Genomic DNA, 57,671 nt, shown 5'->3' on the forward strand with positions numbered 1-57,671 from the left:
CAGCTCTCTGCGCAGCATCCTGCTCAGCTTTCGTCTGGCGGTATATATCAAAAGCCTGCTCAGCCTCAGCCATCGTACTGCACCCGACTTTTTGCAAAGCCTGCTCAAGCTGTTTTTTTGCGTCATGCCAGCATGCCTGCGCACCCTGCTGCTCCTGCAGCGCGGGGGTAATGCTCAGCGCACCTACACCTTCTATCTCAATACGGGTTTGTTCGAGCACCTTAAAAGTGCTCTCAGAGCAGAGACTGCCATTAACAGTAACACGATCAGCTGCTTCTGGCAGCAGATGCAGAGACACAGAGGGGGCCTGAGCCTCCATCTGCAACTGTAGTTTATCGCAGTTACGCTCGGCTTTGCGCAGGGCATCAACAGCTTTCTGATCAACCCGACAGGCTTTGAAGGCAGCCTGAGCCTGGCGCCACACTGCACTGGCCTGCTCTAAACGATGCAGGACTGTACGGTCTGACTTCAGTGCTTCCTGATCCTGCTCAAGCAACCGCTGACGCGTTATACTTTTGTTACGACGGTCGCTGCGCTCATATTGTTCATGAGCCTTTTTACGCTTATTGCCAGCCTCCGTCAGCTTATCCTGTGCATGCCGGGCATGATCACGCAGCTGCGCCAGCTGCTGCTGTGCGCTCTGCATCTGCTCTGACAGCTCTTTCTGACGGTCACGGTTTTCACATCGCCTTAGCCGTTCAGCCTTCAGCGATTCATACACCCCTTCAGCCAGACGTACGCCAGCCAGAACTTCCTTTTCCTTGAGCGCAAACTGAGAAACCCGGTCACGCTCCTGCCGCACCTGCTCAAGCTGGCTTTTAGCCTCAGCCCGTCTCTCTGGGTTTTCAAGGTCACGTAAAACGCGACGGTCACGCTCCAGGGCTGTCAGATCATCAGCAAGGCGCAGCCTGTTGGCTTTAAGCTGTTCAAAGCGTTCGGTAAGCTCTGCCTCTTTTTGCAAAGCCTGCTTATACCCTCCGGTCGGCTCACCTTTTTTCTCAGTCAGTAACGGACTAAGCTTTTCCCTGACACGTGATAACAGCAGCGCAGCTTTACCTCCGCCAGCCGGAGCAACACTCCCGCTGCCCTGATCAAGACAGGAGCGAATACTGGTATAGCCGGCATCTGTCAGCTCGGGCAGATACTGGCTCTCTCCCTGCGGCACTAAAAGCGCGCTCCATAACCCTGTCGCCACGCTGTTTTTATTAATAAGATCGTTCAGCCCCAGCAGATTACGAATTTTCTCTTCAGCTTCATCTCCCTGATACTGCTCTCCCCCCATGAGCAGCCGTGCGCCTTTCTTTTTCAAAAAGCGTTTTTCAAAAGCACAGGGCACAGAACCCCACATAAAGCGCAGGATAATATGCGGCTCACTGCCACCATAAGACGCAAGGCTTTTAATCTGCTCGCCACCCGAACTATGCCGCCACATTAATGCGGCACGCAAAGCCAGAAGAAGGGTCGATTTACCCGATTCATTAGGCAAAGCCAGTATATTCAGGCCAGGCCCCAGGCCTTCAAGCTTTATCGGAGAAGTAAAACGCCGGACACCATTAAGCTGTATCTCTGTCAGTATCATGTGCCTGCACCTCCAAGATCTTTATAGAAAAGGAAAAGTCTTTGCAGGGCATCCGCTGCCACTGCGCCCTCCTCCCCCCCGCCACTGACTTTACTGAGCAGAACACCGGCTGCATTCCGCACAGCGCCGGCCTCGCCAAAATAATCAAGATCATCAAGATCCGCAGCCAGCTGTGGCTCCCCCGAAAGGCGCAGACAGGTCACTGCCCCGGCAAGGCTATGAACAATTAAATTATCATACAGCGCCATATCTTCCATGCTCAGCAGGCCAGACACTTCTGCCCAGGCCAGAACTGAACCGGTATGCTCGGGTGCAATACTCCTGACACGTGCCTCCAGCGCATAAATATCTTCGTGGCTGGTGAGTGTTACCTCCCCCAGTTTTTTCCAGACATGATGTCCGGTTCTGCACCGTTCAACCTGTGGTGTCGCCCGGCTGCCGGCTATTGTCACCAGCAAAGCCTCGCCGCCGCCGCCGCCGCCAATATCAAAACGGTCTGTCTCTGGTGTGCCGGAATAGAATGTGCGGGCATTAATCTCGTTAAAACCGTGCCAGTCCCCCAGAGCCAGATAGCTCAAGCCGGCTTTCTCTGCACGGTCAGGAGCCAGCTGGTTATGTTCCTCTTCACCACCGCTGCCAAAACCGGTCACTGAACCATGCGCCAGGCCAATACGCAGGGCATCCGGTGGGGTTGTCTCCTGATCCATATAGGCACTCAGGTCTGTCAGCACATGGCGACGCTGCAAAACTGCAGGCAGAAGCCAGGCATTTTCGGCCTCATCAATCAGCACGGCCCCGGGTTTGCCGTGAAAAATTACATTTTCAGGCAAACTGCCGTTACGCAACAGGCGCGACCAGAGGCCATCGGGTGTATGGGCATCATGGTTACCAGGGATAAGGTGCCAGCGTATATCAGAAAACTCACGCATACGTTCAAGCGGCTGATGCAGAGTTAACCTGGCTGGTGTTTCGTGCTCATAAATATCACCTGCAACCAGTACGTGATGCACGCCGTGACTACGCGCCAGAAGCCCCAGCCGGTGAATAACCTCAACACGCTGAGCCTGAAGCGCACCCTGAGCGACATCTCCCGCGAAACCAAATGTCCGGCCTACCTGCCAGTCTGATGTGTGAAGAAACTTCATAAACGACGCCTGACTTTCTCACCGTGCTCTGAACACTGATATCTGCACGGAATTATTTTCAACAAAACAGAATAGCGACAACAAAAACACCCGAGAACAAAGAGAGCAAGAATAGACTGAGAAAAATTATCAGCCTACATTCAGCAAAACAAACGGAGTAAAACTTATGAAAAAGATAATTGCCGCTCTGATGATCATAGCACCGACATACTGTTTTGCAGCAGAAAACGACACAATTCATGTCAAAAATAACAGTGTTTTTGAAATAAAACTCCCGTCTAATCCAACTACCGGATATGGCTGGATGGTTCAGAATATTCCTCATAATGTTGTTTTAACTGGTATGGAGTATACACAATCTCAGGATTGTCATGGGGCAATGGGTTGCGGTGGCAATGAAACACTTTATTTTAAAGCCATTACTAAAGGCACGGGAAAGATCGTTCTCAAATATGGCCGGACGTTTGAAAAACTGCCTGAGGACTCAACTGTCAGAACAGTCGTTGTTGAATAAACCTGCACGGCAGGTAAGCTGCCATATGGTGCAGCAGTGACCCCTCAGAAAACTGAAAATCGTCCTGGTTTCTGGGCTGGCGTAGGTATTCCGCTACCGCAGCATATTTTCACACCAGGGTGGTTTTCTTTTTGTTTTCGTACATGGCTGTCAGTAGTGCTCGCACTGAGCACTGCTTTCTGGCTGCAGCTGCCTTCGCCTGCGTCAGCTGCAGTGACAGTCATGATACTGGCACAGCCTTTGCGGGGCCAGGTCCTCTCAAAAGCTATGTATCGCCTGCTAGGTACTTTTCTGGGAGCCTTCGTTGCTCTTTTTCTGACTGCCTGCTTTAACCAGGAACGCGGCATTTTTCTGGGGGGCGTTGCACTCTGGATCACGCTGTGCACGATTATCGGCACTCTTGAAAAAGATTTTCGTGCCTATGCTGCTATGCTTTCAGGCTATACCGTCGCTATTGTCGGGATCAACTGCATCGACAATCCAGGCAATGTTTTCGATACTGCTATCGCGCGCGTATCGGACATTGTTGTGGGCATCGCTGCAACCTCAGCTATCAACGATATCTTTGGCTCACCTACTGCCTGGGAAAAGCTGGCAGCAGGCCTTACAGCCAGTGCCAATACGGTCAGAAATATTGCCCGTCAGGCCATATCGGGGCGTGACATCCCTGATGATATCGCCTGCGCGGGGCTGGCGGGGCAGATTATGGCACTGACCACACATGCCTCATTCGTTAAAACCGAACTGTCTGATGCCGCCATCCGGCTGGCCGGTGCGCGCTCAGCTATGGTGGCATTACTTGAAATGCTCAGCTGCAGCCGCGCCATCAACAATGCCCTGCGCCGCAAAAATATTTCACCTTTTGTCCTTGAGCATGTCAGATCAACCTTTGAAGACAGCCATCTGGCCGAACCACAACGTCAGACAATAAAAAACTTCGAAACCCTTGCCCGCCAGATCTATACCCCTGAAACTGAGCGTAACGTTCTGCTTGATGAGATCTGGCTTACCGAACGCTCTATGGCGCTGCAGCTTGATACCCGCTGGGCCACCGACGGCATTGAGGCTTTTGAAAAAGGCCGGCGTGCACGTACAACAGCCCCTGACCTGAAAATTGAAAAACATGACGACGTTATTGCAGCCCTGCTCTCAGGGTTTCGTTCGCTTGTAGGTTTTAGCATTGCTGCCGGGCTATGCATTATTTCTGACATACCGGCCACCTACACCGCTCTGGCACAGGTCGCCATGATTATGACCCTTGCTGCCACAACCTATAATGCCCGGGGGTTTGGCATGGGGGCCCTGATCGGCACCCCGATGGCCATTATTGTAGCGGCTGTTCTGAACTTTGGTATTCTGCCCAAAGGGTCAGATATGCCCTTTATGGCCCTGGCTATTCTGCCTGTTGTTTTTTGCAGCTGCCTGCTGCTCATGAACCCCAAAACAGCAACGATAGGCTTTAATGGCGGTGTTTTCTTTTTTGTTATTCTGGGCGTTGCAAATACACAAAACTATGATCCCACGGCTTTTATCGACCGCAATGTAATGTATCTTTTTTCTGCGATTGTTATCTTTATTTCGCTGGTACTTTTACTGCCCCCTTCAGCCACAGGCAGGCGCTTTCGCGTGGCTATTACAATTGGCCATGACCTGCGCAGGCAATTTTCTTTCAGGGGAGAGCGCACAGGCTCAGCTCTGATCAGCCGGCATTATGACCGCCTGTGTCGTATTCTGGAATGGAATAGCTATCTGCCTGATACGCGCGCCAAAAAACGTGTCTTTAACCGTCTTTCAAGCCTGGATGAACTCAACATCGAACTCGCGCGCGCGCGGCGCCATCTGCAACGTGCGGCAACAATTCCCGCTATTCGCACACAGGCCGAAGCCGCTTTTCGTGCCACGATTATCCGCGATGCAGACAAAGCGACAGAACGCCTGCAGCACCGGGCCTGGCTGCTGCTCGAAAAAAGTATGTCCCTGCCCGACGGGCAGCTAACAACCGCTCTTGCTGCCGTCTCGGCTATTGTTGGCACGATCCATCTGCTTGAGCATAACCGTTCAGCCTTACGCCTCTATGAGGTAATCCCTCCCGCAGGCCGGCGAAAAAGAGCTTTTTTCACATGATGGAATTTCATCTCACGCCTGTTCTCGATATTGGCGGGCTGCTGGTTTCTTCTTTTGTGATCCACGCAGCACTGGCTATAGCCACTCTTCTTGTGCTTAATCCTTTGCTGGGGAAAATAAGAGCCCGTCGGGTTATCTGGAATGTTCCCCTGGCAGAGTTCGGCATGCTGATATGCTTTATCGGTCTCTACACCATACTGTTTTAAAAGGGTTTATCTGCCGTGTTCGAACGCGCACGCCGCGTCCTGCAATTAATAACAACAGGAACTATTCTGTTTGTTGCTGCAATCGTAAGCTTCGTTTTGTGGGACTATTACACCGCTGCCCCCTGGACCAGAAACGGCCAGGTACGTGTGCAGGTAGCTGACATTGCCCCTCGTGTTTCAGGGCAGATTATTTCAGTCAATGTAAAAGATAACCAGTTTGTTCATAAGGGTGATATTCTTTACGAAATTGACCCGTTTGACTTTCAGGTGGCTGTTGCTGTTGCCACCGCAAAGGTCAATGAACGACAGGCTGATATGGTGCTTAAAGACACACAGCGCGTTCGCCGCAAAAACCTCTCCGAAGTCGCAGCCTCTAACGAAGAGAAACAGGTATACGAAGCGACAGCAGAAGTTGCCAAAGCCCAGTATGCTGACGCGGTGGCCCATCTGTCACAGGCGAATATCAACCTTGAGCGCACACATATTCGCAGCACCGTAACAGGGTATGTTAATAACCTGATTATGCGTACCGGGGATTTTGCCACAGCAGGAACACCTAATATTCAGGTTATTGATTCATCTTCCTTCTGGGTTGATGGCTATTTTGAAGAAACCAAAATCCGCGCCATTCATATTGGTGACCGGGTCAGAATGGACCTTATGGGTTACAGTGCCCCGATGTGGGGGCATGTGGTCAGCATTACGCACGGTATTGCCACACCTAATGCAACACCGTCAGTACAGGGCCTGCCGGCAGTTGACCCGGTTTACACCTGGGTACGCCTTGCTCAGCGTATACCGGTCAGAGTACATATCGACAGCATACCACCAGGAACACAGCTTGCTGCCGGCATGACAACAACCGTGACTGTAGTGGGTAGCAAAGGCAAGCGCGCCCACGACACACTGACGGATACACTTGACCGCCTGCACGACACGCTCATGGGTGGCACCGGTGGCAGTGGCATACGCCACTAGCCACCTGACCTGACACATAATTACCCTATCTGACCGCGCAGATTATCTGATAAGAGAGCCTTATGACGAACATACGGTCGCATTTCTGCACTTTTTTTCTGGCTCTGATATTCTGTGTGGTGTCACCAGCCAGAGCTGCACAGCCGCTTTATGGAAAAAACCTGATTGTCTCAGCGCCCTGCCTGAGTGCTTTGCATATTACAACTTCTGCCACGCTCAGAAGTGATGCCGAACCAGAGCTCCCTGTTCCTGCTGGTGTCACAATAACAACAGACCCCAAAACCAGCAGTATCGTCATTATACAAAAAGAATGTGCAGCACAGCCGCTCACCATTAAGACACGCCCGGAACTCCCGCTGACACTTGACAACACAGGGAAAACACCTGTCACGCTTGATGATCGCAGCAGCACTGTTTTTATAAAAGCCGGCAGTGCTCCCCTCGAAATGGGCCGGGCCGGAGAGCTGGGGCTTATTGCTACGGGAGGACCCGTCACCATCCGCACACTTTCTGCTTCAGCGCGTATTCGCCAAGAAGCTTCTGCCACCCTGACAATCAATGAAGTAGCAGCGCCGGCTCTCGCACTTTACCTCGGCGATCAGTCATCATTTCTTGCTAAAGCAGGTCATCTGCAGGCACTCGAAGTCACGTCTGCCAGCACGAAAAACGCTGTTTTCCACATTACGACTGAGATTGGCATTTTTCGCACTGTCTCTGAAGGGGATATTGTTGTTGATAGGGTTTCGGGAACACTTGCAACTGAACGCGGCAGCAGCGGCAGAATTATGCCAAATGCCGCAGCGCCCAAGGGAAAACAGCGGGCAGACACAGCCAATGCGCTGCCTCAGTAATAAACAGTGGCCCGCCTGCCTTTTTTATAACAATAAATTTTTCTTTCGTAACGATTTATATTTATAATTACGCCCATACACACCTGGCGTGATGTTTCTGAAGAATAAGGAAACTTTGTTTTGTCTTTCTGCCGACTTTTTATTACCCGTCCTGTCGGCACCATCCTTATGGCCATGGCTTTTGTCCTGGCAGGTGTTTTTTCTTACAAAACAATTCCCGTCGCTGACCTGCCCAATATCTCATTTCCGGTTATTTACGTGGTTGCATCACAGCCAGGCAGCTCGCCGCAGCAAATGGCAAGCTCGATGACAACCCCTCTGGAACGGCACCTGGGGCAGATTGCCGGCATCACCAGTATACGCTCAGAATCAACAGACAGCAGCGCATTTGTTCTGATGTTTTTTGATGATTCCCGCGATATTAACGGTGCAGCGCGTGATGTTGAGGCTGCTCTGCAGGCTGCCAAAAAAGACCTGCCAACCACCATGCTGTCACAACCGCAATATTTCAAAGCTGACCCTTCTGACAGCCCGGTCATGCTGGCTGTACTCACCTCAGAAACACGCACATCCTCCGCGCTGCGCGACCTTGCCGAAACACATCTTAAACCCCTGCTGGCCGGGATTAAAGGCGTTGGCTGGGTTGAAATGGCAGGCGCATCAAAGCCCGCGATACGCGTCGAAATGAATCCTCTGATTTTATATCGTTATGGCGTTGGCTTTGAAGATATTCGTTCAGCACTTGCCTCAGCTAATGCCAACACACCTAAAGGCTTTATTGAAGAATCAGCACAGCGTCTGACACTTGAAACAAATGACCAGGCACGCACAGCACAACAATACCAGGACCTGATTATCGGTTATCGTAACGGGCGGCCTATTCATCTGCACAGTGTGGCAACGGTAAGCGATGGCCCGCAGGATGAACGCAAAGCCGGCTGGATGAATGGTAAATCTGCCATTATCGCGCTTATCCGGGCACAGCCCGGAGCAAATGTTATTGAAGTCACTGACAGTATCCGCGCACGCGCCGCGGCATTCAGCAATGCCCTGCCACCGGATGTCGATTTTAAACTTGTCTCTGACCGCTCTGTCTCTATTCGCGGGTCGCTGGCTGACACACAGCTGACACTCTTCATCTCTGTTGTACTTGTCATTATTGTTGTGCTCGCTTTTTTACGCAGCTGGCGCTCAACCATTATCCCGGCCATTACGGTTCCTGTTTCACTGATTGGCTCTCTGGCCGTTATGAAACTGTGCCATTTCTCCCTTAATACCTTCTCCCTCATGGCACTGACCATTGCTTCAGGCTTTGTTGTTGATGATGCGATTGTTGTCGTTGAAAATATTACACGTCACCTGGAGAGTGGTAAAAAACGTATGGAAGCAACCCTTATCGGGTCACAGGAAATCACGTTTACAATTCTCTCTATCACAGTGTCTCTTATTGCTGTTTTTCTTCCACTTTTACTGATGGGGGGAATTCCTGGTAAAATTTTCTTTGAATTTGCCATGACACTGTCAGCCGCCATTACAATCTCGTTTTTTTTGTCAGTCTCGCTCACACCGATGATGTGCGCCTATATGCTTGACGAACCTTCGGCTGAGAAACCTCACACCAGCCCCAGACTTAATATTGCTCTTTATAGTATTCACCTGATAGCCGACATGACAGACTGGCTTATGAAGCATATGCTCACAGGCTATCGCAGCTCTCTGGGATGGGCGCTTCGTCACCCGTGGCTTATTCTTTTTTCGCTCCCTCTCAGCTTTTTTCTGACCATCGCCATTTTTATAGCGATGCCCAAAACCCTTCTGCCGGCCCAGGATATATCATTAATTGAAAGCTACCTCAGCGCTGACCAGACCAGTTCGTTCGCAGCGACAGCTGCCAAAGCGACAGATATCATGGACATTATGCAGGGTGACCCCGACATAGAAAATGTCATGGGGTTTGCCGGCGAAGATAACCCGAATGAAGCTCAGATTTTTGCACAGCTTATCAGTAAAGAAAAACGCAGTTCCGGCCCTGAGGACATTGCCGCACGCATTCGCCAGAGGATTAAAAAGGTACCTGGGCTGACAATTAGTGTCTCAAATGCGGGTGACATTAATGGCGGCGGGCAGCGCCAGCATCAGGGCACTTACAGCTACGTGTTTCAGAGCACCAGCGACAAAGATATTTATACATGGATACCCCGCATTACAGCCAGCCTGCAACGCAACCATGTTCTTACCGGTGTAAGCAGCCAGCTTTCATCTAATGGCTCAGCCATGCACGTTCTTATTAACCGCGATACCGCTGCGCGCTATCAGATTACGCCTCAGCTCATCGGAAACGCCCTTTATGACGCCTATGGACAAAGAACAGCCTCAAGCATTTCAACCGCTCTGACGACCTATTATGTTATAATGGAAGTTGCAGACAGGTTCCGTCAGACACCTGAAACGCTGAAATCTCTGTGGGTTTCAACAGCAGGTGGCACAGCTTCGGGTGCTACTGCGTCAAATACGGTGCGCGTTAAAAATACGTCAGCATCTTCTACCGGCAAAACAAATCAGAACGAACTCTCTTTCAGAAACTCAATAGCCAACCGCCTGGCGGGCGGCGCAGGCGCCTCCAGCGGCTCGGCTGTTTCCTCATCTCAGGAAACGATGGTCCCTCTGCTTTCGGTGGCAGACCTCGAATCTCAGCCAACGCCCTTGCAGGTCAGCCATGAAAACGGGGCAACATCAGGCGCTATTTCATTCGACCTTGCACCAGGCAAATCACTTCAGGATGCAACGGCTGAAATTCTTCGCACCATGAAGCGCCTGCATGTTCCTGAATCTCTGCACGGCCAGTACAGTGGTCAGGCTGGCAATATGCAAAAAAACCTGAGAAATGAGCTTCTGGTATGTATCGCTGCAATTATCACCATGTATGTCACTCTTGGTGTGCTCTATGAGAGTTATATTCAGCCATTAACTATTCTCTCAACCCTGCCCTCAGCCGCTGTCGGTGCTCTTATGGGGTTGTGGCTGTGCGGTGAATCCTTCTCTCTCATTGCAATGCTGAGTGTTATCTTACTGATTGGCATCGTAAAGAAAAATGCCATTCTGATGATCGACTTTGCCCTGAATGCAGAAAGGGCTGAAAATCTGACACCCTATCAGGCCATTTACAGTGCCTGTATTACGCGCTTCCGCCCTATTCTGATGACAACAATGGCCGCCGCTTTTGGTGCCATTCCCTTGATTTTTGGACATGGCTACGGTGCTGAACTGCGTCGCCCCCTGGGTGTGGCTATTATCGGCGGGCTGGCAATGAGTCAGCTCCTGACCCTTTACTCAACGCCCGTTATTTATATGTTTATGCACAGACTGAGCGCATGGAGCAAAAGGCGTTTCCGCTGGCTCCATAAAACAACGACTCTCCTGCTCAGCCCAAAACTCAGAAAACGCCTTGCACGACGCAAAAAGCACCGCCGCTGAAAGACACTGATATCTTAATATCCATTGATCTTTTCCCCATAAAAACCTTACAAACAAAGATATCAGGCTTAGGTTTCTCACCTGTAGCCTGGCGATATGCTGTATCGCTACTCTTCTTTTATTTCTGATTATAGCAAGGAGCTTTTTTATCCATGTCAGACACTACATTGCCAGATCACCTGTCAGTCGACCCGGCAAGCCCTTTTTTCAACGGTGAGTTGCTTGAACGTGGCATTGGTGTACGCTTCAAAGGTGTTGAAAAAACCAATGTTGAAGAATACTGCATCAGCGAAGGGTGGATCCGTGTTGCAATCGGCAAGACAGTTGATCGCCATGGCAGACCTCTCACGATGAAACTTAGCGGACCAGTTGAGGTTTGGGTAAAAGAATAACTATATGAAAAAAATAAGGTTTTTAGTTAATCATTTTCATTAATTAAAAACCTTATTAATTTATTTAATTAATTATGTTATACACACTCAGCTGAGTATACATAGCAAAAGAAAGGGCTCATATGACCAGGTCAGACACAGGTAAAAAGCCAGACCTTCTTTACACTGTTGTGATTGTAGGTGGAGGCACTGCCGGGCTAGCCGTTGCAGCACGGTTATTACGCGAACGCCCAACTCTTGACATTGCCATCATCGAGCCCTCAACAACACATGCCTATCAGCCCGGCTGGACCCTGGTTGGTGCTGGTGCAATGACATTAAAAAGCACCCTGAAGCAGGAACGCAGCCTTATACCCTCACAGGCCACATGGATCCGCGAAGCTGTAAAAAGCTTCGAGCCTGACGCCCATCAGGTCACACTGACCGGCGGACGCGTTATTGGTTACCGTCGCCTTATTGTCTGCCCAGGCATCCAGCTGGACTGGAATAAAATAGATGGCCTGAGTGACACACTCGGCCGCAATGGCGTATGCAGCAACTACTCCCGGGAAACGGTTGAGTATACATGGACCTGCATTCAGTCCCTTGCTGGCGGACAGGCAATTTTTACCCAGCCACCTATGCCAATCAAATGTGCAGGCGCACCTCAGAAGATCGCCTATCTTGCCTCTGATTACTGGCGCAAGCAGGGAACCCTCTTCCGCACCAAAGTTGACTTCTCTCTCGCAGGGGAAGCTCTGTTCGGTGTGGGCTATTATTTGCCTGAACTGCAAAATGCAGTTGATTATTATGGCATTGACCTGAACTTCAAACACAACCTTGTCTCTGTTGACGGCCCGGGCCGCAAAGCTACTTTTGCTGTGCCAGCAGCAAATGGCAAAACAGAGCATGTGGTGAAAGAGTTCGACATGCTTCATGTCACTCCACCGCAGAGCGCACCTGACTTTGTCAAGTCAAGCCCTCTGGCAAACGATGCAGGCTGGCTTGATGTTGACCCCGGCACACTGGTGCACAATAAATATGACCAGGTTTTTGGCCTGGGTGATGCTATTGGCACATCTAACGCCAAAACAATGGCCGCAGCACGTGCACAAACACCAGTCGTTGTTGCTAATGTTCTCTCATCACTGGATGGCGCTCCGACTAAAGCCATCTATGACGGATACGGCGCATGCCCACTGACAGTGGCTTACGGGAAAGTGGTGCTGGCTGAATTCCTTTATGGTGGCAAGCCAGCCCCAAGCTTCCCTTACGACCAGCGCAAAGCCAGCCGTTTTGCATGGTTCCTTAAAACAAAAGCCTTCCCTCACGTGTACTGGGATATGATGCTTAAGGGGCGTGACATTTCGGTGCCACACCATCCTGAATGGGTCAAAATCTGACCTGACACTAAAAAAGGCGCCTGCTTCTCGCAGGCGCCTTTTTTATATCTTACTCAATATAACCCTGAGCGCGACGATATTATCTTTCATCAATATCTCGCTTTGGCAGCAACGCAGGTACGAAAATAAGCGTTGCCACCAGCGTGCACCCCAGTGACAACAGCAGCAAACGACCCATACTTGCCGTACCGGGATGATGTGACAACGCCAGAGAACCAAAAGCCGTACCAGTAGTTAATGCTGAAAACAGCACAGCACGGGCTGTTGGAGACGCCAGCGGGTATTTCACCTTATCACGCCAGTTCATCACGAAATAAATATTGAAAGATACACCAACCCCAAGCAGCAAGGGCAAAGCGATAACGTTTGCAAAATTGAGTGTTTCCGGCAGCAGAACAACCAGAATAACCGTCATTAAAGCCGACAAAAGCAAAGGAGCCAGAACCAGCAGCATATCAACGATGCGTCGCAGCGATACACATAAAATAGCGGCGATCATAATAATCGCAGCGGTCGCTGCCTGCTCAAACGCTTTTACAATCGCACGCGCGCTTTCAACAATATCAACCGCAGAACCTGCAATGTCCGGGTCCACTTTTTGCAGGCCGGTAACAAATTTCCTCAATGCTTTACTCTGCGCAAAGCCACCACTGGGATGCACCTCAACCAGAGCACGACCATCAGGCAGAATATAACCAGAAGCCAGACTTTTCGGCACATCTTTCAGGTCTACAGGTTTTGCCTGAAGCATGACACGAAGCTGCTCCAGTTCGGGAGGCAAAAACTCGACCAGAGCTTTATTCGCCGCCATCAGAATATCATCAGGTGCGCTTGCCAGCTTACTCAGAGCAGCCTGAATACGCCGCACAGGGCTGTCAGAAGGCACCTTATCAAGAACCTCACCCAGAGCCGCAGCCGTTGTGCGGACTGACTCACGCAATGCCTGAGCATCAGGAGCAGGTTTAGGGTCAGGAACAATCAGAGTAGGCAATAAGATACCGGCAGCATCCTGAATCAGAGGCAGTTTTTCTTTCTGATCTTCAGGCACGAAAGAACCAAGCCACATAGCGTCGTGAACACCAGGCACTTTCGCCAGTCGTTCAGCCTGCTTATGCGCCTGATCAAGATCAGCGACCAGAAGGTCAGCACTGTAGGGAGAAGAAGTCGGATTTGTCATCAGCATCTGAAGGGCCTTCATCCCTTCAGAATATGGATTTTTAGTATGCAGCGGGTCACCGTCAAACTGAAGACCAGGCACCAGAACAAGGCCAAACACAGCAACCAGACCAAACACAAACAGGAAGCCTTTACGCTTTTGGCGTATCCAGATGTCAACTGGCTTCATAAAGGCATAACCCATGCTGGGGCAGTTAAGCGAAGGATGAAAAACCCTGAGCAGGGCCGGTAAAAAAGTTGTGGTGCAGACAAAAGCAACAAGCATGCCAACACCGGCAATCAGCCCCAGCTGTGCGACACCAAGAAACGCTGTAGGTGTAAAAGCCAGAAAGCCGGCTGATGTGGCAAGAGCTGCCACCAGAATCTGATGTCCTGTTTCTTTAGCCGTTGCAGCAAGCGCTCTTATCCCTCCCTGAGGGTCATTTTCATCTTCACTCTGAGCACGGAAACGAACTGAAAACTGAATAGCAAAGTCAACCGCAATACCTACAAACAATATAGCAAATGCAACTGATATGAGATTGAGCGTGCCTACAGCAACAGCCGCAAAGCCAGTAGTAAGCAGCAGCCCGACAATCAGCGTCAGCACAATAGGCACAACAACACGCCAGGAATGCACAGCAGCAAACAGCCAGAGCGTAACCAGCAGTAAAGAGCCGATCAGCCCTGCTACCATCCCCTCAGCAACAGTAGCGAACTCTTCATCATCAAGCTGAACCTGCCCGGTAAGGTGTACTTTAACCTGTCCGTTTTGAACAAACTCAATACTATTTGCAGCATCACGCATGGCTTTTGCTGCATTGCCACCAGGCTGCAACGAACCAAAATCAAGCTTCGGTTTTGTTACCACAAACTGGTAACGGCCAGCCATATCGGCCAGCTCCCCTCCCAGCAACCTCTCCCACGACAATGCCTGCGGCTTACCGGCCGCTGCACTTTCAAGGTTTCTTGCAAACCCTTCAAGAGGCGCCTGAAACCCCTTAAGATCTGCCTGCCCCAGTTTAACACCCTGCGCAACAAGAGACAGAGAACTAAAAAGGCCGCGCGCTGAAGGGTCCTGCGCCAGGGCGGCAAGAAACGGCTGTGCAGAAATAGTCTGATCAAGCACCTGCTCAAGCACGGGAGCCTGAAGAAATAACAAACCATTACGCATCAGGTAGGGGTCTGCATCAGGCCGGTTCGCAAATTCAAAATTTTTATGATCGGCAGAGAGGCGTCCGGCCAGAATTTGAGCAACTGCCTGGCCTTTTTCAGGGATATCAGCCTCAATAACCGCGACCAGAAGCCCCTCTTTTTGTGGAAAGAGGCGCCCCATTTCATCTGATCGCTGTTTCCATGCCAGCCTGTCAGAAAGCATTTTACTGGTGTCAGTCGTAACACCCAGAAAATTGACCCCGGCATAACCAGCCGCAACAGAAAGCACCATGAACAAAGCGATAACCGCAAAAGCATGGCGCACACAAAAGCTTGTTAAACGGCTGATATAAGTAGAGAGCATGGCTGAAGATCAGCTCCTGAACAATTCGGGCTATTATAGTGACAGTTTATTGCTGCCTCTATCTGGCCTGGTATGGCTCCGGCCGCAAGTGATGCCGTACGAAACCCAACCAGACACACCCATAAATTGCAACAAAAACGTCACATCTGAGAAACCACGTTATGTTTAAATACTGCTTCAGCCTTCTTTAATACGGCGCAGCAAAGCAAGCGATTCAACACAGGCTGCGGCTGCTTCACGCCCTTTATTATGTACGTCAGGCAAGGCACGCTGTGTTGCCTGGTCTTCTGTATAGGTCGTCAGCACACCAAACGCGACAGGCACTTCGGTCTCGAGCGAAGCCTGCATCATCCCGATTGTTGCGCCAAGGCTGATAAATTCAAAGTGAGCTGTATCTCCCTTAATGACGCACCCAAGGCAGATGACACCTTCGTACTTACCGGTGCGGGCCAGGGTCTGCGCCAGTAAAGGCATTTCAAAAGCACCAGGGGCAGAGAAAATATCCTGTGCGGCTACTGTAATGCCGTGCTCACCCAGCCATTCAAGCGCACCATTACACAGCCCTTCAGTAATGGTTGTATTAAAACGGCTGACAACCACTGCAAGGCGCGGTGACGGAACAAGTTTCAGCTCAGGCAAAGAAGGGGTTACATAAGTACTCATAACATTTTCCTCTTAATAACACAGTGTTATTACACAGCGTCTGATGGTTCACTCACGGCAGAAAAACGACTAAAGCGATGCCCCATCCGTTGCCGTTTTGTTTCCAGATATTCGCGGTTAAAGCGGTTGGGAGCGATTTCTATCGGCACCCTCTTACTCACCTCAAAACCCTGCCCCTCAAGGGCTTCAACTTTATCCGGGTTATTCGTCAGCAGTTCGAGACGGGTAATGCCAAGATCACGTAAAATAGCAGCCGCTGCTGTCCAGTCACGTGCATCAGCCTCGAACCCCAGCTTATGATTCGCATCAACCGTATCAAATCCGGCATCCTGCAATTCATAGGCACGAATTTTATTGGCCAGGCCAATCCCCCGTCCCTCATGGTCACGTACGTAAACCAGAATGCCCGAAGAGGCCTGTCCAATTCTGTTCAGGGCAGCATGAAGCTGAGCCCCGCAGTCGCACCGTAATGAGCCCAGAGCATCCCCCGTGACACACTCCGAGTGTAAGCGTACCAGCGGCACTTCACCCTGTGCAGAAGGATCACCCTTCACAAGAGCGACATGCTCAACGCCGGAGCCATCACGAAAGGCATGAATACGCAGAGCATTACCCCCATATTCACTTGGTAACGCTGAAACGGCTATTTTTTCCAGTGGTGCTTCAGACTGTATGCCTGAAGGTTTCAGCTCTTCTTCACAGAGTGCAAGAGCGCCGTTACCATGCTGACTGATCCACTCCACCAGTTCAGCAATCGAGATAATCGGCATGTCATGCTTATGACCATAAACCTCCAGCTCAGGGCGCCGGGCCATCGTGCCATCTTCATTAAGGATTTCACAAATAACTGCGGCAGGACGTAAGCCCGCCAGCTTCATGATATCAACAGACCCTTCAGTATGACCGATACGTTGCAGAACGCCACCATCTGCCGCCCGCAGCGGGAAGATATGCCCTGGTGTTGCCAGGTCAGCTCCTGTGGTCGTTTCGGCCGCGGCAACCTGCACTGTCAGGGCACGGTCGGCCGCTGAAATGCCGGTGCTCACCCCTTCTTTAGCTTCGATTGAAACAGTAAAGCCCGTTTCATGACGTGACGTATTTTTGCTCACCATCATAGGCAGGCCAAGACGGTCAATATGCGACCCTTCAAGCGGCAGGCATACCAGGCCCCGTGCATGAGTGATCATAAAATTCATTGCAGCCGGGGTCATAAACTCTGCGGCCATAACAAGATCACCTTCGTTTTCACGATCTTCATTATCAACCATAATGACCATACGTCCGGCACGAAGTGCTGCGACTGCCCTGAGCAGGGCTTCAGATGGGGCCGCACCCGAAACATCAGGTTTTTTCATTTGTTCTGACATAAAACCTCCACGTATTTCGCAATGACATCAACCTCAACATTCACCGTATCGCCCGGTGAGAGCGTACCAAGCGTGGTGTGCGTCCATGTATGTGGAATGATCATAAGAGAAATCGTAAAGACATCATGATCTGCCGCGCCAATCTCATTAAGGGTGAGGCTTATACCATCGAGTGTGACTGACCCCTTTGCCACCATATAACGACGCAGAGATGAAGGGACTTCAAAGATAACCTGATGGGCATCTCCCGACGGAGTGCTGCTGACAAAACGGGCTGTGCCATCAACATGGCCCTGTACAATATGCCCTGACAGGCGTGTGGCAGGGGTTACGGCACGCTCGAGATTAACCCGCCCGCCTGTTTTCAGTTGCCCTAGTGCTGTGCAGTTCAGTGTTTCACTACTGATAAAAAAACGGGCGACACCGGTTGGTGCCGGCTCAACTGCGGTAAGGCATACACCATTCACAGCTATGCTTTCGCCCTCGGCGATATCCTTAAAGCCTGTATCCACTTCTGCGATCAGTGCTTCTTCTCTGGCTTCAGCCAGAAGAACATGCCCCAGTGATTCTATGATTCCGGAAAACATACCTGCTCCTGTTGACAGTGTACCCACTCCGGAAGCAGTGCCAGCGGGGTCACATTTTGACGTTGAGAGATAAAATACTGATCCTGCGCCTCTGCACCCTGACGAATAGTCAGCCAGTCATCCCACAGATTATGCTGCCTGAGCGCTGCCAGAAGACGTGGGCCAGCCTCAGCCATAAGCCACATGGCACTGGTTTGCGCGAGCAGCGCCGGCAAATGAGTCAGATCAGAACAAAAACGAATATCAAAACAGGCACGACGCTGATCGAGCCAGCTTTGAGGCAAAGCATCCTGCTGACCACAGATAACCAGCAGGCGACGAACATGCTCATGGTCAGGAACATGGCGCACCGTGAATGACGGTAAATCGGCCAGAATAGTGCCTGTACCGGTCAGAATACCATCCGTCATACGGCGTATCCTGTGAGCGAATGTTAAAGAAGCAGAGGACGTAAATGTTATCTGACCGGCAGGAGGCACCATACTCCCCTGCGCGTTAAGTGCCTGCTTTACTGTAATCCACGGGCGCCTGTGTATCTGCTTGCAGGCGAAAGGAGCCAGAAGCGCCTGACAACGTGCAAAAACCTCAGTTGCTCCACCAGCCTCAGCAAGCCAGCGCACAGTAAGACCCGCCTGTGCAAGGCGGGCTGCGCCGCTGCCATCAACACGCGGGTTTGGGTCCCGACACCCGATCCAGACTGTTTTAACAGGAGAATCCAGCAAAGCCTCAGTGCAGGGTGGCGTGCGCCCGATGTGATTACACGGCTCTAACGTAACAACAGCAGTACGCACCCGTTCTATAACACCTGCCTCACGCGCCTGCTGCAGAGCAAGGCGTTCGGCATGCAGCTCACCCGCCCTGTGATGCGCAGCAACCAGGACGATCTCGTCATGCTCATCAAGCAAGGCACATCCAACAGCAGGGTTAGGTGCCGTCTGCCCGACAAAACGAGCGGCCTCAGCAAGAGCTGCACGAAAAGCATGCAACACTCTGGTCGACACTATGGCGGAATTATTCTGAGAAGAAACCCTCTCCGGCACCCCGACACCTCCATTACTCGCCTTACGACAAGACATCACTATGGGGCGCAACAAGAGACACCGCGCCTCTCCGCCACAACAGCAGAAAGGACACCAGTTTCCTCGTTCTCTCTCATCCGGACTTTAACCGTCGGCTCCGGAATTACACCGGTATCTGCTGACCCTGCCAGAGGCAGGCGCTCGCGGGCTTGTGGACGAACCACTTACCGCCGGTTGGGATTTTCACCTCACCCCGAGAACGTCACACTCACTGAATGTTCCAGCGAATGTATTTTTACAATGGGTATATTTTTCGCAGGTTGCAAGAGCATGACACGGTAAAAGCGGATAAAATAAGATATTCTTATGGCTGTCATTCCCAAACCGGAATAAGAAAATCCCGATAATTCATATCGTCTCCCCTTGCATCAGATAACATTGCATGAAAACTATAATGACCTTCTATGCACAGAAACTGAAACACCATGCCGACACATCCCCCCTCATCTCCTGACACTCAGGATAAGCAGGACGACACACAAAACCCCTGCCGGCGTGATTTTCTTGAAATGACCGCAATAGCAGGTGCCGTAACAGGTGCCGCAGCCTGTGCTATCCCCTTTCTCCAGGGGCTTCTCCCTCCGGAGAGCTTTTCAGAGCATATGCCTGTGGACCTTGACCTGTCGCACCTGACACCAGGGGAGCAGCTCGTCACGACATGGGAGAATAAGCCGGTGTTTATTATACACCGCACCCGCGACGACCTCATCACCCTGCAGGAGAAAACTCTCAGAGAACAGCTGCGCGACCCTGACTCTCAGGTTCAGCAGCAACCAGCCTATGCCCGCAACTGGCACCGGTCACTCAGCCCTGAATATGGTGTTTACGTTGGCATATGCACGCATCTGGGGTGTGTGCCTTCGTATAGTCCACCTGTCGGTGACAACCCGGAGCAAAATAAGGGGCATTATGTATGCCCCTGCCATGGCTCACATTTCGACCTCGCCGGCAGAGCTTTTAAAAATGCGCCGGCTCCATACAATCTGCCCGTGCCACCTTACAGCATGATATCCCCCACCCACTTAAGGCTTGGTGCCAACCCCGAGGGCGAGACTTTCAGTTTTTCTACGATTGTTCAGATCTGAACGACAGGGAGTTAAAACCAGTCACGCTCCTGCGCGACATAGGTGTCGTAAAACTCCTCATCTGTTTTACAGATATAAATAATAGCTTCAAAAAAAGCGACCGCGTAGATCACAACGCCCGGAAGACCGAGAAAAGTAACGCCTACAATGCTGACCAGCAGCATAATGAAGCCTGCTTTTTTGTAGCCCAGATAAAATTTATGAATACCCAGCACACCAAACAGCAGTGCAAGAACACTGGCCACGACACGGTTTCGGCCCTGAGTAATGGGCGCCCCCTGAGATGAGGGTTCTCTCTGTGGAAAATTAACAAGAACGGGCAGGACAAATACAGACGTAGCGACCTCTCCCTTCACTTCAAAATCAACCCCGGCGCCAGGAATGAGAAATGAGGTATCAGAATGCACGTCAGCAGACCCAAAATGGTAACGCTGCTCATTATTACCACTAATGAGGCCGTCTCCACTCACAGAATCATATGTAAGAACTGTCCCGCGCATATACACTCACAGAAAATACTATTGTAATTTCTCAATAGCACGAAAAGAGCAGTTTAAATCTAAAAAATGCTATTTACGTAAGTTTTTCTCTCTTCTGATGCGGTAAAGAGTCGGCAGGAGCATAACAGCCGGAACAACAAATATACCGGGCACAACAAGCCAGGGCAGCGCTTCAGATATATCAGCTCTGGCACCCCACAGGGCCCAGCAGCAGGCTGCAGCCCATGTAAACAGATAAACCCACACACCTTCAGGCAAACGGCGGGCAACCAGATAACCCGACGCTGTAAAACCTACGCCCATAAAAAAACAGTAAAATGATTCACCACAAACGATAAAATATACCCCGGCACAGGCAAGGGGAACTCCGAGTATCAGGAGAGTAATAGAAAAAAACTCTACCAGCCACTCATTAACTATTTTGGGAATTTGAATATACATATCTTCTTAAAACCAGAAAACCGTGCTGCCTTTTAAAGCGCAGAAAAACCAGGTCAACCCCCGGCCAGTATTTTATCATGATGCACCTGATCTACACCTTCACTGCGACAAAGTGCGTACCACAATAAAAAATATAATATGTTATTTCGACCTGTTTAAAATAAGATAAATAATCTTCCTTGTTATATAGAAAGTAAGATTATAGTTTATATTAACAAAAAAAATAATTCATAGTTTTATAAAATAATGCTTTTCATCTTTTATTTATCTGGGTGTGAGTGCGATATTTATGGCTACCACGCATTAATGATTGTAAATAATTAACTTTATAAGCCAAAAATTCAAAGCCGATCACAATATTTTTCATGATTGTAATATGTTGTGATCAACAAGGCAAATCAGGGCACACATAAAAAAGCGGAACCTGAAGGCCCCGCTTTTTGTAACACACTACATATGACAGAAAACTTCAAATCGCAAAGAATGTTTCCTGCAGATACTGCCATAGCAAGGGCTGCTCTGCTGTACCTTTACGGAACATAACAGCTGATCCACGCTCATCGCGCTTACCATTCTGTGTCTGAATTTCTTTATAGGTTACAAAATACCCATCAGAAAATGAAGCTCTGACAACAACATCCTCAATTTCCATTACCAGACCAGGGCGTGAACCAAAAAGCTTCGGCAAAACTTCAGCGAAAGTCTCGCGCGCAACCGGCCGGCCTGCAGCTCCAAGCATAGCATAATCTGGTGTAAAGTGGTTCAGAATAAGCTGAGGGCTGGCCTCACCCTCCCCGCGAAACCAGCTCTGCAATAAAACATGCAGATCAACGATTTCTTTATGTGCCGCAACTTTCAGATCCATAGGTCTCTCTTCTTCTTTGTAATCTTAAAATGACTTACTCTTTCATCAGCACAGAGTAAGTCGGCATACTTTCAACCCAGCCATTTTGAAGCGGGGCAACAAAGACGTTTTCTGTACGGGTACGGGCAATTTTCCATACACCATCAACTTTACGAAACAGGTTGTTCAGCCGGCTTGAGCGCAGCAGTGACGACCCGTCAGAAAAAACCCAGGGCTGGCAATGAATCCACTGCCCATCTGCTTCATCGCCCTTTACATGAATCTGCTCAGACGTCAGATAATGCGCGTTCAGCAACAGAGCCGGATCGCGCTTCTGCCCCCAGAACCCGTTGAAGTGGTTACGAATTGCTTCCTTACCAACAGCGCGGCCAAACTGGTTATCGTAATACTCACCAACACCTTCCCAGATTGCATCCTCTGTGTAGAGATCCATAATCAGGTCAATACGCATGGCATCATCTGTCACCCCATATTCAGGGCATGGCGTGTCACACAGGAACATATAGCGCGCCTGAATACGACGAATGTCAGCTTCAGCTTCAAGCACCTCAATACGTCGCTCAAGCGCGCTGAGACGTGTTGTGAAATCTGCCTCATTAACCGTCATCGTTATACATTCCCTTTATTGAAGCAAAGGACAGGCGCAGGCAGTGAAGGCAGAACTGTTTCCGCCCAGGCGGAGTAGTTCAGCAGCTCTTCATCCGCACCAAAGCCTGCGAGCAGCTGCACACCCACCGGCAGACCATTTTTACCCGTCAGACCAGGCAGTGTGAGTGTTGGCAGGCGCAGCAATGTCCATAACCTGCTGAAAATCGGGCTGCCTGTGCCTTCAGTCAGCAAAGGTGCCTCCCCCGGTGCAGCGGGAGCCAGCATGACAGTGCCGGGTGTTGCAAAAGCTGCTATAGCCTCGCGAAGAGCCTGCGCTTTTTCCAGTGCGGCACGGTATGTTGCGTAGGAAATCTTTTGTCCGGCTTCGAGCAGGCCTGTAATCTGCTGGCTGAGCATGTCGCGCTTATGTGTATATTCCCAGGCAAGAGCCTGTGAGGCCTCATAACTCATAATCGTAATGTGCAAAGCCGCAGCATCAGAAAATACTCGCATATCCAGCTCAGTCACAGGGACATGAGCCCCCATAAGAACGGCTGCTTTTTCTACCGCATTATGCGTACTCTCATCAGCTTCATCCCAGTGCGGTGTGCGACACAGCAGCACACGCTCAGGCTTCGTCGCAGCAAGTGTAACAGGTGCAGCAACCGGCCCTTTTAACACCGCATCTGCAAGAGCAGCCGTTGCAACATCGCGCGTCACAGTGCCTAGCGTGTCAAATGATGGTGCCAGACTTTTGACACCTGCAGCGGCATAACGACCATAGCTGGGTTTAAAGCCGACAATACCACAATATGAGGCGGGACGTGTCAGGGAAGCCGCTGTCTGCGAGGCCAGACCAATGTCAACAATACCAGCAGCGACCGCAGCGGCTGAACCTGTTGAAGAGCCGCCAGGCGTATGTGCCGGACCATAAGGATTAACTGTGGCACCAGGGCGGAAAAACGCGAACTCTGTTGTTACTGTTTTACCGGCACAAAGTGCCCCGGCATTACGCAGCTGTGTGACACAGGCTGCATCTGCCCGCGCATAATTCCCTTCATAAATAGCAGAGCCATGACCAGTCACATAACCAGCCATATCAATGATATCTTTTACTCCGACGCTGACCCCTGTCAGCGGACCGGTTTTTGCTGTCGCTGCATCAGAGCGAATACGCACCGGATCATAAGTCGTAAAAGCTTTCACATCAGGCTCGCATGCTTCAAGACGCCTGATAAGAGCCGCAGCATGATCCTGCGATGTCACCTGTGGCTGTGTCATAATCTGTGTCTTCCTGATGGGTAATAAAGGAGTGAAGGCTTATGCAGCGAGGTCGAAAGCACCCCGGAAGTAAACGAGAGGCTGGCTGCTCTGATCCTGATGAAATTCTATGCTTTCAGGCCGCGCCAGAAAGATTTCATGCGTGCCACCACGCAGGGTTTCAACGACACTTACGCTTATCTGCACCAGAGCGTCTTTGACAAAGAAATGCCCGTTCTCATCTCTGACACAATACTGATCGAAGGACTTACCCTCTGACCGGCCGGCAAAATGCATGGCCATGTCTTTCTGATCGCTTCTCAGAATACTGATGCCGAATTTCCCGGTTTCTTCAATCGCACGACAGGTCGCACTTTTATGATGCAGGCAGATCAGCAAAGTCAGCGGATCGAGTGAAACTGAACTAAACGCGCTGATAGTGGCACCACACTCGCCCTCAGTGCCACGCGCGGTAATCACGGCAACACCGGTTGCAAAATGAGACATAGCACTACGAAATGCGTCAGATGTAACCGAAGTCATGATAGTGTATTCCTTTCCCAAAGATACAACTACAGATGTGCATTTTATATTTCAGGCATCAACCACAAGAAGGGGTGAGCGCGAACGTGAACAGCACAGAGCAATCTGATCACTACGTTCATCATCTGTCAGATATTCGTCACGGTGCTCAGGCTCACCTTCCAGCACGCTGACGACACAACTGCCACAGATACCCTGCTCACAGCTGACGTTAACTTTAACGCCCACTCTTTTCAGAGCGTTAATGATGGTTTCATCAGGTTTAACCTCAACCCTCACGCCTGATTTAGCAGCAAGAACCTCAAAGCCTTCACCACCCGTAACAGGCTCAGCAGAAAAGGCCTCACGGTGCAGGTTCGATCCGGCATAACCCAGTGTTTCGCCTGCTGTAAAAACGGCATCCATCAGACCAGCCGGACCACAGGTGTAAACATGCGTCCGGGTTTTATCAGCGACACCACCGAGTACCTCACCCGGAGAGAATAACGCATTCTCAGGCTGGCTGCAGTCATGAACAACAACTGAATCAGCAAACGGTAACGAAGCCAGAAAAGGTGCAAAAACCGGACTGCGTGCTGCATAATGCAGTGCAAATGATGTGCCTCGGTCATAAAGCTCGTAAGCCATCGCAATGAGAGGCGTAATACCAATACCGCCACCCACCAGCACAGCATGTGTGCCATCTTTTGCCAGCGGGAAAAGATTACGTGGTGCACCAATCGTCAGCGTCGCACCGGGCTTTACAGTAGCGTGCACCGCACGTGACCCGCCCCGTGAAGCCGGTTCGAGCAAAACTGCCAGACGATAGCACGAACGGTCTGCCGGATTGCCGCACAGAGAGTACTGACGCACAATATCATCGCCGAGAAACAGGTCCACATGCGCTCCTGCCTCCCACTCCGGCATGGGCGAAGCATCGGGCATACTTACGGAAAACGACAGTACGTCACCAAGCTGTTCAACACTGTTCACTTTAACCGCAAAAGACTGCGGAACCTGTCTGTCTGTCATCGCATATAAAGTCCGCTGTTAATGTCGATAATAGAGCCGGTCATTGCCCCGGCATCAGGACGGGCCATTTCAGCCACCATTCGCGCCACGGTTTCCGGCCGTCCGGGTTCACCTGTGGGCAGGCTGGCAAAGGCTCGTTTTGCGTTTTCTGCCCCGATTGTTTCAGCAACTGACGGCAGGTCAAGCGGGCCAGGGGCTATAGCATTAACGGTAATACCGTGTGGTGCCAGGTCACGGGCAAACACTTTTGTCAGTGTATGCACCGCTCCCTTTGATGCGGCATAATGTGCCCCTGTTGCTGTGCCACCGTTCTGCCCGGCAAGAGAGCCGATGTTGACAATGCGGCCGCTTTTATCAGCAGCACGCAGACGTCGCGCAAAACGCTGACTAACCAGAAATGTGCCGCGGAGATTAACCGAAACAATGCTGTCAAAGCTGCCCATGCTAATTTCGAGCAGTTTTTCTGCTTTCATAATGGCTGCATTATTGACCAGCAGCCAGGGCAGACCACAACGCTGCTCAACGACATCGAGAGCCTCTTCAACCGCAGACTCAGATGAAACATCAAGCGTAATGGCTATCGCCTGATCGCCAATCTCGTCAGCTGTTTCCTGGGCCTGAGCTCCATCAATATCAGCAATAACAACCTTATACCCTTCAGAGACCAGGTGCCGCGCAATGCAGGCACCCAGCCCCTTACCACCACCGGTGATAAGAGCGACGGGCATCAAAGGATGTAGCTCACAGCGGTCAGAGCTTCAGTCGATGTCAGGAGGCTGACGATTTTACGATCAATTTTGAGACCAGCATCAGTTTTCACCAGATGGAAGGTCACATTAGCTGAGTAATAGCGCTCACGCCCCTGACGCAGCTCTGTGAGCATCTGTGCGCAGCGCACAACACATTTTGTCTCATCAGCCTCAAGCATGCGATAACGCCCGTGCATGCGCACCGTGCGTGCCGGTGGCATGGCTGAAATAGCACGCCCACCCAGCAAACGCGTCACACGGTTCTGACGCATTTCTGCATTATCATATGCATAGTTTAGTGTTTTTTCATAATCCGTTGCATCCGGATCAATCGGAACAATATAGAGACCTTCAGGCGTGTAGAGAGACAGCCACTCTTTAAACTGACCATAGTCAAGCAGGTCGGCCTCAAGAGTAATGAACTCAATTGCATCGTTGAGAGTAATGCTCATTGTGCAGCCTCCTCAGCAGCAGTTTCACAGGTCAGGTCAACCAGCCACTGCTTGTAGGCAGCGCGCATGCCGGTTTCAGCAGTGACATCACTGAACAGGTTACCGCTTTCACGCTTTGCTTCATGGCCAAGACCACGGTTAAGCAGAATGTCGATGTTATAACCGGCCAGAGCACCACGCTGCACACGGTCCCAGGCTTCAGAATCATCAGGCGTACCAAAGCCCATCGGCCCCTGGAAATGCTCATGCAGGCGCAGACGTACTTCGTTAGCAATATCAGGCCCGCCATCCATACCAATCGCGATATGACGTATTTCTGTCTGATCAACAGCAAGCGGACGCAGCACACGGAAAAAAGCCATTGAGCAGGCGACATTAGGATAGAGGTTAAGGTTAAAGCCTGAACCACCAACAGCTCTTACGATCTGCCTTACTTTCTCAGGCGGATAGTCTTTAGAAAGAGCATCTGCCAGCTCCTGAAAACGCTCCGGAACAGGCGCATCAAGATTTTCTTCAAGGTCAATCAGCTCAGGGATCATGACCATCACAGAGTGACCATTACCCAGATCTTCAACAAAACCATCGCCTTCAACAAAGTCGAAGATGTTCTGTGTTTCGTTATCAACGGAATCAAGGAATGATTTATGAACAATCGGAAAATGATAAGCGTCGGTCGTGTTTTCGAGCTGAATTTTCCAGTTACCAGGGAAAGTAAATTTATGCTCACCCATGGTTTTAACCGGCCAGCCTGCACCCTGCTTCATAAACAGGTCGATCCAGATTTTTGCCGGGCCAAGCCATTCGTCAAGCGGCATGATATCCTGGTTAAACGTCGCAAAAATCATACCGTTATATTCTGCAACCTTTAAAGACACGAGCGGCAGTTTGCTCTTATCCAGGCTCTCACCATAGCCTTTGGGCTGGGGCACAGCACGCAAAGCACCATCCTGCCCATAAGCCCAGCCATGATAAGGGCAGACAAAGCTGGCTGTTTTGCCACTTTTATGCTCACACACCGTTGCTCCGCGATGGCGGCAGCGGTTCAGCAGCACATGCAGCTCACCCTTACGGTCGCGTGAGACAATAACAGGATGCTGACCGATGAAGGTGGTTATAAAACTTCCTGGTTCAGGCAGGTCACTGCGATGCGCAACCCATATCCAGTTACGCTTAAAAATACTGTCCATCTCCATATCGTAGAGAGCGGCATTATTATAAATTGAACCATCCGCACGGTCTTCATTTACCAGGGATGCGGGATCTGGAAGAATGGTCATATTTTTCATCCTTACTCTGTATAGTCAGGCATATTGCGACGTGTCTGGCCCTGGAAGCCTCAGGGGTAACCGGGCCGTCCCCCGCGTCCAAGTTCTACTTTTCCGGCTGCTTCATAATTGCCGGAAGCCATAAAGGCATGCTGTGCAACGACTGCGCAGTCCTGCAGACAGCGACCCAGAATATGGTCAGCCTGAACAGCGGCAATCCCACCGATTGTGAAACATTTACGAGCCACGCTGAAAGAAGCCTGGGCAGCATGAGTTGCAGCCAGACGCACAGCATTTGCATCTGCTTCGGTGGCACTCTCTCCTGCACTCAGGCGCGCCCAGACGTTATGGGTTGTCTCATAAAAAAGCGCACGGGCGGCAGACAGCTCTGCCTCAGCCTCCCCAACCAGCAACTGCACATAAGGGCGGTCACCCAGAGCCGGCGCACCGGTGATAGAGCGACGCTCTCCCATAATAAGAACCTCGTTAAGAGCACGCCGGGCACAACCCAGCCCGACCACACTCAGCACCTGAGCTGCAAGAGCAAGAGAGGGGTAAGCATAAAGCGGGCTTTCAAGAGTGGGCTTACCACCGCGGGTAAATGTCCATTCTTCTGATACAAAGACTTTATCCACGACCACATCATGGCTGCCTGTTGCGCTCAGACCAATTGTGTTCCAGGTTTCATCAATCGTTACTGCAGAAGCTGGCATAACAGCCGTGCGGGGCAACCCGCTGCTTTCACCTTCTACGGCGATACCGACACCAATCATCGATGCTCCGGTGCACCCGCTGGCATAAGGCCAGCGACCACTCACCACAAAACCACCGTCACCAGCCTGCACTTTTTGCGGCGGGAAGATAGCGCCGGCAAACACGACATCCGGCCCGTCGGCATAAAATTTATGCAGGGTTTCAAGCGGTAAAGCTGCAAGATACGTTGCTGACACACCAAAGCTTGCCACCCAGCCGCATGAGGCATCGGCTTCAGCTATTGTCTCTACCAGACCAAGAAAATCAGCCGGACCAAGCTCGAGGCCACCAAACTGTTTTAAAACCAGAGCACGATACACACCAATAGTGCGAAATCTGTTTACAATATCCTGAGGAATACGGCGCATGGCGCGATAATCGAGGGCATTTTTCCGGATGATCGCCAGCGTCTCTTCAAGGACACCGCCTTCCAGAAATACCTCTGCCGCCCGGGGAGAATTATTAAGCATCTGTATATTCTCGATCAGTCACGGGAACAGGTGTTCTGCCCCTCAGTTCACCATGGACTTGCGGAACAGACTGCTCCGTGTCCTCTGATTTTTGTCTACGTTATATTGCTATCCATTTCAAGTAATTTTTCTATCGATATCGAATCGATTCTAGCGAACATCTTTTCGTTTAAAGTGCCGGATTAATCACCATTTTTACGAATCAAACTCAGAAAAACCCTTTATTTTTAATTGTAAAAAATAGTTTAAGTTCTTTCGTCCACATTAAAATAAACTCTGCGGCGCAGTTTCCTGCACCTTCTGTAAAAAACAAAATTTTATACATGAACATTCTCTTGAAAATGAAAATTATCACCCTTAATGTCATTGCTGTTTCGATATAATACATCCCCCGACCGGACCACCCCCATCATCATAAAGGTCGTGCCATGCCTGAAATTTCTATTTTGCCTGCCGTCCAGACTTTTATAGAGCAGACACACCAGCTCTATATTGATGGCCGCTATACACCGGCGCAAAGCACTGACACGCTTGCTGTATTCAACCCGGCTACAGGCCAGCAAATCAGCTCCGTTCCCAATGCTTCAGCAGAAGATGTTGATCGTGCTGTTGCTTCAGCGCACAAGGCATTCACATCAGGTGTGTGGCGCAACCTGCCCCCCTGCGCACGTGAAGCCACCCTCCTTAAACTCGCAACTCTGGTCGAACGCGACGCAGAAATTCTGGCGCAGCTGGAAACTCTTGAGCAAGGGCAGTCTGTCGTTCTGTCACGCATTCTCGAAGCAGGTGGTGCGTGTAACTGGATACGTTATGTTGCCGGACTTTCTACTAAAATCACCGGTCAGACACTGGATGTTTCCATACCTCTCCCACCCGGGGCACGTTATACAGCCATGACCCGCAAGGAGCCCGTGGGCGTTGTCGCGGGTATTGTGCCATGGAACTTCCCCCTGTTAATCGCTGTGTGGAAAGTCCTGCCGGCACTGGCTGCCGGCTGCTGCGTTGTCGCCAAACCTGCTGACACCACTCCGCTGACGCTCCTTTATCTGGCACATCTGGCAACTGAAGCCGGCGTGCCAGACGGAGTTTTTAATGTTGTCACCGGTGCAGGCACAACAACCGGGGATGCGCTTATCCGTCATCCGCAAATTGCAAAAATCAGCTTTACCGGCTCAACTCCTGTCGGCAAACATATTGCCGTTGTCAGCGCGGATCGCCTGACCCGCCTCTCTCTCGAACTGGGAGGGAAAAACCCGGCTCTGGTGCTGGCTGATGCCGACCCTGAACAGGTCATTTCAGGCCTTGCTATGGCAGGCTATATAAACCAGGGGCAGGTCTGTGCCGCCTGCTCACGCGTATATATTGAAGGCCCTCTGTTTGATACCATTGCCGAAGGCCTGAAAAATGCTTTAGCCAGCATGAAACCCGGCCCTGGCATGGATGAAACAACACAGATTAATCCGGTTGCTTCTCTGGCTCACCAGCAAAAAGTTCTCAGCTATATTCAGGATGCCGTTAATGCAGGCGCTGACATTGCATGGGGACAGGAGCCACCACAAAATGGCGGTTTTTATGTACGCCCGGCCCTGATCCTCAACCCGGACCCATCACTCAGGCTTGCACGAGAAGAAGTGTTCGGACCTGTCATGACCCTTACACGCGTTGAAAGCGCTGAAGAAGGTCTGGCTTTAGCCAATGACTGCGAGTTTGGGCTTGCAGCCAGTGTCTGGACCCGCAGCCTGGCACAGGCAATGGAGCTGCCGCCTCGCATGCAGGCCGGCACCGTATGGGTTAACAGCCACGTTATGATCGACCCCAACATGCCTTTTGGCGGCGTTAAAAACTCTGGCCTTGGCAAAGATTTTGGGACCGGCTGGCTCGATGCTTTTACAGAAACAAAGGCGATCTGCATCCGCCACTAACAGAAAAGGTTTATTCCGCTATGCGTCGCCCCCTCTCCTTTTCTGCCCGGCGCCGCCTTTCAGGGCTTGGTGCCGCCATCGCTCTGAGTGCAGCTGCCCCCGCGGCTGCACAAACTCCGGAGCCTGCTGCTGCAAACTGGCCTATGCATGGCCGCACAACGACTGAGCAACGTTTCAGCCCGCTGAAGCAGATTAATACCGAAACAATTTCCCGCCTTGGCCTGGCCTGGTATCAGGACTTTGACACCCTGCGGGGCCAGGAAGGCACCCCCCTGGTTATTGACGGGGTGATGTATGTCACCACTAACTGGAGCAAGGTAGAGGCTGTTAAAGCTGATACCGGCGAAGTTTTATGGCGCTATGACCCGCGTGTACCTGGCAATATTGCCGTGCGCGGGTGCTGTGATACGGTCAACCGCGGAGCAGCTTACTCTGACGGTCGTGTTTTTGTTGGCACTTACGACGGCCGCCTTCAGGCACTGGATGCAAAAACCGGCACCCTGCTGTGGAGCGTCAACACCATACCTGAAGAAGCCACACTGGGTGGCATTCGCTCCTACACCATTGATGGTGCACCCCGCGTAGCCAAAGGCGTTGTGATTATCGGCAACGGCGGCTCAGAATTTGGTGCGCGAGGCTTTGTCTCTGGCTTTGATGCGAAAACCGGTGCGCTGAAATGGCGTTTTTACACTGTTCCGGCCCCTGGCAACAAACCAGATGGTGCAGCATCAGACAGCGTGCTGCACAACAAAGTTTACAAAACATGGAGCCCGACCGGGGCCTGGACGCAATCTGGCGGTGGTGGCACCGTATGGGATTCTATCGTCTATGACCCTGAGACCGACCTCGTTTATCTGGGTGTTGGCAATGGCTCACCCTGGAACTACAGCATACGTTCAAACGGCACAGGCGATAACCTCTTCCTTGGAAGCATCGTTGCCGTTCGGCCAGAAACTGGTGAGTATGTATGGCATTTTCAGGAAACACCAATGGACCAGTGGGACTTTACAGCCTCACAGCCCATGATGATTCTTGATCTGATTATTAACGGGCAAAAACGTCACGTGCTGGCACAGGCGCCTAAAAACGGCTTTTTCTATCTGCTTGATGCCGCCACAGGTGAATTTATTTCTGCTACACCTTATACATTCCTCAACTGGGCGAAGGGTGTAGACCCGAAAACAGGCCGGCCTAACTTTGTGCCTGATGCTTTATGGTCACTCACAGACAAAACATGGATGGGCATTCCCGGCTCGCTGGGAGGACATAACTGGGCTCCTATGGCTTATAGCCCTGACACCGGCTATGTTTATATACCGGCACAGCAGCTGCCAGAACCATTCCACACCGAGAAGAACTTTAAGCTCCATAAAATGGGCGTTAATCTCGGCATTGATATGGCTGGCCTGCCAGATGACCAGAAGATTATCGATGCCGTTGACAGCGGCCTGAAAGGCTGGCTTGAGGCATGGGACCCCGTTGCCCGCAAAGTTGCCTTTACTGTGCCACATGCAACACCATGGAACGGTGGTGTACTGGCAACAGCAGGTAACCTGGTGTTTCAGGGGCTGGCTACGGGTGGGTTTGAGGCATATGACGCCCGCACCGGTAAACCTCTCTACCACTTTGATGCTCATAGTGGCATTGTAGCGCCACCGGTCTCTTACGCTGTGAATGGCCGTCAGTATATTGCCGTTGAAGTAGGCTGGGGTGGTGTATTCCCCCTGATGGGTGGCGCCATGGCGCGCTATGCCAATAAAAGCGTTAACCACTCCCGCCTGCTGGTGTTTGCCCTGGACGGAAAAGAAACTCTGCCCCAGGAGACACATACCGGCCAGATACCCATTCGCACAACGGCAACATTTGACCCTGCACATGCAACCAGAGGGTATGACCTTTACCAGCATTTCTGCATGGCCTGTCACGGCGACAATGCTGTTGCCGGCGGCGTACTGCCTGACCTGCGCTCATCAGGCACGCTGGACAGCAAAGAGGGTTTTTATGCCGTTGTGGGCCGTGGCGCACTTGAAAACTATGGCATGGTGGGCTTTTCAAAAGTCTTAACCCCACAGGATATCGACGATATCCGGCAGTTTTTAATTCGCCGTTCACTCTCCCAGAAACCTCAGTAATATCAGCCATAATCACCATCATAAGTGTTAAGGAGGCTGCGCAGCACCCCTCCTTAACACCCTGGCTGACTGCTGCACGCAGCAAACTTCTATAAGATAACTTCACACACCCCGGTAAAAACGCTAGGGAGAAGGCAATATTAAGGAAAGTGAGACGTGCAGTGATCAGAAAAAAGACCAGCAAGACATGGCGCTCTGCTGACCCCCAGGACCCTCTGTTTTCTGCTGACTCCTCACCTTTTTTCCACCTGGCCCGACTGGTGGGGCTGTATCAGCTCCGCATGGATACACACCTCAAGCGTGTGGGGATGGATATGTCGCGCTGGCGTGTGCTTGCCATTCTGCATGAAGAAGAATGTGCCCCGATGAGCCGCATTGCCGAGCTGGCTGTGTTTCGCATCTCAACAACGACCAAGCTGATCTACCGTATGGAAAATGAAGGCCTGACGAGCACATCTGTCTCAGAGCAGGATGGCCGCGTGACGGAAGTACGCCTGACCAGTAAAGGACGTGAAGCCTTTGAGGGAGTGCGCTCTGTTGCCTCGCTCATTTTCGAACGCGCTTTTCATGACTGCAATGATGATGAGATACAAACTCTCCTCAAAATCTGCCGTAAACTATATAACAATCTTTATTAAAAAATGGCCTCTGCATTTAAGGTGAAATTATTACCCGCAATACAAAGGCCACTATATACTCTTTAATTTTTAACAGACCCTCTTCAGGCTGTCTGTTCTCTCACTCCCGTGCTTACTGCGTCGTAAACATGCTGATGGTGCTGCTGCGCACCATAAAGCCTGCGATATGACGGCATGCATAGCAGCAACAGAACACCACCCAGAACACTGGCTGTGCCGGCAACAATTGCCATAGACAAACCAATGGCAAGCGGAGACTGAAACACCCTGTCATTAAGCATACCGATAAGAATTGACCCGCCTGACAACCCACCTATCGCGTTACAAAACAACATAGTGGCTGAGAAACGTGCCCGCATCGGCACCGGCACGACAATCTGAAGCACAGTTGCTGATGGTGGCATGGGGAAAGAAGCAAAAAAGAATGCCAGTGCAAAACATGGCACCGCCAGATGACGGTCAGTTGTCAGAACACTGATAACCAGAGGTACACACGCAAGGAACGCGCCTGTGACAGCAACAATCTGCGATGCACAGACCACACCACGGTGCGTCAGATAGTCAATGCAGCGCCCGCTGGTAAATACCCCTGCACTGCCGCAGATAATAACAATACTGCCCAGTACCAGGCCAAGCTCTGTGTGGCTCATATGGTGGATACGCATCATCTGTGCTGGCATCCAGCTAAACAGAGAAAACAATGTCACAGCCAGCAGGGTATAACCCAGCATATGCAGGCTGAAAAACATTTTATGTTGCCGGAAAAAAGCAATGGCCTGTGCCGCAGGTACGTGCGGCCCGGCAACACGACGCTGAGCAGGCTCGCGCACACTTGTCGCAATGATCAGCCCCAGAAACAAACCAGGTAAACCAACAACCAGAAAGCACACCTGCCAGGCATGAAGAGAGGTCATGTTATAATGCTGCGCAACACTTAGCAGGCTGCCACCAAACAGAAACGCACAGCCCGAACCGAGAAAAGACCCCAGAAAAAAAACTGAGAGTGTACCAGCCAGTTTTTCTTTTGGTACAATATCAGCCAGATAGGAATAAACAGCCGGGGCAAGAGCGGCCTCTCCCAGCCCGACAAGCACGCGACACGTAAAAAGCGACCAGAAACCGTTACAAAGACCACAGGCCATTGTTGCAAGGCTCCACAGAATGACGCCTGCCACAATAATAGGCGGGCGAGGCTTGCGGTCACTCAGACTGGCCAGCGGAAAACCAAGGACAGCATACAGAAGAGAAAATGCCAGGCCATTAAGGCAGGCAAACTGCGTATCACCCAGATGCAAATCCGCCTGTATCGGACCAATCAGCAAAGAAAGAATCTGCCTGTCTATATAAGACAACAGATAAGCCAGCATAAATAACGTAATGGCATTCGCCTGCCGCAATCGGCTCATCCCGGGTCTCCATGTCACATAAGATCAGAGCAAAGTAAGGACTGTCATCTCCTGGGCTGATAACATAGTGACCTGTGCAGGCATGACATCAGAACAAGCCCTGCAAAAGAGCATGGTTCACACCACCATCACAGTTGATATTTCACGTAATTATCTTTGAAGAAGAGAGCCTGGAATTTAATTTTCCTTACACTTGCTCTGTTAATTTCGATATCAAAATGAGAACAGAAGCCACCTCCTTTTGTCAATCTATTTTCATTAATGATGAGATAAAAAAAGGATAAAAAAATTATCTACCCTATTAATTTAATTAATTTTTTTGTTTTTATAAAACATTTTTCAGAATAAAAAAAAATCTGAGTTTTTTATTTCTCAAAACAAAATTTTCTCGTTTTTTTTGCCCGACATTCGATATAAAAAAAAATGACAGAAAAAATTATTCAGTAAAAACATATTCTTTTTTTAATTTGAAACTTCACTAGAATCATCTTCTATAATGGAATCGAAACGATTCACAGCAACCCCTTCTGTCCTGACATACGTTTGCCTTCACTGTTTATGAAAAAAACTCTCGCCGGTTTTTTAGCCAGTGCCTGGCACACGACAAAACGGAGCCTTTGAAAATGATACTTTTTTCATCCACTCCACACCCCTCCCGCCTTTAATTCATTTCGACATAAAAACATTCTCAACACTCATCTTCCCGCCCCTTCTTCTGACGGAGTTTTTTAAATCATGCAGCGCATCATCAAGATACTCTGCACCTGTAGTGTCATTTCAGGCGCTGCAGGCGTACTTCCCGCAATGGCCAGTACAAATCCGCCAGTTACGCATACACATTCCGCTAACTCGCACCTGCATCGTCATATGCTTGTTGCCGGCAATACACATTCAACAACACACACAATAGCTGATGCAGGCCATGTAAACTTAACCCCTGCTGATCAGTTACCTGCAGTCGATGCGTCGGGTCAGCCGGTTAACGTTATCGGGCGCCATACGCATACAAATAACGGCAATGATTTTCTGGCTGCACCTAATAACCTCAGCCCTAAAATTTTACCCTCAGTGCCCGTTTCAACTATGGCCGGCACCCCTGTTAAAAAAGGCTTTTTTTATAATGTTCTGAAGCCGCTTAAAGATTACGGTATTACATTTCATGCTTTACTGATCGATAACTTTGTCAGCAACGTTCAGGGTGGCATTAAGCAGGGGTCACGCCTGCAAAACGCCCTGGGTGTTGTTGAAACAAACATCGACCTTAACAAGCTCATTGGCTGGAAAGGAGCTCAGATACATTTTGGCGAGGATTTCTTCTTCCTTCGTGATAATGACAAGCACTGGTCGCAGCAGGTTGGTGACAATACCCTGGGCTATCAGCCCCCTCACCTCTTCCGAGGCAACTATCTGAGTGAACTGACACTCGATCAGAAGCTTTTCAGCGACAAGCTCGAAATTGAAGCCGGCCGTGCAAACATCTCACGTTATTTCCTTATCCCGAACTGTAATCAGATCCTGACCTGCTTTAAAGATGTCTGGTCACAGGATGCTGGCATCAGCACCTTTGTGTTCGCAACATGGTCAGGCCATGCGATCTACCACATCACAAAATCATGGTACTTTCAGGCAGCAGCAACCGAAGTTAACAAAACCATCTATTATCAGAACGGCTGGAACTGGAACACAGATACAGCAACCGGTGCTACCGGCGTTGGTGAGATCGGGTATAAACGCGGCTTTGACGAAACAGCCTACCCGTCCATGTATGAATTTCTGGGATATTATAATTCATCAGCGACAACCACTACAGCACGCGCAACGACTGCATCAGGCGGCAGCTGGAAAGCAACGCAGCACACCGGCGGCATGTCAGGTATTTTCTTCACCGGGCAGCAGTATATCTGGCGTGCAGACCATGGCACCACACGTGACCCGCATAATATGGCTGTTGCTATTTATGGTGGTGCAGGAACAGATTTTCAAAGCTACGCCCCTGTTAAAGCAGAAGCCTACCTTGGTGCATTTGTTCAGGCTCCTTTCAAATCACATCCTCTTGATACCTACGGTGTTCAGCTGCACTGGACCAAGCTTGGCTCACGTGAGACGCAGTTTCTGGCTGAAGCTAACAAAGCCAGCGGTGGTGATGGTAAAGCACCAAGTGCCGCGCACCTGGTTGCTGATATCCATGCTCACGTTTTCCTCTTCCCTAATGTTGCGATTGAACCAAGCCTGCAATACGCTATCAACCCCAATACCTACTATGCGCCTATGACTGCAAAACATCCCCGTGATGCTCTTGAAGTTGGTGCAACACTCTTTGTTTATCTCGATAAAATGGCAGGTTTCCCATGATAGAAAAGCTCTCAGGACCAGCTCAATTTCCGCCTCGTGTCTGCATTGCCGGCATGGGGGGAATTGGCGGGTTACTGGCGGCACATCTGAATGAGCTGACACTCGACCTGTCTGTCGTCGCACGCGGAGAAACCCTCCGCGTGTTACGTCATGAAGGGTTATACTGCTCAAACGAAAACACTACATCACATCACAGACTTCAGGCCGACAGCCGCGCCCCTGACACCATTCAGGATCTGATTATACTGTGTGGAAAATATCACCAGCTCTCTGGCCTGCTTGACACGGTTAAACATGCCATTGGCCCGCATACAAAAATCATACCAGTTGTAAACGGCTTCCCCTGGTGGATGGCACACCCTGAAACACAGGCAATCCTGCAACCGGCACTCGACCCGGAGGGAACACTTAGCCAGCTCAGCCGTAATACATTATGTGGATGCGTAGCCTATACTTTTGCTCAGGTTGAAGCACCGGGGCATATCAGGGTGGCAGGTATCCCGCACTTTACGCTTGGAGATGTCGAAAAAGGCAGTGGATGCGCTGAAGATATTCTGAATATTTTCCATGAAAACAACAGTATTTTTCATAGAAGTGAGGATATCAGGAGAGATCTGTGGGCCAAATTATCCCTTAATGTTTCAACTAATCCGCTCTCGGTTATGTTTGAGGCCAGCCTGCACGAACTGACAACATCACCTGACGCTGTAAAACTGGCACTCAGCAGCCTTAATGAAATGCAAAATCTTGGCCGGGCTTATGGCCTCTCAGACCTGCCACCGACAGAGGCTCTGATGAGCAAAATCGTGCAGGGCGGCAGGCACCCTACCTCTATGTTGCAGGATTACCGACATAACCGCCCGCTGGAACTATCCGCTATGGGAGACGCCATTCTCCTCCTTGCGCGACACTACAATGTTTCCATGCCTGTGACTGAAACTGTGCTCACTCTGACCAGACGCAAGGCCGCCATAAAGCAAAACCTTTCTGCTGCGGCAGCATATAAGGACTAAAAATATGGAACACACTACAGAAGAAAAGCTGCGCATCCAGCTGGCTGAATGTTACCATCTGATCAATTATTTCGGATGGACTGAAATGATCTTCAATCATATTTCAGTGCGTCTGCCGGGCGAAGAACGCCGCTACCTGGTCAATACATTTGGCTTAAATTATGACGAAGTCACACCAGATAATCTGCTGATGGTCGATGCTGGCGGCCGTGTCATTACAAACGGTCCGACCCGCCCTAACCCGGCAGGATTTGCCCTGCATGGCGCCATTCATGCTGCGCGTGATGATGTGCACTGCATTATTCATACGCACACAAATGCGGTGTGTGCGGTCGCGATGAAAGAAGAAGGTTTCAGCCACGATAACTTTTATGGTGCACAGCTCTTTGAGCGCGTTGGTTACCATGCCTTCGAAGGGATCACACTCTATGATGATGAACGCCCGCGTATGCTTGAAAGCCTGGGGAAAAAGCATGTGCTGGTGCTGCGCAACCACGGCCTTGCTGTTGGCGGTGCTGACATTCCCCGCGCTTTCTTCCTGCTATGGGTCGCTCAGCGCGCCGCTGAAATTCAGTGTCACACCGGCATGATACCGGGGAAAAACGTGATACTGAGCGAGGAAATCCGTCGTCGCTGCTCGCAGGATGCCGAAGGATTAATTGCCGGCTCGAGCGCTGCACAAAAAATGTTTGATGCTGCTGTAAGAAAAGTGCGTAAAGAGCGTGGCCCTCTCTGGCCAGGAGACAAAGTTTAATCACCCCCCACCCGATTATCTGCTGCCCTGGTCATCGCAGAGGCAGCAGAGCATGATACGCTGGTGACGGGCCCATCTCAAAGAGCAAAGCAGCCTCATACAGGCAACAGCGAAACAAAGAATGACTGAGGCTATACGCCACTTCACGTGACAGTTGTGCCTGAAGATGCGATGAAGAAACAAACATCGTGTAAATGCAGAGGCTGCGCGGAGGACAGGTGAATATTTCTTATCTATATCTCGGAGGTGCAATTATATCCGAGGTCCTGGGAACCACTTTTCTAAAACAATCTGAAGGGTTCTCAAAGCTTCTCCCTGGCCTTGCTACTGTCTTTTTTTACGGTTTTGCGTTGTACGCGCTGTCTCATACCCTCAAAACTATTCCTACAGGGGTTGCTTACGCAATCTGGTCTGGGGTTGGCATTGTTTTAATCAGTGCCGTAGCCTGGATATTTCAGGGGCAAAAATTAGATATCCCTGCCATTGCCGGCATGCTGCTGATTATTGCTGGTGTCGTTATCATGAACGTCTTTTCAAAAACTGGCGGGCATTAACGCTGCCGGCTGCGCGCCTGTACCTGAGACTTTACCGCAGAGCTGTGTATACTCAGGTCTCTGAATGCTGACATGAGACGGACACGACATGACGAGATACAGACTTTATATTCTGACAACATTGCCTCTGCTGGGAGCCTGCTCTCACACCGGTCAGCCACAGGAGAACTCACGAGCAGAGTTTCTTCGCTCAATGAGTGATTCATCTCCTTCCCAATATGCGACAGAGCAGTCTTCTCATGACAGTAAAATTCACGGATCTCTGTCTGTCGGAACAGGTGTGGGTTCAGGTCGCAGCTACAGCGCAGGGCCAGGCTACCGTGCATATGGCCAGGAACAGGGCCTGAACCAGCCGGACATAATGAACGGAACAGATGCAGGATCGGTTAACAGCCCTTACAGCGAAGATCATTAATCTTTTTTACAGGCCAGCTCATAGTCAGACCACAAACCCATGCCGGGGATGTAGTTCCTGATATTTCAGGGCGTGGTAACATACAGCTAAAAAAATCTCACTATGGCGGAGAGGGAGGGATTCGAACCCTCGGTACGATCACTCGCACAACGGTTTTCGAGACCGCCCCGTTCAGCCGCTCCGGCACCTCTCCGCTTCAGGCCTGAGGTTATAATTGCGGTTTTTTAGCCCGACAAGGCCGGGAACAACAAGTTTTTGTTGACGTAAGCCCTTTGCACCCCGTAAAACCCCAACCATTCCACAAAGATGGAAGCATGTCGCTCATGCGGCACACGAAAAAAAGCCTCCACAGCTCTCGCCTGCACCCCGCCGCGAGAGGTTAAGAGACCCGAAAGAGAGACTCTGTTATCATGTTCGCAATTATTCGCACCGGCGGCAAACAGTATCGTGTTGAACCTGACATGATCCTGAAAGTTGAAAAACTTGAAGTCGAAGCCGGCGCAACCGTCACATTTGACGAAGTTCTTGCAGTTGGCGGCGAAGGTTCTGCCACCATCGGTGCGCCACTCGTTGCCGGTGCTCGTGTTACTGCCACAGTTGTCGCTCAGGACCGTCGCAAGAAGGTCATCATCTTCAAGAAGCGCCGCCGGCAGAACAGCCGCCGCAAAAATGGTCATCGTCAGCCGGTTACCATCCTGCGTGTTCAAGAAATCAACGCTGCCTGAATTACGCCTTAAGAGCGTATCAGTTTAAAGCAGAAGACCAGAAGAGGACCTGAGTTATGGCACAAAAGAAAGCGGGTGGTTCATCCCGTAACGGGCGCGACAGCGCCGGACGTCGTCTTGGCGTTAAAAAATTCGGTGGCGAAAGCGTCGTTGCAGGCAACATCATCGTGCGTCAGCGCGGCACAAAAATGAAGCCTGGCGTTAATATCGGTGTTGGTCGCGACCACACACTCTTTGCTCTGGTTGACGGCAGTGTTCGCTTTGAACGCCGCTCAGAAGGCCGTGTACACGTCTCTGTTGACGCACTGCCAGCTGCAGCTGAGTAAAGTATAATTTTTTCTGCCCAGGCTGGTTATGCCAAAGCAGAACAAAAGGCCGGTTCTGTGAGGATCGGCCTTTTTTACGTTTAGCTGCTGCTCACAAAGGTACCCCCATGAAATTTCTCGACCAGGCAAAAATTTATGTCCGCTCAGGCGACGGCGGTGATGGCGTAACGGCTTTCCGTCGTGAAAAATATGTTGAATTCGGGGGGCCTGACGGTGGCAATGGCGGGCGCGGCGGTGACGTTTTCTTTGAAGCTGTCGCTAACCTCAATACGCTCATTGATTTTCGCTACACACAGCATTTCAGAGCCCGCAAAGGCGGCAACGGTGCCGGCTCTGACCGCACCGGCGCGGCGGCCTCCCCCGTCATTATTAAAGTGCCTGTTGGCACTCAGATTTTTGATGATGACCGCGAAACCCTTCTGGCTGACCTCGACGAACCCGGCAAACGGATCATGCTCTGCCGTGGTGGCGATGGTGGCTTTGGTAACGCGAACTATAAAAGCAGCACCAACCGCTCTCCCCGTCGCTCAGATAAAGGCTGGCCGGGTGAAGAACGCTGGGTCTGGCTGCGTCTGAAGCTGATTGCTGATGTTGGCCTGGTTGGCATGCCCAATGCTGGCAAATCGACCTTCCTCTCTGTTGTCTCGGCAGCACGCCCAAAAATTGCTGACTATCCTTTCACAACGCTTCATCCGCAACTTGGTGTTGTTCGTCTCTCAGTCGCTGAAGAATTTGTGATTGCTGATATCCCTGGCCTGATCGAAGGCGCACATGAAGGCACAGGCCTTGGCACGCGCTTTCTCGGCCATGTCGAACGCTGCGCTGTGCTGCTGCATCTGATCGATGGTTCAGCAGGTGATGTCGTTGACACCTGGCGCACCATCCGCCGGGAACTCACAGAATATGGCGGGGGACTGGCCAGTAAACCCGAGATTATTGCACTCAACAAAAATGATGCCATGACCCCGCGTGAGGCCTCGGCTCGCCGCCGCGCTTTAGAAAAAGCGAGTGGCGCTTCTGTTGTGCTCATTTCAGCGGCAACCCGTCAGGGTGTACCTGAGCTGTTGCGTACAATTCAGAATCAGGTCACAGAGATACGCAATGAGGAGCGCGATAACGCCTCCTGATCTCGTTTCACTTCAAGCCGCTGTGGCAAACAGGTTCTGAGACTATGACCGGACGCGCTCTTCCCCCTTCCCTGACTTCTGCCCGACGCCTTGTTGTTAAAATCGGCAGCGCTCTGGTTGTGGATACTGAAAAAGCCCTCCCCCGGCAGGAGTGGCTGAACAGCGTTGCGGCTGATGTTGCACAGCTGCACAGGCAGGGCACGGCCGTCACCGTAGTTTCGTCAGGGGCTATTGCCCTGGCGCGCCACAGCCTTGGCATGACAGGGCGTACACTGCAACTGGCGGAAAAACAGGCCGCAGCAGCTGTCGGGCAAATCAGCCTGGCGCAGGCCTGGAGCAAGGCCCTGCATGCTCATGGTCTGACTGCCGCACAGCTTCTTCTGACACCAGGTGATACGGAAGACCGAAAGCGGTACCTCAACGCCCGTGCCACGCTTGATACTCTTATAAAACTGAACTGTGTGCCGGTTATCAATGAAAACGATACCGTCGCTACGGCTGAGATCCGCTTTGGTGACAATGACAGGCTGGCAGCCCGCGTTGCACAGATGATCGATGCTGACCAGCTTGTTTTACTCTCTGACATTGATGGTCTCTACACAGCTGATCCCCGCCTTGACCCGACAGCACAACACCTGCCGGTTATCGACGCTCTGACACCTGAAATTGAGGCCATGGGTGGTGAGCCTCCTCCTGGTTATTCTTCAGGTGGTATGCGCACCAAATTACTCGCAGCAGATATCGCTACACGTTCAGGCTGTGCAATGGCTATTGCAAAGGGCCAGCCCCTGCACCCGCTGCGCGCTCTGCTGGAAGGAGCAAGATGCTCCTGGTTCCTGCCGCGCACATGTAGCCAGGACGCCCGCAAACAATGGATTGCAGGCAGCCTGACCCCTGCAGGAAAAATTATTGTTGACCGGGGCGCTGTTGCCGCCCTGCAGCAGGGGTCATCCCTTCTCCCCGCCGGGATTACGCAGGTTGAGGGACAATTTTCACGCGGGGACCTTGTGAGCGTTACTGACGAAGCCGGGCTGCTTTTGGCTCATGGCCTGTCATTTTACGATGCGGAAGCCATACGTCGGATCGCAGGGCATCATTCATCAGAAGTTGAAAAAATTCTTGGCTGGCAACATCATGACGAGATTATCCACCGCGATAACCTCGTTATGGTATAAAATAAATTCAAGAGCCTGAACGTGTCGGAGGCCAGTTTAGCATTGGCTCCGTGCGTTCAGCTGCCTGCCTGCGCTGATCAGCATAATCAGGACGGTCCTGGCTAAAATCGATACGGTGTGGCTCTCTGTTCGCATCAGGCGCACGCTCATGTTCTGATTCTACCGGCGATTTTTGTGTATGCCACGGCATTGAACGCGCCCCGCGCGCCGTCGGGGCAGCCGTCATGTGCGGAACAGGCGGAGCACCACGACGGGGCTCATAAGCATCTGATACACGCGGCGCACGTATAGCCGGCAAAATAGCCGGCATTGCAGGCGGTTCTTCAGCACGGGGCGGAGGGGGGGGCGCAAAACGCACTTCCTCAACTGTTACACCACCAGATGAAACAGGTACCTGTGCATCAGGTGCGGGCACATCCCGCACGGCTGAAGATGATTTCTGCGCCTGTAAAGCAACAAGATGCATAGAGACAGAACGCAGATCAGCCTGAATTTCATGCTGCTGCAGTTCTATCTCTGCCAGACGGCCTTTAAGGCCAAACACGGCAAACGGAATCATCAGAAAAAACAGGCCGTACACCACAGCAGTGACGACAAGAAATACCTGCAGCCAGAGTGGCATCCACTCAGGAAAAAAATCTGACATCGCGCTCCTCTGACCCTGTTTTAAAATTCATCCGTCTGCCGGCATATGGCAGCTGAATTACATACCCAATGCCCGTCTGTAGATATCAAGCAGTGTTTCCTGCTCTTCCACTTCAGCGGGCTCCTGCTTACGGATACGGATGATCTGGCGAATCACCTTCACATCAAACCCGGCAGATTTTGCCTCCGTGAAAATATCCTTAATATCGCTTGCCAGAGCTTTGCGCTCTTCTTCCAGGCGCTCAACGCGCTCTATGATGCTGCGCAGGCGATCAGCGGCAACACCACCGGCTGCTGCGTCTTCACCACTGGAAAAACCTTCATTATCCATAGCGTCTGGTCCTCTGTTTTGTGATTCATAACCAGGCTGCCAGCCCCGGAGAGATATTAGCACCCGCCCCGCGACTATCAGAACCGACGGGATTATCGCGGCATGAGCCTGCGGTCAATTGCCTTGACAGCTATCCTCCTTCCGGACAAACCCTAAATCATGAAGCTGATATCTCTGCTATGACCTGTTACAGACTATAAACAAAAACAGGTAACAGGCCTGCCAGAGAAAAAAGCACTTCGCCCTCATTATTCTTGCGGGAGGAACCCAGGGACATGGCCCATATCAATCAAGTTGACCCGTTTGACTTTGTCATCTTCGGAGCAACCGGCGATCTGACCATGCGCAAGCTTCTGCCAGCTTTTCTGCGCCGTTTTCATGCAAAAGAGTTTGCCGATGAAGCGCGTATTATCTGCATTGCCCGCTCTGCCCATTCGGAGGATGACTACCGCCAGCAGGTCAGCAAAACTCTGCGCGAATTTGCCCCTGAGACAGCAAAGAGTACAGCCACGCTTAACCGCTTCCTCAAGCTGGTTCAGTATATCCCGCTCGATGCGACCAAAGCAAATAGCGACTGGTCTGACCTGGAAAAAGCTCTGGCTGACCCGACTCGCATTCGTGTTTTTTACCTGGCGACCAGTCCTGCGCTGTATTCTCCGTTATGCGCAGCTTTGTCGAAACATGATCTTATCACCGATAAAGCCCGCCTCGTGCTTGAAAAGCCAATCGGGGTTGATTTCACCACCGCGACAGAAATCAATGACGGTGTAGGTAAGTTTTTCCACGAAAGCGCCATTTACCGGATCGATCATTACCTGGGCAAAGAAGGCGTGCAGAATCTTCTCGCACTGCGCTTTGGCAATCCCGTTCTTGAGAAACTCTGGTCCTCTGACGCAATTTCCCACGTACAAATTACCGCGGCTGAAACCGTTGGTGTTGGCACACGTGGCGCATATTACGATGAGTCAGGGGCTTTGCGCGATATGATGCAAAACCACCTGCTTCAGGTGCTGTGTATGCTGGCGATGGATGCCCCGGCCTCACTCAGCGCTGATGATCTGCGCAATGAAAAGCTCAAAGTACTCAATGCACTTCGCCCGATGACATCTGAAATGGTAAGGCAGAATGTTATTCGTGGTCAGTATACAGCCGGCCTGTGCGGGCAGGAAAATGTCTGCAGCTATCAGGATGATCTGGGCAAAGACCGCACATCAAATACTGAAACATACGTTGCCATCCGTACAAAAATCCGTACCAGCCGCTGGGGCAACACGCCGTTTTATTTACGCACCGGCAAACGAATGGCCGCAAAAACAACCGAGATTGTTTTGCAGTTCCGCCCGCAGATCTGGTCTATTTTCAGCAACACTCCTTCACCCGGGCGTCTGGTTATCCGCATTGCTCCTGAAGAAGGCCTGTCCCTGGTTCTTGCCAGTAAAGACCCTGGTGCAGGTGGTTTCAGAGTGCGGAACGCTGATCTTCAGATGCTTTATAATGATCAGTTCAACATTACATACCGGGATTCCTACGAGCGCCTTCTGCTTGATGCTGTGAGAGGAAACCCGGCTTTATTTATCAGACGTGACGAAGTTGAAGCCTCATGGCGCTGGGTTGAACCTATTCTGGCAACATGGCGCGAAGACCTTTCCCCCCTTGAACCTTATCCCGCCGGGAGCTGGGGCCCCGCGTCCGCCCGTATTTTACTGGCACGTGATGGCGCACTCTGGCATGAAGATATGCAGACATGAGCGACAAAACACTTCTCAACCCCAAAAAAACACCCAAAAAACGCACGTTACGCCAGCATGTTCTGCGCCGCCTGGTTATGGTTGTGCCTCTTATGCTGCTGATGATTGGGCTGGCTAAAACCGGTTTTCTCGATAAAATGGCTGACCGCTATACCTTCCGCGCTGAGAGCTGGTTTAATGACACAGCTCTTGTCAGTCACCTGCGTTTACTCGTAACGAGCAATGGTATGTCGCACGACAGACCTGACTGCCTGCTGTTTATCGTCAATGGCAACGACCCGCTGACCGCTTCACGTATTGACGTGATGCAAAAGCATTCAGGCACATGCCCCAACCCGGGCAAAGAACTGCCAAAACTCTTTACGTTACAGATTGACCGCGTCAACCACACTATTATGTCTGACCAGGGGTCTCCGGGTGAATTCCACCCTGTTCCCTGAGAGCGCCTGCAAACGCCCTGCGCAGCATTTTCCCTCCGGCGCGCAGGGCCCGTTTACCGGGGGGCATAACCGCATAGAAATTAAGAAAACCGTGCAGGGCTCCTGAATAACAGGCATAAGCCACCGGTACACCTGCTGCCCTGAGAGCCTGCGCATAGCGGGCACCATCATCACGCAACGGATCACACTGAGCGGTCATGATAACAGCGGGAGCCAGCCCGGTCAGATCCTGAGCAAACCCGGGTGCAAAACGCAGATCTGTCCAGTTCTCTTTATGAGCAAGATACTGCGCTCCATACCATCTTAGCGCGTACTGCGATAAAAAATACCCCTCACCATAATGCTCATGTGAGTGGGAAATATCATCACCATAAAGCGTAGGATAATATAAAAGCTGCAAAACCGGGCGGGGCAAACCTCCTTTTTTAGCCTGCTGCGCCAGAACGGCGGCAAGGTTCCCCCCTGCACTATCACCAGCCACGGCAACGTCCCCTCCCCAGTAATGGCGGGACTGCTCTGCAAGCCAGCGCAGAACAGCCTGAACGTCTTCCACTGCGGCAGGGAAAGGATGTTCAGGCGCTAGGCGATATTCAGGCATGAGCACAGCCGCCCCTGAACTGCGGGCAAGACGACAGCAGATGCCATGATGGGAAGTCAGACCACAATGGACAAACCCACCACCGTGCAGAAACAAAACGACCCCTCTGACACAACCATATGGAATGTAAAGACGGGCACGCAGCATACCGTTAGCCCCAGGCACTTTCAGAGAAATTACCCGCCTGACCTGCAGAGATGACAGGCATGGTATAAAGGAAGGGCTGTCTGTCACCTTACGCAACCGGGCTAAAAAAGCCTCCCTTACCCTGAGCTGATCATCCGGGCTCAACGGAATTGCCGGTGGCTGATCTGCATTCTTTTTCTGCTGACGGGCTGCCTGTTTCCTGATGCACCACAATAAAAATCGCGCAGAACGTGTCGGGCGCGCCGGGTCAGATGTCGCATGTGAAAACTCAGAACAACGCATATCCGAACCCTTTTTATGGTTTGTGAACAGTATCGGCAGTGCTGATTTTACCTGAAAAAATTCTCTTTATACATGCAGATGCTTATATAATGACCATTACCCGGCTTTTCGGCCTTGACCTGCAACGCATCCCGACGCAGGGTGCAGCCTCCAGGCGGTTGGACGGTCGCTGCTCTGCTTTGCAGAGGAGAGGAAAGTCCGGGCTCCACGGGAGAACGGTGCCGGTTAACTGCCGGCGAGGGCGACCTTAGGGAAAGTGCCACAGAAAACAAACCGCCTTCCGGGTTTTTTTCATGGGAAACCATGGGACAAACTGAAGGTAAGGGTGAAACGGTGCGGTAAGAGCGCACCGCTCAGCTGGTAACAGCCGAGGCATGGTAAACCCCACCGGGAGCAAAACCGAATAGGGACAGCAGAAACCCCGCAAGGGCGTTTCAGAGGTTCTTCCGCCTCGCTGTCCGGGTTGGTTGCTTGAGGTATGCTGCAAGGCATATCCTAGAAGAATGACCGTCCAGGCTCCTTACGGAGCCGGACAGAACCCGGCTTACAGACCGCCTGGATTAACCTTCCTAAGTTGTTAATAAATATTAACAATTCGTTTATTCCTGATATTTTCATGAACAAAATAATCTCTCTGCCCAGGCGCAATTCAGGCAAACAATATTCAGACTTATTTTTTCTTTACTCTTCTCAAAGATACTTAAAAAACAAACCGTTTTCTGTTGTTTTTTATCTGGTTTGAATTGCTTCCCATGAAATCCCATGCTATCCCAAATATTAACAGCAGAGTGTGATTCCAGTCTTGCTTTGCATCAGGCACGCAAACAAATAACAACCTGCAGCAGGGGAAAAGCATCGGGTGAGTGTGTTTCTTGGCACACATGAAAACAAATTTGACGCGAAAGGTCGCGTCTCAATTCCGGCCGCGTTTCGCACTGTTCTCAAAAGCCAGCATATGGAAGGTGACTCTCTGATGATACTTCGTCCCTCACATGTCATGCCGTGCATCGAAGCCTGGCCTGCTGCTGCTTTTTCTCAGCTGACCAGCTCGCTTGACCGCCTGGATATGTTTTCTGACGAGCACGATGATCTGGCCGCAGCCCTGTATGCAGATGCCTACCCTGCTGACCCCGACCGTGAAGGACGAATTATTTTACCTGACTTTCTGCGCGACCATGCCGGCCTGACCAGCAGTGCAACGGTAGCTTTTATGGGTGTCGGGCGCACCTTTCAGCTATGGGAGCCTGAAGCAGCGAAACAGCGCCGTGCTGAAGCCCGCCTGCGTTCACGCCGCGTCAATCTGCCTGCTGCCCACAAAAATGAGGGGCACAGCTGATGACCACGCCTCTTTTCTCACCTTCAGTGCCGGGGCACTCAGGCCACGTTCCGGTCATGCTCTCCGAAGTGCTTAGCGCTCTTGCCCCCACTGATGGAGAGACCTTTCTCGACTGCACGTTTGGCGGTGGCGGTTACACATCTGCAATCCTGAACAGTGCAGACTGCTCTGTTTACGCTATTGACCGCGACCCCCATGCTATCGACCGTGGTCAGGCTCTGGCTGGTCATTTCTTATCTGCGGACGGATCCCCTCGCCTTCACATGCTGCACGGCTGCTTTGGCGACATGAAAAATCTGGCCGAAGCAGCCGGTATTTATGCATTTGACGGCATTGTGCTGGATCTGGGTGTATCATCATTTCAGCTGGATGAAGCTGAACGTGGCTTTTCATTTAAGCAGGATGGTCCGCTCGATATGCGTATGGGGCGCGACGGGCAGACAGCGGCTGATCTTATTAATACAGCCCCTGAAACTGAACTTGCTGATATTTTCCATTATTATGGTGAAGAGCGTCATGCACGTCGCGTAGCGCGGGCCATTGTTGCCGACCGGGCTGCCACCCCTTTCACCACAACCCTGCAGCTGGCCGAACTTATACGACGGATTGTACCGGCTGATCGTTCAGGCATTGATACGGCGACACGTTCTTTCCAGGGATTGCGTATTGCTGTTAACGACGAACTTGGAGAGATCGAAAATGGTCTGACCCAGGCGCTTGATCTGCTCTCTCCCGGGGGCAGGCTCGTTGTTGTTTCTTTTCACTCCCTGGAAGACCGTATTACCAAGCGTGTATTTGGTAAGGCGACTGGTAAAACACAAAACATTTCGCGCTATGACCCGCGCGCTGTCACGTCACGCAGCGCAGAGAGTGAGTTTGTCACTCTGACTTCGAAGCCTTTGCGCCCTGGTGCAGATGAGTCTGATACCAACCGACGCGCACGCAGTGCGAAGCTGCGTGCTATCGTGAAACGCCCTCTCGTATCTTCTTCGCCTGCTAAAGGACAGACCGTATGATACCCCGGCCATTTACATGCTGCTCGGCTATTCTGGCGATTGCGTCGGGATTTTTTCTTTATACGAAGAAGCACCAGACAACTTTACTTGACCAGCAGATTTCAAGAATTGTCTCAGAAACACAGCACGTCAGGGCGCAGACGGCTATGCTGCGAACTGAGTGGGCGCTGGAAAATCAGCCCGAACGTCTGACACATCTGGCAGAGCACCACCTCCCGGACCTTCACCCTATGGAACCGGTTCAGTTCGTGCGCATGGCTGACCTTGGTAAAAACCTGCCACCTTTATCCGGGCCTGTTATGGCTCAGGCTGCGGCCCCGTCCGTAGTTGCGGCAGTGGCTGTCAAACCTCCGGTAACGGCAGTAGTGGCCGTAGCGAAACCTGTTTCGCACCTGCCACAGGACGCGCATGTTCATACAACAGCTGTTTCTTACACCAGTGCAGAACCTGCCATCAGACCTGTGCAGACAACTCTTACTGTACAGTCACCTGCCCCGGCAGCTGTTCACCATACGCTCACCATAACCGGGGCAGCTGCACATGACAGCAAACCGCAGCCCGTAAAGGTGTTAACTGCACAGCTACCTGCTTCGCATGAGGTACGGTTACCTGCACCAAAAATTATGGCGGCTCAGGTCACACCATCTGCATTGCCTGTAGCGGTGCACACCCGGCAGGCGGAGGTACGCCACCCGCTGCCTCTTACCGTTGCCAGCTGGCACGCGCCACGAACCAGACAGGCTGCACCATCTTCAGAATCAGGATATGTGGAAGCGCGCGCCGGTTCATCTTACGACAGCGGATCTCTGCTCAGCCGCAGCGGAACCGAAATGGCACCCCCGGTTCCCGTATCAAATTAAATCTGCCTCTGTTTACAGCCTGAAAGTGTCTGCATCCTGCAATGGCCCGATCGCCTCAAGAATCTGGTCCGTCTTCACCCCCATCGCGCACAGTACGCGTCACCGGGGATGACCTGCGCGCACGCGCGCATCGCGATAAAATGCATGTCAGGCTCCTTGTCGTTGCTGCCGGTTTCTTTGGTCTTTTTTCTGCCGTAGCCGTCAAGCTCTCCATCGCGACAGTCTTTGCTCCTATGGCACCTGAAAGCCGGCAGATTGCCCCGCAGGTACCTAAGATCCCGCAAATTGACCCTAAAGGCAGCCTGTCAGCTGATTTCTCTCTGCCTCAGGTACATCGGGCATCTGTTATCGACCGTAACGGGCAGACACTGGCTTTATCTCTGCCGGTTGCTCAGGTTTATGCTAACCCGCAGGAGCTGATTGACCCGCAGGATGTGGCTAAGAAACTTCAGTCTGTTCTGCATGACCTGAATTTAGAAGAGGTTACACGTCGCCTCTCGCTACCCAAACAGTTTGTTTATATTGCACGTAACATCTCCCCACAGCAGGAGATGGCGATCAACAACCTTGGTATTCCCGGTATTTATTTTGAGCAGGGTGAACGCCGCCGCTACCCTCTTGGCCGCACAGCTGCCCATATTATCGGGGCGGTTGATATTGATGATCATGGCATTGCCGGGGTAGAGCGTTATTTTAACACACGCCTGATGTCTGACCGCACTCCCCTGCGTCTTTCCCTGGATGTGCGCGTGCAGTCAGTCGTCCGGGACGAGCTTGCTGCTGCGATGGCAACATTCCAGGCTATTGGTGCCTGTGCCATCGTGATGGATGTCCATACCGGCGAAATCATCGCCATGGTCAGTCTGCCTGATTTTGATGCCAATGATTTTGTGCACGCAAAAAATGATGAGCATTTTAACCGGGCAGTAACCGGGCTATATGAGCCTGGTTCTACTTTTAAACTTCAGACTGCTGCTATGGGGCTGCAAACCGGCACCATTCATATCTGGGACCGTTTTTCTTCTGTGCCCATTCATGTCGGACGATTCAAAATCTCTGACATGAAAAGTGATCATTTCACGGAATGGCTAAGCCTGCCCGAAGTGATGGCTTACTCATCCAACCCGGCAGCGGCACATATCGCGCTTGACGTTGGTGCTGTAAAACAGGCCGCCTGGATGAAAGATATGGGATTTTTTGCTCCCGTACCAATTGAACTGCCTGAAGCCGCCCGCCCGCTCGTGCCTCATCGCTGGAGCCTTTCAACAACGATGACAGTCGGCTTTGGTCACGGCATTGCAGAATCTCCCCTGGCCATTGTACGCGGTACAGCAGCAACCGTTAATGGTGGGATACTGATTAAACCAACATTGCTGGAAGCCGGTGAAGCCGCTGAATCTGTTGTTAAAGCCAGAAACGAAGCTCCCGCTGCTGATGCAAACCTGAGAGACCTGCAAAGCGCGGCCTTCCAGCAGGCTCTTACCCATGCGCAGGCACAGCAGGCTGACAGCACAGCAGACAACAAAGACGGAGATGACCCCCAGCCGACACCCCAGGGCAAGCGGGTTATCTCTGAGCAGATATCAGCTCTCCTTCGCAGGCTGCTGCGCCTTGATGTTACAAAAGGCACGGGTAAAACGGCTGAATCTCCAGGGTATTTTGTTGGCGGTAAAACGGGTACAGCTGAAAAAATCGGACCACACGGTGGCTATCTGAAACATACAAATATTTCAGCCTTCACCAGCATTTTCCCAATGAATGCACCACGCTATGCCGTGTATGTCATGCTCGACAGCCCCAAACCAACACCAGAGACACATGGCTGGACAACCGCAGGCTGGAACGCCGCCCCGACTGTATCAAAAATTATCACGCGTATTGGTCCGATGCTGCAAATCTTTCCTGACACGGCCCATGCCGCAGAAATTGATGCAGGCATGGCTTTACCCATGCACCCGACACCTCCCCGTGGTGTGCGCCCTCTGGGACCAGGCAACGACCCCGGAGACCCCCGTAAAGCCGAAGCCGCACGCAAAGCCATGCAAATGGCTGAAAAACGCCTGAGAGCCCAACAAAAAAAACAATCTGCTGAGGTCATGGACGAATGAGCCTTTCTCTCCCCGCCCTGTGTCACGCAGCACATGTGCCTGTGTCTTCTCATGAGCACAGTCTTTTTCACACCGTCACAATCAGCGCCGTCACGGCTGACAGCCGTGCTGTTACGCCGGGTACTTTATTTGTTGCCTTGCCGGGTACAAAAACTGATGGGCGCGCTTTTATCGCCAGTGCCGTCACTCAGGGGGCCGCTGCGGTTCTTATGCCTGATGATGACACTCCCTGGCCATCCGACGTGCCACAACGCCCCCTTTTACGTGCGGAAAATCCACGTAAGGCTCTGGCTCTTATGGCTGCTGCTCTTGCAGGCCGGCAACCGGCACCGCTGGTGGCGGTAACCGGTACAAACGGCAAAACGAGCACTGTTGGTTTTTTACGCCAGCTCTGGGCACTGCATGGTTTTCGGGCCGCTGCCCTTGGCACACTGGGGCTGACCGGCACTGACCTGCCCCCGCTTAAAATGCCTGCGCTCACTACACCTGACCCTGTCGCACTGGCAAACGGTCTTGCTACTCTTGCACAGGCTGGGGTTAATCATGTTGCTCTTGAAGCCTCTTCTCATGGTTTGCAGCAAAACCGTCTGGATGGTCTGCATCTGACTGCTGCGGGCTTTACAAATCTGACACGCGACCATCTTGACTACCACGGTACGCCAGAGGCCTATCGCACGGCAAAACTCAGATTATTTTCTGAACTCTTGCCAGAGGGCGCTGTCGCAGCGGCCAATGCTGATATGGACCCGCAAACCCTTGCCGCACTGCGTGAAACAGCAAAAGCGCGCAAACTTACCCTGCGCACAGTTGGCTCTGAGGGCGATTATATCCGCCTGATCTCACAAACCCCTCTACCCACAGGGCAGGAAATCGTGATTGATGCAGATGGCAGCCGTCATACACTGACGCTTTCTCTGCCTGGCCGGTATCAGGTTGACAATATCCTGCTGGCTGCAGCCCTCGCCGCACAAAATGACATATCCCTGCAGGATGTTATCGCCCTCCTCCCCGGACTTGAAGGTGTAAAAGGCCGAATGGAACGGGTGCTGATGCTGCCTGACGGGGCTGCTGCCTATGTTGATTATGCACACACACCTGATGCCCTTGCCAGCCTGCTGGCCTCTTTACGCCCGCACACACAGGGTCGTCTGATTGTCGTATTTGGTGCAGGCGGAGACCGTGACCGCGGCAAACGCCCGCTTATGGCCCGGGAAGCGGCAAAAGGTGCTGATATTGTCATCATCACAGATGACAACCCCAGAACTGAAGACGCCGCCTCCATCCGTGCTGAAGTCAGAAGCGGCGCCCCTGATGCCCTCACCATTGACAATCGCAGAGATGCTATAGCTAAAGGGCTGTCACTGTTAGCCCCTCAGGATATTCTTGTCATTGCCGGTAAAGGCCACGAGCAGGGACAGATTATTGGCACTGAAATACATCCTTTTGATGATGCCTCCGTCCTGCGCGAACTGGCAGGTGTTATATGACCGGACCACTCTGGACCGCTGAGGAACTGACAGCCGCAACCGGTGGACATTTTACCGGCCCATGCTCAGCTCTTATCACCGGTATTTCTATCGATACCCGCACTCTTGCTCCTGGTGATTTGTTCATTGCCCTGAAAGGCGAGAACAGTGACGGACATGCCCATATCAGCACAGCGCTTGAAAAAGGTGCGGCTGCGGTCATGGTGCATGATGCGATATCGTCTGATGACCCCCGCCTGCTTGTTGTGTCTGATACCCTGAGCGGGCTTCAGGCTCTGGCTCTGGCAGCCCGTGCCCGCTTTGCCGGCAAAACGATTGCCGTCACGGGTAGTGTTGGTAAAACGACCACCAAAGAAATGCTGCGCGTCGCCCTGGGCGCACTTGGGCAGGTGCATGCGGCTGAAGCATCATATAACAATCACTGGGGCGTCCCCCTCACGCTGGCACGCCTGCCCCGTGAAGCAGCATTCTGCATCAGTGAAATCGGCATGAACCACCCTGGCGAAATTTCGCCACTGGCTCATATGGTTCGCCCCGATATTGCAGTTATCACCACCATCGCATCAGCTCACATCGGCTACATGGGCAGCCTTGATGCTATTGCTGAGGAAAAATCTGCGCTCATTTCTGCTCTGCCAGCAAATGGCATTGCTGTGATACCTGACGATGCACACGGCCAAAGCTTTTTTACACAGGCAGCCGCTGCGGTTCACGCCACATTATGGTCCTGTGGTCAGAAGCCCGATAGTACCGTCAGAGCATCTGACCTGCATATGATGGCTGAAGGCTCTTCTTTTCAGGCGAGCACACCACACGGTACAGTCTCTGTGCGGTTAAACGCACCGGGTCAGCACCTGGTGCGCAATGCCCTGGCAACACTGGGCGTCGTAGCCGCCCTGAAAGGTGACCTGCCACGTGCCGCAGCTGCCATGGCCAGTTTCTCCCCAGGGAAAGGACGCGGCGCTTTTACCCACATTGCAGGCGGCACCATAACACTGCTTGACGAGAGCTATAATGCCTCAGCAGCCTCTGTTAAAGCAACGCTTGAGACACTCAGACTTATTCCTGCCAGCCGTCATATTGCCATACTGGGCGATATTCGCGAGCTGGGTGATTTTTCAACGACCGAACACGCCGCACTGGCTCCTGTTGCTGCTCAGTGTGCTGATCTTATTTTTTGCTGCGGACCACACATGAAATCCCTCTATGATTCTCTGCCTCATGCGAAACAGGGCGCATGGGCTGAAAACTCTGCTGCCCTGGCCCCTCTTGCCTGCGCTGCCCTGCGGCGGGGGGATGTGCTTCTGGTTAAAGGCAGCCTTGGCAGTCGCATGCGTGTCGTTATCGAAGCTCTCACTGCTCTGTCTCATGTGGAACCCGCCTGATGCTCTCCTTTCTCTCCTCTCTCAGCCTGCATGATGGCCATGTTCCGCTTATCAACCTCCTGCGCTACATCTCTTTTCGTGCCGGCTGTGCCTGCCTGACAGCACTGGTCGTGTCGCTGTTTCTGGGCAAACCTCTGATTGCCATGCTCAGACGTATCCAGCGTGGCGGACAGCCCATCAGAGCGCTCGGACCAGAGCGCCACCTGGTTGAAAAAGCCGGCACCCCAACAATGGGTGGTGTGCTTATTCTGATCTCAATGCTGGTTTCAATATTATTATGGGGCGACCTGTCTAACGGGCTTTTATGGGCTGTACTACTGACTACTCTTGGCTTTGGCGGCGTTGGCTTTGCCGATGATTATCTGAAGCTTTCAAAACGCAATACGGATGGTGTGTCGAAGCGCGCGCGACTTGGCAGCGAGTTTCTGATCTCTCTGCTCTGCGGATGGTGGCTGCAACACATGATGCCACCTGACCTCGCCAATAAAGTGGCCTTTCCGTTTGCTAAAGACCTGTTGCTGCCACTCGGCTTTGCTTTTCCGCTTTTTGCCATGATCACCATTACCGGATTTGGTAATGCTGTGAACTTCACTGATGGCCTTGATGGCCTGGCTATTGTGCCTGTTGTTATTGCCGCTCTGGTCTTTGGCCTGCTGTCTTACGTTGTCGGGAATCATGTTTTTGCTGATTATCTACAGGTGCATGCCGTACCAGGCGCCGGTGAACTGGCCGTTTTCTGTGCAGCCCTGATTGGTGCTGGCTTAGGGTTTTTGTGGTTTAACGCACCACCGGCTTCGGTATTCATGGGCGACACCGGCTCTCTCTCTCTTGGCGGGGCGCTGGGGGCCCTGGCAGTTGCCATTAAACATGAGCTGGTACTGTGCATTGTTGGCGGGCTGTTTGTCATTGAAACCTGCTCCGTTGTGATACAGGTTTTCTGGTATAAACGTACAGGACGTCGTATTTTTCTGATGGCGCCCATACACCATCATTTTGAGAAAAAAGGCTGGGCTGAACCGAAAATCGTGATCCGTTTCTGGATTGTCTCTATCGTTCTGGGGCTGTGCGGCCTGGCCACGCTGAAACTACGATGACACATATTTTTCCTGACACTCTTTTTGCAGATCATCGCTATGCCGTGCTGGGTCTGGGGCGCAACGGCAGCCCCGCAGCCATAGCCCTGGCGCAAATGGGTGCGAGCGTTCAGGCATGGGACGACAGCGAACAGGCACGTAATGGCCTGCTTGCTCTTATTGCCCGGCAACCTACTGACATACAAAACCGCCTTACTCTCGCACCACCTGAAACCTTCGATGGCTTTTCTGCTCTGGTGCTGTCTCCGGGTATTCCCCACATCCTGCCGGCTCCGCACCCGGCAGCAGCCCGCGCCCGTGCAGCAGGTATACCTGTTCTTTCAGATGCTGAACTGCTGTTTCAGGCTGTGCGTAAAGCTGGCAGCAAGGCACGCTTTGCCGGCATCACAGGCACAAATGGCAAAAGCACGACCACAACCCTCCTCGCTTATATCCTTGAACAGGCTGGCATGCCTGTTGCGGCGGGAGGCAATCTCGGCCCCGCGGCACTCAGCCTGCCACTTTTGCCGGACAACGGTGTATATGTGCTTGAGATGTCATCCTACATGCTTGAGCGCCTTGAGAGCATGCATTTTGATGTCGCCTGCCTGCTTAACCTGACACCTGACCATCTTGATCGTCATGATGGCATGAGCGGATATACCGAGGCCAAAAAGCA

53 protein-coding genes, 1 tRNA gene, 1 other RNA gene and 1 riboswitch (2 of these 56 only partly in view) are annotated in these 57,671 nt (G+C 51.7%); of the genes, 32 read left to right on the forward strand and 23 right to left on the reverse strand.

Annotation, left to right across the window (positions count from 1 at the left end; all coding sequences use genetic code 11):
- Together GOB58_RS03720 and GOB58_RS03725 are read right to left on the reverse strand one after the other, a co-directional pair.
- A protein-coding gene (locus GOB58_RS03720) for an AAA family ATPase (protein WP_173559387.1) crosses the window boundary here: on the reverse strand, positions 1-1,579 show its 5' portion. It extends 1,136 nt beyond the left edge of the window; only the first 1,579 of its 2,715 coding nucleotides appear in the window; it begins with the start codon at positions 1,577-1,579; the stop codon falls past the left edge of the window.
- Positions 1,576-2,724 carry a metallophosphoesterase family protein gene (locus GOB58_RS03725; RefSeq protein ID WP_173559388.1) on the reverse strand — a complete coding sequence of 383 codons (1,149 nt, stop codon included), beginning with the start codon at positions 2,722-2,724 and terminating at the stop codon, positions 1,576-1,578. The genes GOB58_RS03720 and GOB58_RS03725 overlap by 4 nt, the downstream gene beginning before the upstream one ends.
- Before the next feature lie 166 nt (positions 2,725-2,890).
- Between GOB58_RS03725 and GOB58_RS03730 the strand changes: the two genes are divergently transcribed.
- The 8 genes from GOB58_RS03730 (at position 2,891) to GOB58_RS03765 (ending at position 12,645) form a co-directional block, all read left to right on the forward strand.
- Positions 2,891-3,238 (forward strand): protease inhibitor I42 family protein, encoded by a 348-nt coding sequence (locus GOB58_RS03730; RefSeq protein WP_173559389.1) that lies wholly within the window; start codon positions 2,891-2,893, stop codon positions 3,236-3,238.
- Positions 3,239-3,274: 36 nt separating this feature from the next.
- Positions 3,275-5,362 (forward strand): FUSC family protein, encoded by a 2,088-nt coding sequence (locus tag GOB58_RS03735; protein WP_086554606.1) that lies wholly within the window; start codon positions 3,275-3,277, stop codon positions 5,360-5,362.
- The gene (locus GOB58_RS03740) at positions 5,362-5,568 is read left to right on the forward strand and encodes a DUF1656 domain-containing protein (protein ID WP_086554642.1); all 207 of its coding nucleotides are present in this window, start codon (positions 5,362-5,364) and stop codon (positions 5,566-5,568) included. Before GOB58_RS03735 ends, GOB58_RS03740 begins: the two co-directional genes overlap by 1 nt.
- A 15-nt stretch (positions 5,569-5,583) precedes the next feature.
- A complete protein-coding gene (locus GOB58_RS03745; RefSeq protein WP_086554605.1) occupies positions 5,584-6,546 on the forward strand; it encodes an efflux RND transporter periplasmic adaptor subunit in 963 nt (320 codons plus the stop codon).
- A gap of 62 nt (positions 6,547-6,608) precedes the next feature.
- A complete protein-coding gene (locus GOB58_RS03750) occupies positions 6,609-7,397 on the forward strand; it encodes a hypothetical protein (protein ID WP_173559390.1) in 789 nt (262 codons plus the stop codon).
- A gap of 120 nt (positions 7,398-7,517) precedes the next feature.
- Positions 7,518-10,871 carry an efflux RND transporter permease subunit gene (locus GOB58_RS03755; protein WP_173559391.1) on the forward strand — a complete coding sequence of 1,118 codons (3,354 nt, stop codon included), beginning with the start codon at positions 7,518-7,520 and terminating at the stop codon, positions 10,869-10,871.
- A 152-nt stretch (positions 10,872-11,023) separates the two neighbouring features.
- Positions 11,024-11,263 carry a DUF3297 family protein gene (locus GOB58_RS03760; RefSeq protein WP_086554602.1) on the forward strand — a complete coding sequence of 80 codons (240 nt, stop codon included), beginning with the start codon at positions 11,024-11,026 and terminating at the stop codon, positions 11,261-11,263.
- A 122-nt stretch (positions 11,264-11,385) separates the two neighbouring features.
- On the forward strand, positions 11,386-12,645 hold the full coding sequence (locus GOB58_RS03765; protein WP_173559392.1) for an NAD(P)/FAD-dependent oxidoreductase: 1,260 nt from the start codon (positions 11,386-11,388) through the stop codon (positions 12,643-12,645).
- Between the two features lie 79 nt (positions 12,646-12,724).
- Here the strand turns inward: GOB58_RS03765 and GOB58_RS03770 are convergent, their stop codons facing one another.
- The 5 genes from GOB58_RS03770 to ribD form a co-directional block, all read right to left on the reverse strand.
- On the reverse strand, positions 12,725-15,319 hold the full coding sequence (locus tag GOB58_RS03770; RefSeq protein ID WP_173559393.1) for an MMPL family transporter: 2,595 nt from the start codon (positions 15,317-15,319) through the stop codon (positions 12,725-12,727).
- A 177-nt stretch (positions 15,320-15,496) separates the two neighbouring features.
- Entirely contained in the window at positions 15,497-15,982 is a 486-nt protein-coding gene (ribH, locus tag GOB58_RS03775) for a 6,7-dimethyl-8-ribityllumazine synthase (protein ID WP_086554599.1), read from the reverse strand.
- 29 nt (positions 15,983-16,011) lie between these two features.
- Positions 16,012-17,349 (reverse strand): 3,4-dihydroxy-2-butanone-4-phosphate synthase, encoded by a 1,338-nt coding sequence (gene ribB, locus GOB58_RS03780; protein ID WP_277876766.1) that lies wholly within the window; start codon positions 17,347-17,349, stop codon positions 16,012-16,014.
- Positions 17,334-17,936 (reverse strand): riboflavin synthase, encoded by a 603-nt coding sequence (locus GOB58_RS03785; protein WP_086554597.1) that lies wholly within the window; start codon positions 17,934-17,936, stop codon positions 17,334-17,336. Before GOB58_RS03785 ends, ribB begins: the two co-directional genes overlap by 16 nt.
- Complete coding sequence (gene ribD / locus GOB58_RS03790; protein WP_173559522.1) at positions 17,918-19,012, reverse strand: bifunctional diaminohydroxyphosphoribosylaminopyrimidine deaminase/5-amino-6-(5-phosphoribosylamino)uracil reductase RibD; 1,095 nt, start codon at positions 19,010-19,012, stop codon at positions 17,918-17,920. The genes GOB58_RS03785 and ribD overlap by 19 nt, the downstream gene beginning before the upstream one ends.
- 64 nt (positions 19,013-19,076) lie before the next feature.
- Positions 19,077-19,220, reverse strand: a riboswitch (FMN riboswitch).
- A 220-nt stretch (positions 19,221-19,440) separates the two neighbouring features.
- On the opposite strand from ribD, the gene petA reads away from it, so the two are divergent.
- Positions 19,441-20,100 carry a ubiquinol-cytochrome c reductase iron-sulfur subunit gene (gene petA, locus GOB58_RS03795; RefSeq protein WP_173559394.1) on the forward strand — a complete coding sequence of 220 codons (660 nt, stop codon included), beginning with the start codon at positions 19,441-19,443 and terminating at the stop codon, positions 20,098-20,100.
- Positions 20,101-20,111: 11 nt separating this feature from the next.
- Here petA and GOB58_RS03800 read toward each other — a convergent pair whose 3' ends face one another.
- The 11 genes from GOB58_RS03800 to GOB58_RS03850 all read right to left on the reverse strand — a co-directional run bounded on the left by GOB58_RS03800 (position 20,112) and on the right by GOB58_RS03850 (position 28,997).
- Entirely contained in the window at positions 20,112-20,600 is a 489-nt protein-coding gene (locus GOB58_RS03800) for a TM2 domain-containing protein (RefSeq protein ID WP_173559395.1), read from the reverse strand.
- 69 nt (positions 20,601-20,669) lie between these two features.
- Positions 20,670-21,041 (reverse strand): hypothetical protein, encoded by a 372-nt coding sequence (locus tag GOB58_RS03805; RefSeq protein ID WP_173559396.1) that lies wholly within the window; start codon positions 21,039-21,041, stop codon positions 20,670-20,672.
- A gap of 469 nt (positions 21,042-21,510) precedes the next feature.
- On the reverse strand, positions 21,511-21,906 hold the full coding sequence (locus tag GOB58_RS03810; protein ID WP_086554592.1) for a hypothetical protein: 396 nt from the start codon (positions 21,904-21,906) through the stop codon (positions 21,511-21,513).
- A gap of 34 nt (positions 21,907-21,940) precedes the next feature.
- Complete coding sequence (locus tag GOB58_RS03815) at positions 21,941-22,513, reverse strand: nuclear transport factor 2 family protein (protein ID WP_086554591.1); 573 nt, start codon at positions 22,511-22,513, stop codon at positions 21,941-21,943.
- 2 nt (positions 22,514-22,515) lie between these two features.
- Entirely contained in the window at positions 22,516-23,775 is a 1,260-nt protein-coding gene (locus GOB58_RS03820; protein ID WP_173559397.1) for an amidase, read from the reverse strand.
- Between the two features lie 39 nt (positions 23,776-23,814).
- Positions 23,815-24,297 carry a flavin reductase family protein gene (locus GOB58_RS03825; RefSeq protein WP_086554589.1) on the reverse strand — a complete coding sequence of 161 codons (483 nt, stop codon included), beginning with the start codon at positions 24,295-24,297 and terminating at the stop codon, positions 23,815-23,817.
- A gap of 51 nt (positions 24,298-24,348) precedes the next feature.
- On the reverse strand, positions 24,349-25,308 hold the full coding sequence (locus GOB58_RS03830; RefSeq protein ID WP_173559398.1) for a PDR/VanB family oxidoreductase: 960 nt from the start codon (positions 25,306-25,308) through the stop codon (positions 24,349-24,351).
- The gene (locus GOB58_RS03835) at positions 25,305-26,036 is read right to left on the reverse strand and encodes an SDR family NAD(P)-dependent oxidoreductase (RefSeq protein WP_173559399.1); all 732 of its coding nucleotides are present in this window, start codon (positions 26,034-26,036) and stop codon (positions 25,305-25,307) included. Before GOB58_RS03835 ends, GOB58_RS03830 begins: the two co-directional genes overlap by 4 nt.
- Entirely contained in the window at positions 26,036-26,509 is a 474-nt protein-coding gene (locus tag GOB58_RS03840; protein ID WP_086554586.1) for an aromatic-ring-hydroxylating dioxygenase subunit beta, read from the reverse strand. Before GOB58_RS03840 ends, GOB58_RS03835 begins: the two co-directional genes overlap by 1 nt.
- Entirely contained in the window at positions 26,506-27,786 is a 1,281-nt protein-coding gene (locus GOB58_RS03845; RefSeq protein ID WP_173559400.1) for an aromatic ring-hydroxylating oxygenase subunit alpha, read from the reverse strand. Before GOB58_RS03845 ends, GOB58_RS03840 begins: the two co-directional genes overlap by 4 nt.
- Positions 27,787-27,845: 59 nt before the next feature.
- Positions 27,846-28,997, reverse strand: coding sequence for an acyl-CoA dehydrogenase family protein (locus tag GOB58_RS03850; RefSeq protein WP_086554585.1), 1,152 nt, complete (start codon positions 28,995-28,997; stop codon positions 27,846-27,848).
- Positions 28,998-29,425: 428 nt separating this feature from the next.
- Between GOB58_RS03850 and GOB58_RS03855 the strand changes: the two genes are divergently transcribed.
- The 3 genes from GOB58_RS03855 to GOB58_RS03865 all read left to right on the forward strand — a co-directional run bounded on the left by GOB58_RS03855 (position 29,426) and on the right by GOB58_RS03865 (position 33,689).
- Positions 29,426-30,919 carry an aldehyde dehydrogenase family protein gene (locus tag GOB58_RS03855; protein WP_173559401.1) on the forward strand — a complete coding sequence of 498 codons (1,494 nt, stop codon included), beginning with the start codon at positions 29,426-29,428 and terminating at the stop codon, positions 30,917-30,919.
- Between the two features lie 20 nt (positions 30,920-30,939).
- Positions 30,940-33,051, forward strand: a complete 2,112-nt coding sequence (locus tag GOB58_RS03860) for a PQQ-dependent dehydrogenase, methanol/ethanol family (protein WP_173559402.1) — start codon at positions 30,940-30,942, stop codon at positions 33,049-33,051.
- A 161-nt stretch (positions 33,052-33,212) separates the two neighbouring features.
- Entirely contained in the window at positions 33,213-33,689 is a 477-nt protein-coding gene (locus tag GOB58_RS03865; protein WP_265792354.1) for a MarR family winged helix-turn-helix transcriptional regulator, read from the forward strand.
- Between the two features lie 83 nt (positions 33,690-33,772).
- Here GOB58_RS03865 and GOB58_RS03870 read toward each other — a convergent pair whose 3' ends face one another.
- Positions 33,773-35,095, reverse strand: coding sequence for an MFS transporter (locus GOB58_RS03870; protein WP_173559404.1), 1,323 nt, complete (start codon positions 35,093-35,095; stop codon positions 33,773-33,775).
- A 735-nt stretch (positions 35,096-35,830) separates the two neighbouring features.
- Here GOB58_RS03870 and GOB58_RS03875 point away from each other — a divergent pair.
- The 5 genes from GOB58_RS03875 to GOB58_RS03895 all read left to right on the forward strand — a co-directional run bounded on the left by GOB58_RS03875 (position 35,831) and on the right by GOB58_RS03895 (position 40,183).
- Positions 35,831-37,447: a carbohydrate porin gene (locus tag GOB58_RS03875; RefSeq protein WP_173559405.1), complete on the forward strand. Its 1,617-nt coding sequence runs from the start codon at positions 35,831-35,833 to the stop codon at positions 37,445-37,447.
- Entirely contained in the window at positions 37,444-38,460 is a 1,017-nt protein-coding gene (locus GOB58_RS03880) for a ketopantoate reductase family protein (RefSeq protein ID WP_173559406.1), read from the forward strand. Before GOB58_RS03875 ends, GOB58_RS03880 begins: the two co-directional genes overlap by 4 nt.
- Positions 38,461-38,464: 4 nt before the next feature.
- Complete coding sequence (locus GOB58_RS03885) at positions 38,465-39,214, forward strand: class II aldolase/adducin family protein (RefSeq protein ID WP_086554578.1); 750 nt, start codon at positions 38,465-38,467, stop codon at positions 39,212-39,214.
- A gap of 224 nt (positions 39,215-39,438) precedes the next feature.
- Positions 39,439-39,768: an SMR family transporter gene (locus GOB58_RS03890; RefSeq protein WP_233127582.1), complete on the forward strand. Its 330-nt coding sequence runs from the start codon at positions 39,439-39,441 to the stop codon at positions 39,766-39,768.
- An 88-nt stretch (positions 39,769-39,856) separates the two neighbouring features.
- The gene (locus tag GOB58_RS03895) at positions 39,857-40,183 is read left to right on the forward strand and encodes a hypothetical protein (protein ID WP_173559408.1); all 327 of its coding nucleotides are present in this window, start codon (positions 39,857-39,859) and stop codon (positions 40,181-40,183) included.
- 103 nt (positions 40,184-40,286) lie between these two features.
- Here GOB58_RS03895 and GOB58_RS03900 read toward each other — a convergent pair.
- Positions 40,287-40,376 (reverse strand) — tRNA-Ser (locus GOB58_RS03900).
- 217 nt (positions 40,377-40,593) lie between these two features.
- Here GOB58_RS03900 and rplU point away from each other — a divergent pair.
- The 4 genes from rplU to proB all read left to right on the forward strand — a co-directional run bounded on the left by rplU (position 40,594) and on the right by proB (position 43,536).
- The gene (gene rplU, locus GOB58_RS03905) at positions 40,594-40,908 is read left to right on the forward strand and encodes a 50S ribosomal protein L21 (protein WP_086554575.1); all 315 of its coding nucleotides are present in this window, start codon (positions 40,594-40,596) and stop codon (positions 40,906-40,908) included.
- Between the two features lie 56 nt (positions 40,909-40,964).
- Positions 40,965-41,234, forward strand: a complete 270-nt coding sequence (rpmA, locus tag GOB58_RS03910; protein ID WP_086554574.1) for a 50S ribosomal protein L27 — start codon at positions 40,965-40,967, stop codon at positions 41,232-41,234.
- Positions 41,235-41,341: 107 nt separating this feature from the next.
- Positions 41,342-42,361, forward strand: a complete 1,020-nt coding sequence (obgE, locus tag GOB58_RS03915) for a GTPase ObgE (protein ID WP_086554573.1) — start codon at positions 41,342-41,344, stop codon at positions 42,359-42,361.
- Positions 42,362-42,405: 44 nt separating this feature from the next.
- Positions 42,406-43,536 (forward strand): glutamate 5-kinase, encoded by a 1,131-nt coding sequence (gene proB, locus GOB58_RS03920; protein ID WP_173559409.1) that lies wholly within the window; start codon positions 42,406-42,408, stop codon positions 43,534-43,536.
- A 7-nt stretch (positions 43,537-43,543) separates the two neighbouring features.
- Here proB and GOB58_RS03925 read toward each other — a convergent pair whose 3' ends face one another.
- Positions 43,544-44,182 carry a hypothetical protein gene (locus GOB58_RS03925; protein WP_086635102.1) on the reverse strand — a complete coding sequence of 213 codons (639 nt, stop codon included), beginning with the start codon at positions 44,180-44,182 and terminating at the stop codon, positions 43,544-43,546.
- A gap of 57 nt (positions 44,183-44,239) precedes the next feature.
- Entirely contained in the window at positions 44,240-44,512 is a 273-nt protein-coding gene (locus GOB58_RS03930) for a DUF2312 domain-containing protein (protein WP_086554570.1), read from the reverse strand.
- 275 nt (positions 44,513-44,787) lie between these two features.
- Here GOB58_RS03930 and zwf point away from each other — a divergent pair, with 275 nt between their 5' ends.
- Both zwf and GOB58_RS03940 read left to right on the forward strand, forming a co-directional pair.
- A complete protein-coding gene (gene zwf, locus GOB58_RS03935; RefSeq protein WP_173559410.1) occupies positions 44,788-46,260 on the forward strand; it encodes a glucose-6-phosphate dehydrogenase in 1,473 nt (490 codons plus the stop codon).
- Positions 46,257-46,700: a hypothetical protein gene (locus GOB58_RS03940; RefSeq protein WP_086635101.1), complete on the forward strand. Its 444-nt coding sequence runs from the start codon at positions 46,257-46,259 to the stop codon at positions 46,698-46,700. The genes zwf and GOB58_RS03940 overlap by 4 nt, the downstream gene beginning before the upstream one ends.
- On the opposite strand, the gene GOB58_RS03945 is transcribed toward GOB58_RS03940, so the two are convergent.
- The gene (locus tag GOB58_RS03945; protein WP_173559411.1) at positions 46,654-47,727 is read right to left on the reverse strand and encodes an alpha/beta hydrolase; all 1,074 of its coding nucleotides are present in this window, start codon (positions 47,725-47,727) and stop codon (positions 46,654-46,656) included. The genes GOB58_RS03940 and GOB58_RS03945 overlap by 47 nt on opposite strands.
- A 150-nt stretch (positions 47,728-47,877) precedes the next feature.
- Here GOB58_RS03945 and rnpB point away from each other — a divergent pair.
- The 9 genes from rnpB to murD all read left to right on the forward strand — a co-directional run.
- An RNA gene (gene rnpB, locus GOB58_RS03950) (RNase P RNA component class A) lies at positions 47,878-48,290 on the forward strand.
- Between the two features lie 296 nt (positions 48,291-48,586).
- Entirely contained in the window at positions 48,587-49,063 is a 477-nt protein-coding gene (gene mraZ, locus GOB58_RS03955) for a division/cell wall cluster transcriptional repressor MraZ (RefSeq protein WP_086554566.1), read from the forward strand.
- Complete coding sequence (gene rsmH / locus GOB58_RS03960; protein WP_086635099.1) at positions 49,063-50,079, forward strand: 16S rRNA (cytosine(1402)-N(4))-methyltransferase RsmH; 1,017 nt, start codon at positions 49,063-49,065, stop codon at positions 50,077-50,079. The genes mraZ and rsmH overlap by 1 nt, the downstream gene beginning before the upstream one ends.
- A complete protein-coding gene (gene ftsL / locus GOB58_RS03965; protein ID WP_173559412.1) occupies positions 50,076-50,939 on the forward strand; it encodes a cell division protein FtsL in 864 nt (287 codons plus the stop codon). The genes rsmH and ftsL overlap by 4 nt, the downstream gene beginning before the upstream one ends.
- Before the next feature lie 41 nt (positions 50,940-50,980).
- Positions 50,981-53,047, forward strand: coding sequence for a peptidoglycan D,D-transpeptidase FtsI family protein (locus GOB58_RS03970; RefSeq protein ID WP_086635097.1), 2,067 nt, complete (start codon positions 50,981-50,983; stop codon positions 53,045-53,047).
- Positions 53,044-54,534, forward strand: coding sequence for a UDP-N-acetylmuramoyl-L-alanyl-D-glutamate--2,6-diaminopimelate ligase (locus GOB58_RS03975; RefSeq protein ID WP_173559413.1), 1,491 nt, complete (start codon positions 53,044-53,046; stop codon positions 54,532-54,534). Before GOB58_RS03970 ends, GOB58_RS03975 begins: the two co-directional genes overlap by 4 nt.
- Positions 54,531-55,919 (forward strand): UDP-N-acetylmuramoyl-tripeptide--D-alanyl-D-alanine ligase, encoded by a 1,389-nt coding sequence (locus GOB58_RS03980; protein ID WP_173559414.1) that lies wholly within the window; start codon positions 54,531-54,533, stop codon positions 55,917-55,919. Before GOB58_RS03975 ends, GOB58_RS03980 begins: the two co-directional genes overlap by 4 nt.
- The gene (gene mraY, locus GOB58_RS03985) at positions 55,919-57,013 is read left to right on the forward strand and encodes a phospho-N-acetylmuramoyl-pentapeptide-transferase (protein ID WP_086554560.1); all 1,095 of its coding nucleotides are present in this window, start codon (positions 55,919-55,921) and stop codon (positions 57,011-57,013) included. The genes GOB58_RS03980 and mraY overlap by 1 nt, the downstream gene beginning before the upstream one ends.
- On the forward strand, positions 57,010-57,671 hold the 5' end (the start) of the coding sequence (gene murD, locus GOB58_RS03990) for a UDP-N-acetylmuramoyl-L-alanine--D-glutamate ligase (protein ID WP_173559415.1). 769 nt of this gene lie beyond the right edge of the window; only the first 662 of its 1,431 coding nucleotides appear in the window; its start codon is at positions 57,010-57,012; its stop codon lies off the right edge, out of view. The genes mraY and murD overlap by 4 nt, the downstream gene beginning before the upstream one ends.

The organism is Acetobacter thailandicus (genome assembly GCF_011516655.1).
In the GTDB taxonomy this organism is placed as follows: domain Bacteria; phylum Pseudomonadota; class Alphaproteobacteria; order Acetobacterales; family Acetobacteraceae; genus Acetobacter; species Acetobacter thailandicus.

What these genes read in the sequence shown, in the direction of transcription:
- GOB58_RS03725 (WP_173559388.1), bottom strand. Translation starts at nt 2,724, where the DNA reads ATGAAGTTTCTTCACACATCAGACTGGCAGGTAGGCCGGACATTTGGT.
- GOB58_RS03730 (WP_173559389.1), top strand. Translation starts at nt 2,891, where the DNA reads ATGAAAAAGATAATTGCCGCTCTGATGATCATAGCACCGACATACTGT.
- GOB58_RS03740 (WP_086554642.1), top strand. Translation starts at nt 5,362, where the DNA reads ATGGAATTTCATCTCACGCCTGTTCTCGATATTGGCGGGCTGCTGGTT.
- GOB58_RS03750 (WP_173559390.1), top strand. Translation starts at nt 6,609, where the DNA reads ATGACGAACATACGGTCGCATTTCTGCACTTTTTTTCTGGCTCTGATA.
- GOB58_RS03760 (WP_086554602.1), top strand. Translation starts at nt 11,024, where the DNA reads ATGTCAGACACTACATTGCCAGATCACCTGTCAGTCGACCCGGCAAGC.
- GOB58_RS03765 (WP_173559392.1), top strand. Translation starts at nt 11,386, where the DNA reads ATGACCAGGTCAGACACAGGTAAAAAGCCAGACCTTCTTTACACTGTT.
- GOB58_RS03770 (WP_173559393.1), bottom strand. Translation starts at nt 15,319, where the DNA reads ATGCTCTCTACTTATATCAGCCGTTTAACAAGCTTTTGTGTGCGCCAT.
- ribH (WP_086554599.1), bottom strand. Translation starts at nt 15,982, where the DNA reads ATGAGTACTTATGTAACCCCTTCTTTGCCTGAGCTGAAACTTGTTCCG.
- ribB (WP_277876766.1), bottom strand. Translation starts at nt 17,349, where the DNA reads ATGTCAGAACAAATGAAAAAACCTGATGTTTCGGGTGCGGCCCCATCT.
- GOB58_RS03785 (WP_086554597.1), bottom strand. Translation starts at nt 17,936, where the DNA reads ATGTTTTCCGGAATCATAGAATCACTGGGGCATGTTCTTCTGGCTGAA.
- ribD (WP_173559522.1), bottom strand. Translation starts at nt 19,012, where the DNA reads ATGTCTTGTCGTAAGGCGAGTAATGGAGGTGTCGGGGTGCCGGAGAGG.
- petA (WP_173559394.1), top strand. Translation starts at nt 19,441, where the DNA reads ATGCCGACACATCCCCCCTCATCTCCTGACACTCAGGATAAGCAGGAC.
- GOB58_RS03800 (WP_173559395.1), bottom strand. Translation starts at nt 20,600, where the DNA reads ATGCGCGGGACAGTTCTTACATATGATTCTGTGAGTGGAGACGGCCTC.
- GOB58_RS03805 (WP_173559396.1), bottom strand. Translation starts at nt 21,041, where the DNA reads ATGTATATTCAAATTCCCAAAATAGTTAATGAGTGGCTGGTAGAGTTT.
- GOB58_RS03810 (WP_086554592.1), bottom strand. Translation starts at nt 21,906, where the DNA reads ATGGATCTGAAAGTTGCGGCACATAAAGAAATCGTTGATCTGCATGTT.
- GOB58_RS03815 (WP_086554591.1), bottom strand. Translation starts at nt 22,513, where the DNA reads ATGACGGTTAATGAGGCAGATTTCACAACACGTCTCAGCGCGCTTGAG.
- GOB58_RS03820 (WP_173559397.1), bottom strand. Translation starts at nt 23,775, where the DNA reads ATGACACAGCCACAGGTGACATCGCAGGATCATGCTGCGGCTCTTATC.
- GOB58_RS03825 (WP_086554589.1), bottom strand. Translation starts at nt 24,297, where the DNA reads ATGACTTCGGTTACATCTGACGCATTTCGTAGTGCTATGTCTCATTTT.
- GOB58_RS03830 (WP_173559398.1), bottom strand. Translation starts at nt 25,308, where the DNA reads ATGACAGACAGACAGGTTCCGCAGTCTTTTGCGGTTAAAGTGAACAGT.
- GOB58_RS03835 (WP_173559399.1), bottom strand. Translation starts at nt 26,036, where the DNA reads ATGCCCGTCGCTCTTATCACCGGTGGTGGTAAGGGGCTGGGTGCCTGC.
- GOB58_RS03840 (WP_086554586.1), bottom strand. Translation starts at nt 26,509, where the DNA reads ATGAGCATTACTCTCAACGATGCAATTGAGTTCATTACTCTTGAGGCC.
- GOB58_RS03845 (WP_173559400.1), bottom strand. Translation starts at nt 27,786, where the DNA reads ATGACCATTCTTCCAGATCCCGCATCCCTGGTAAATGAAGACCGTGCG.
- GOB58_RS03850 (WP_086554585.1), bottom strand. Translation starts at nt 28,997, where the DNA reads ATGCTTAATAATTCTCCCCGGGCGGCAGAGGTATTTCTGGAAGGCGGT.
- GOB58_RS03855 (WP_173559401.1), top strand. Translation starts at nt 29,426, where the DNA reads ATGCCTGAAATTTCTATTTTGCCTGCCGTCCAGACTTTTATAGAGCAG.
- GOB58_RS03860 (WP_173559402.1), top strand. Translation starts at nt 30,940, where the DNA reads ATGCGTCGCCCCCTCTCCTTTTCTGCCCGGCGCCGCCTTTCAGGGCTT.
- GOB58_RS03870 (WP_173559404.1), bottom strand. Translation starts at nt 35,095, where the DNA reads ATGAGCCGATTGCGGCAGGCGAATGCCATTACGTTATTTATGCTGGCT.
- GOB58_RS03875 (WP_173559405.1), top strand. Translation starts at nt 35,831, where the DNA reads ATGCAGCGCATCATCAAGATACTCTGCACCTGTAGTGTCATTTCAGGC.
- GOB58_RS03880 (WP_173559406.1), top strand. Translation starts at nt 37,444, where the DNA reads ATGATAGAAAAGCTCTCAGGACCAGCTCAATTTCCGCCTCGTGTCTGC.
- GOB58_RS03885 (WP_086554578.1), top strand. Translation starts at nt 38,465, where the DNA reads ATGGAACACACTACAGAAGAAAAGCTGCGCATCCAGCTGGCTGAATGT.
- GOB58_RS03895 (WP_173559408.1), top strand. Translation starts at nt 39,857, where the DNA reads ATGACGAGATACAGACTTTATATTCTGACAACATTGCCTCTGCTGGGA.
- rplU (WP_086554575.1), top strand. Translation starts at nt 40,594, where the DNA reads ATGTTCGCAATTATTCGCACCGGCGGCAAACAGTATCGTGTTGAACCT.
- rpmA (WP_086554574.1), top strand. Translation starts at nt 40,965, where the DNA reads ATGGCACAAAAGAAAGCGGGTGGTTCATCCCGTAACGGGCGCGACAGC.
- obgE (WP_086554573.1), top strand. Translation starts at nt 41,342, where the DNA reads ATGAAATTTCTCGACCAGGCAAAAATTTATGTCCGCTCAGGCGACGGC.
- proB (WP_173559409.1), top strand. Translation starts at nt 42,406, where the DNA reads ATGACCGGACGCGCTCTTCCCCCTTCCCTGACTTCTGCCCGACGCCTT.
- GOB58_RS03925 (WP_086635102.1), bottom strand. Translation starts at nt 44,182, where the DNA reads ATGTCAGATTTTTTTCCTGAGTGGATGCCACTCTGGCTGCAGGTATTT.
- GOB58_RS03930 (WP_086554570.1), bottom strand. Translation starts at nt 44,512, where the DNA reads ATGGATAATGAAGGTTTTTCCAGTGGTGAAGACGCAGCAGCCGGTGGT.
- zwf (WP_173559410.1), top strand. Translation starts at nt 44,788, where the DNA reads ATGGCCCATATCAATCAAGTTGACCCGTTTGACTTTGTCATCTTCGGA.
- GOB58_RS03940 (WP_086635101.1), top strand. Translation starts at nt 46,257, where the DNA reads ATGAGCGACAAAACACTTCTCAACCCCAAAAAAACACCCAAAAAACGC.
- GOB58_RS03945 (WP_173559411.1), bottom strand. Translation starts at nt 47,727, where the DNA reads ATGCGTTGTTCTGAGTTTTCACATGCGACATCTGACCCGGCGCGCCCG.
- rsmH (WP_086635099.1), top strand. Translation starts at nt 49,063, where the DNA reads ATGACCACGCCTCTTTTCTCACCTTCAGTGCCGGGGCACTCAGGCCAC.
- ftsL (WP_173559412.1), top strand. Translation starts at nt 50,076, where the DNA reads ATGATACCCCGGCCATTTACATGCTGCTCGGCTATTCTGGCGATTGCG.
- GOB58_RS03970 (WP_086635097.1), top strand. Translation starts at nt 50,981, where the DNA reads ATGGCCCGATCGCCTCAAGAATCTGGTCCGTCTTCACCCCCATCGCGC.
- GOB58_RS03975 (WP_173559413.1), top strand. Translation starts at nt 53,044, where the DNA reads ATGAGCCTTTCTCTCCCCGCCCTGTGTCACGCAGCACATGTGCCTGTG.
- GOB58_RS03980 (WP_173559414.1), top strand. Translation starts at nt 54,531, where the DNA reads ATGACCGGACCACTCTGGACCGCTGAGGAACTGACAGCCGCAACCGGT.
- mraY (WP_086554560.1), top strand. Translation starts at nt 55,919, where the DNA reads ATGCTCTCCTTTCTCTCCTCTCTCAGCCTGCATGATGGCCATGTTCCG.